The sequence below is a fragment of the Roseobacter sp. TSBP12 genome, from assembly GCF_009129705.1.
Taxonomy (GTDB): Bacteria; Pseudomonadota; Alphaproteobacteria; order Rhodobacterales; family Rhodobacteraceae; genus Celeribacter; species Celeribacter baekdonensis_A.
The window spans coordinates 1-57,671 of the sequence record NZ_PYIB01000047.1 but is presented as its reverse complement, the minus strand read 5'-3'; the positions used below and the strand labels follow the sequence as shown (position 1 = coordinate 57,671).

The window sequence follows — 57,671 nt, the reverse complement described above, 5'->3', positions numbered from 1 at the left end:
CGGCTCGGCGGGTGGACATGCCTGGCTGTCAACACTGACGGATGAGCAAGCGCTTGAGAAAATTGGTGCGCAAGGGCTGCGGGCGGATTTTGCCATGGGGCCGGGCGCGCCTACCTCGATTCCAGAGGTGCTGGCCTCTCTGGCTGACACCCGCAAACGCGGCTATGCCACCATGTCCGACAGCTATCATGCCGGGATGGCGGCGATGGCTGTTCCCATTTTTCGCAGCGAAGACCATGCTGTGATCGGCTGTCTGTCCATCGCCGGTCCGGGTGTGCGTGTGACACCCGAATTGATGGACCAATTCCACCCGCTTCTGCGCGAAGCCGCCGATGAAATTGGCGGGGCGGCAGAGGCGTCTTTCTTTTTCAACCGCAACCGGGCCCTGCCCGCAGAAACCGAAACCCGTCAGGCTGGCTGACCGCAAGGTCCTGTCATCTGACCCGAATGCGCGAACGACTTTCGCGCTGTGAAACGAAAGCAGGACAATGGACAGCGAAACGGCGGGCGTCACCGCCTGCGACGTTCTGATCGTTGGATCAGGCGCAGCGGGATTGTGTGCCGCGATCACGGCTGCGAAGGCAGGGCTTGAGGTCATTGTGGCCGAGAAAACCGGCGTTTTCGGCGGTACCTCCGCATGGTCCGGCGGCTGGCTTTGGATTCCACAGAACCCACAGGCGATCCGCGCCGGGATCACTGAGCCCGACGCCAAACCCCGCCGCTATCTGCGCGCCCTGTTGGGCAATCGCGCCAATGACCCGCGCATAGAGACGTTCTTACAAAACGGTCCCGACATGCTGCGCTTTCTCGAAGAGATCGGCGTCATGACCTGGGTTGATGGCAATCATGTGCCTGACTTTTACGCCCATGACGGTGCCGCCGAAGGCGGGCGATCCGTGACCGCCGCGGCCTATGATGGGCGTCAACTTGGCCCTTTGATGGCGCGGCTGCGGCCGCCACTCGATGTCGTGTCGCTCTGGGGCATGGGCATTGGCAGCGGTGCGGATATGGCACATTTTTTCAATGCGACCCGCTCCCCAAGCGCGCTGTGGCATGTCACCAAACGGCTGGCCAAACATCTCTATGATCTGGCGCGCTATCGGCGTTCGATGCAGCTTGTGGGCGGCAATGCCCTTGTGGCGCAGCTTTTGAAAGGGGCGGCGGACAGCGGGGTTCAGCTTTGGCATGACAGTCCGGTGACCCGCCTGCGCCATGATAAGGGTCGGATCGTGGGTGCATCCGTGATCCGACAAGGGACGCCAATCCGCATCACCGCCCGCAAAGGTGTGGTGCTTGCGACGGGCGGCTACCCGCATGATGCCCTGCGACAAACACACAGTTTTGCCCACACCGACACCATCGCGCATGCCTCTGCTGCGCCCAAATCAAACACCGGCGACGGCTTGCGTTTGGCTGAAACGGTTGGTGCGGCGCTTGACATGAGCCTCGCTGAACCCGCCGCATGGGCGCCCGTGTCCCGCGTCCCGGATGGTGAGGGTGGGTTCAAAAATTTCCCTCATCTCATTGATCGCGCCAAACCCGGATTCATCGCGGTGGATATGCGTGGGCAGAGGTTCGTCAACGAGGCCGACAGCTATCATGAGTTCATGAAAGCCCTGTTTGCGGTGACGCCAAAGGGCTGCGCGCCGGAGGCTTGGCTGATCTGTGATCACCGGGCGCAGAGGCAATTTGGCATCGGCTGGGCCAAGCCCTTTCCCTTCCCGCTCACCCGCTATCTGCGCTCCGGCTACCTCAAACGCGGGCGACGGATCACAGATTTGGCGGCGCAGTGCGGCTTGCCCCCCGAGGCGCTTGCACAGACCATCGCGCGGTTCAATGACGGCGCGCGCGAAGGTCACGACCCGGTGTTTCACCGCGGCGCGTCACTGTACAACCGCGTCCAAGGCTGGGCCAAACACAAAGGTCCAAACCCGACCTTGGGGCCATTGGAGCGCGGGCCGTTTTATGCGGTCAAACTCGTGCCCGGCAGCCTTGGTACATTTGCCGGGATCAAAACCACCGCCGACGGGCAGGTGCTTGGGCAAAACGGAGCGCCGACGCCCGGGCTCTATGCCATCGGCAATGACGCCGCCTCGATCATGGGCGGGCATTACCCGTCTGGCGGCATCACCCTCGGGCCGGGCATGACGTTTGGCTACATCGTCGGCCGCCGAGTTTCAGGTCAACCAATCAAAGGCCTGACCCCTTCTCTTTCACACCACACAAAGGATGCATGACATGGCCTATTACGAAATCGCAACGCTCAAGACCGTAATCTTTGGCGCAGGAAAGGCCTCGGACGGGCTGCAAAATTGGCTTGCAGCGGGCAAAGGCACGCTGCTCGGGGCATTTGGCACCGACATCGGCACCCTCAACGAGGTCTATGTTTTGCGCGGTTTCGAGACGCTGGACGAGATGATGGACGAACGCGAACGCGCTGTGATGTCCGACAATCCGATGGGCTGTATGGAGCATTTGGTCGACCTGCGGTTTGACAGCTACAAACCCTTTGATTTCATGGCCCCGATCACCCCCGGCACCTATGGGCCGATCTACGAATTTCGCACCTATAAGGCCAAACTGAACGGCGTGTCCGTCACCCAAGACAAATGGCGCGACGCTATGCCGGCCCGTTCGGAATATTCGCCGCTGACCATGGCGATGTGGGGCCTTGATGGTGCGCCGCGTGTCACGCAAATCTGGCCCTACAGCTCGCTTGAGGCCCGCATCAAGGCGCGCAGCCAATCGGTCGCGGACGGCAAATGGCCGGCCAAAGGCGGCCCTGACTGGCTCACCCCACAGATGACCAGCGCCGTCGCCCTTCCCTTGCCGTTTTCCCCGCTGAAGTGAGTGCCATGCCCCATAAATTCTCTCTCGCCTTTTTGACCACACATGAGGTCCCGCCTCATGAGGCGGTGCGCATTGCGGCGGCCACGGGGTATGACCTTGTGGGGCTGCGGTTTTTGCCCGCCGCCCCAACCGAGGCCCCCTATCCGATCTTGTCTGATCCGGCAGTTGAAGCTTTGGTGAAAGCGGCCCTTGATGAGACTGGGATCGGCATTGCCGATATTGAAATCGCCCGGCTTAAACCAGACACGGATGTCGAGGATTTCCGTGATTTTCTAGCCATCGGTCAAAGGCTTGGCGCGCGCAACGTGCTTGTTGCGGGCGATGATACCAATCATGATCGGCTCACCGAAACCTTTGCCGCCTTTTGCGATCTCGCAGCCGAATATGACCTGACCGGGGATCTGGAGTTCATGCCCTGGACCGGGGTCAAAACCCTGCCCGAGGCGCAACGTATCGTGGAAACGGCGGGGTGCGCCAACGGCGGCGTTCTGATCGACGCGCTGCATTGGGACCGGGCGGGCGGGACGGTCGCGCAGATTCAAAACCTGCCCCCCGCGCTCATTCACTACGCCCAGCTTTGTGATGGTCCTAAGCCATATGATCCGTCCGATGCCGGGATGATCGAGATTGCCCGAGGCGCACGGCTTTTGCCCGGCGACGGCGGGATTGATCTGATCGCCATGGTGCGCGCCTTGCCGCGTGACATTGTTTTGAGTGTCGAGGTGGCCCAAATCGACAAGGCCAAAACCGTGGATGCCCAAAGCCGCGCCGCAGAAGCGCTCGCACGATCTAAGGCGCTTGTCGCCAAAGCCCGTTCTGACCCGTAAGGGTCGGATCATCGCTGCGTTGTGAGGCTGTACAGCAACATCGGATCACACAGCTTTGCACCGGACAGCGCCCCGCCCGGTGCAAAGATCATTTTTAGTCAGATGCATCGATGATGTTTCGTTCCAGAGGGGACGTCACCGAAGCGGTTCTTCATCACCAATGCGGTTGCGAAATACCATCAACCGCGCCTGTTTGGCGCGATAATAATTGTCGACGGAATAGGCGATGGTGGCGAAATCCGGTCGCCCATCCCCATTAAAATCAGCCATGGCGATCCGCGCGACGGAATCATCTGAGACCCGCCATTTGGCGAAGACACCGGCTTTTTTATCGACCATTTTGTAATACATGACCCCCTGCCACGGCCACGGTCCCCGCAGCCCCACAAGGAATTCTTCATCGCCATCCCCATCGAAATCCGCGCAGAGGATTTGATGGCCGGGGCCTTCGCCATTTTCATTGGGGTCGCCGTAGACATCCAGAACCTGCCGGGTCCAACCGGCGGTGGCCGGATCGCTTTCGGGGTCACGGGTATAGATGGCGACCGTGTTGCCGTGAAACGGCTCGATCGCGGCGACATAGCTCATCGGAACGCCATCAATGCGCCCCGCATCAAGATCGCCACTGCCCTTAAACCCGGTTTCCTCGAACTGCGAAGTCTCGCCTGTGCCGATCCGCACATGCTGCCAAGTGGCTGTGTCCGCATCATAGTAAATCCACGTCACCCCTTCGTCCGAGGCGACCAAGACAGAGTCACGATCCGAACCGGGGATGAGGCCGCGCTTTTTCTCTGCCCCGTGCAACATGCGGTAGCTCATGTCATCGATGGTGGTCATCGGCCATTCCTCCGCCGTCAGAGGGTCGTCGGGTTGCGTGAACATCACCAGCGGCAGCACCCCATGCACATTGCCCTTGGTCACAATCGGAAACCCAATGATCTCAAGCCGCTCGGTCTGGGTGAAATACCCGGCGCGCAAACGATGCATCCCGGTGGCGCGACCAATATAATGGCGTGTCCATCGCTTGGCCTCTTCCACCCCCGGTCCCGGATTCTCGATCCAGTCGATTTTGCCCCCGGTCTCTTTTGCATCCACGATGGTGCCTATATCGCCGTAAAGATCATAACAGATGATCGGGTCGGGATAGCCATTGCCGGAAATATCGGCATAGTCGCCCCCTACCGGCATTTTGACACCGTCGGTGATCAAACGACGGGTCCAGTCGCCATTCTGATACCAATAGATCTCGCCAAGCCGCAGCCCGTATCCAAACAGATCTGGCTTGCCATCCTGATTGAGATCCGGGGCTTCAAGCCAATAGCCATCGCGCAGATGATCCGCCACCAATTCAGGTTCAAACACCGGAATCAAAAGCGGGGATGTCCCGGTCTGCGATCCGGCATCGAGGGTCTGACGGGCGGGGGTCTGGCGGGTGGGGGTTTTCTGAATATTCATCTCTGTCGTCTCCTTCAGTGGTGGCAACACTGCCCAATGTGTGTGTCCGGGGTGTGCGGTCTTGGCGCGGGGCCTTCGGGCACAAGTTCGACCGCAAGCCAGAGGCAATCGGTGCGTGCGACATACTGGTGCCAAGGGTAAAGAAAGCTGCCGTCCCCAGCGGGCTGAACCGCATAAATGCCATGCGCTGCGCCGGGGGCGAGATATTGATTTTCGTACAGGGTGCTTGGGTCATTGCGACGAAATTTTTGCATCGCGCCATCCCCCGAGATTTGAACATGGTATTCAAGGAACGGGTGGCTGTTATGGATCAGACAGGCCGTGCCCGCGGGCGCAAACCAGAGGTTCATAAACACGCCCCAGCAGTGCGGTGGACCCGGCGGCAGGGTTGGGGCAAGGCGATCCGGGGTGGCCTGAATCGTGGTCACCCGATCACGAGGCGACCGAAACAGGGCCAGACCCGCAGCCCCCGGCACAGACGCCATGCCCGGCACTGTATCCAGCCTACGCCATCCGGGCGCGGAACAAAGATCAGCCGGGGCAGACAGCCGATCCAGCGCCAAAGTGACAAGTGCCGTGTCGCTGCGCAGCGAGACCTCGCGCAAAAACGCCGCCCCAAGCGGCGCAATATGGTCCCGTAGGCCCGACGGATAGAACGGCACAGGGGCCAGACCGGGGTTCACCACGATGGCGCGACTGCCAATCTCGATCTGCCCCCCATTTTGAAACACCTGCACCGGCAGATTGGGCGTGCTGAAACTCAGCGCACGGATGTCACCATCGTGTTGGTCTGTAGGGCTGAAGTCCCTTTGCGGTGGTGTGAGTGTGGTCATTTCATTTCCTTTCGCGAACCGTCGAAGCCGGTTCCCCGACTTCGACGCCCTGTCAGATCAGGCGGCAGGCTGGGTCTGCGCGAGCTGCGGCCTCCCCGGCATCGCCCCGAAATCAACCCCCGGAATGGCATTTGAAATGACCCCGGTGAACAGATCCGAAAGCGCGTCCAAAACCCGCGCAGTGGCTTGACCATCGCCGTAGACGCCGCTGGCGCGGGTCATGCCGTCATAGAGAATTTGGTCAGTCAAAAGCGCACTCACCTTGGTTCGCACCGCCTGACGGGTCCGCCCGATCAGAACGGCGGCCCCCGCTGTAATCGCCTCAGGCCGTTCGGTCACATCGCGCAAAACAAGCGTGGGTTTGCCAAGCGAGGGGCCTTCTTCTTCCGCGCCAGAGCTGTCCGAAACGATCAGATGCGCCTTGATCATCAGGCGGCAAAACTGGCGATAGGGCAGCGGTTCGATCGGGTAGATATTGTCTTCGCCCGACACAATCGGAAGGATCGCCTCCCGAACCACCGGGTTGAGATGCAGCGGCATCACGATGCGCACGTCATGGGTGCGGGCAATATCGACAAGCGCCTGGGCGATCTCGCGCATCGGTGCGCCCCAGCTTTCTCGGCGATGGACGGTGGCAATGATGATCGGTCGGGTGTCAGCGCCCTCAAGAAAGGCCAGCGGGTCATCTTGATGCTGCGGCACTGGCTGCGCAGCGGCCCAGCGAACGGCGTCGACAACGGTGTTGCCCGTCACCCGGATGCGATCAGGGTCCACCCCGTCATGCAACAGATTGTCGGCACTCACCACGGTGGGGGCCAGGTGCAGGTCAGAGATTTGGCAGACCAGTTTGCGGTTCGCTTCTTCGGGGAAAGGCGATGAAATATGCCCGCTGCGCAACCCCGCTTCGAGGTGGATCAGCGGCACACGGTTGTAAAAGGCACCCAGCGCTCCGGCAAAGGTCGAGGCGGTGTCGCCATGGACGACAACCGCGTCGATGCCAAAGTCCCTGAGCGGTGCACCCAGCCCGGTGATGATCCGGGCGGTGATTTGATCAAGCCCCTGCCCCGGCTTCATAATGTCGAGATCGGCATCGGCCTTGAGGTCGAATTCTGTCATGGCCGATTGCAACATATCGCGATGCTGTCCGGTGGAAATCACGATAGGGCGCATGTCCGACCGGTCCTGCATCGCCCGGATCACCGGGGCGACTTTGATGGCTTCGGGACGGGTTCCAAAAATGAAGGCGACGTTTTTCACAGAATCTTTCATGGGAGGTCCTTTCAGAGGGGGGAGGAAGGCACGGTGAGAGACACCGTTGGCTGGGGCAACGTGTGAGCAGAGTTGAACAGTCCGGAAATCGTTGCCGTCAGGTCGATGAGTTGCGGATGCTGAGGCTATGGGAAAAGACATTGCCGGGGTCGTAGCGGTCCTTGACGCTTTGCAGCCGCGGGTAATTATCTTTGTAATACAGCGTGGACCAGGGCACGCCGGAGCGGTTGCGCGCAGGATCGGCCATATCGCGATCGGGATAGTTGATATAGCACCCGTCCATCTGGTCGTTGGGCACAGGGACGCCGCCCGTCGCGGCAAAAACATCCTCATAAATGTCGCGCAACCAGCCAAGGTAAAACGCGTCGTCTTTTGGATCGCTCCAAAAGGTCTGGAAACACATTTTGTAGATCGAGGAGCGCTGCGCGTTGGCGGTGGCATCCGGGGCTTGGGCATTCACCGCACCGCCAAAGGAAAACAGCACCAACATCGTGTCGGGGTTGGTGAAGTCTTCGCGGCTCATGTGTTTGTAAAGCGCGGCAATTTGGCGGCGATCAAAGCCCTGTTTCATATAGGCCGATTTGTGACCGCCGCGCGATGTGGGATTGGTGATGGTCGGATTGTTCGAGCCCACAAGTTTGGTCGCCTGCAGCCAAGGCAGACGCGCCCCTTCGAGGTAATCCGGCATCGCGGGAAGTTCACCGATCGGGGTGAGCATCGGGCGCGGAACGATGTTGGTGCCCTCAAGCAGCGCCGACATATACTCCGCAAGAAGGGTGGCGGCATTGGGATCGTCGCCATCGACTTGGGTGAACATCCCCATGGCACCCGTGGCGCGATGGCTGACGTTAAAAAGGCTGCTCAGGGAGGTGTATGGGCTGTCGGGGGCACTGTTGCTCGCGTGCCAATGGCTGAAGTTTTCGATCAGCCGGGTGAAATTCGTCTCCGTCAACTGATCCCAGTCAAACGCAACCGCGCTGACCAGAACTTCGGCCGGGGGGCGGATCAATTGCGCGCCGGGGTCGCTGCCTTCGGCACCGGGCGTGCGGAACCAGTAGCGCGTGACAACGCCGAAATTGCCGCCCCCACCACCGGTATGCGCCCACCACAGATCATGGTTCGGATCCTCCGGGTCCGAGCTGGCGCGCACCAGATGTGCTTGCCGGTGTTCGTCCACGACAACCACCTCCACCATAGAGAGGTGATCCACGGTCAGCCCATATTTGCGCGACAAAAGCCCGTAGCCGCCGCCAACAATATGCCCGCCCACGCCCACCGAATAACAAATGCCCGCCGGTAGGGTCACCCCCCAGCCTTTGTAGAGGCGTTCATAGACATCAATCAGCATCCCACCCGGCTCGGCATAAAACGCACCAACCGTCTCATCAAACCCAACCGCCCGCATCGGCGCCATATCAAGGATCACTTCGGTTTCGGGATTGCAGACGAAATCAGCAAAACAATGCCCGCCAGAGCGGACGGTAAATTTTTTGCCCAGATCAAGCGCTTCTTGGGTGGCCAGCAAGGCATCTTGTGGTGTGTGGATCATGCGCACATAGTCTGGTGTCGACAAAAACCGCTGGTTGTTGCCCGTGCGCAGCGCCTGAAAGCGCGCGTCCTCTGCCGTGATCCGCTGTCCGGTTTGCACTCCAATTGGCGCGGGGGCGACGATCGGCGTCTCGGCATGAGCGGGTCGGATGGTCACCCCGGATGCGGCCGCACCTGCGGCGAAAGCGGAGCCAATAAAGCTGCGACGGGACACTGTGGTCATGAGACACTCCTTCGAGATTGGGATGACGTAAAATTCCTGTCGGGCTTTGCGGTACCGCCCTGCCCTCATGAAACGTCGATTCCCGAACCTCGAGTAGTCGTCCCCGTGTTGAGACATCCTTTCCAAAACGTGATTGCTGCACCTGCGAAGCCCCCTTGGACGGGGCCGCAGGTCATCCGTAGGTTGGCTCTAACCCAAGGTCATCAAAGGCCCGACGCGCGTCTTCGCCGCGAAACACCGTTTCGATCAATTGCCCGCCCGGGGCACGCAAGAACACGCGATGCTCGGCCAAGCCTTTCAGTGACATACAAGAATAAGGCAAACGGCGCGCTTTGAGCCGCGCGATGAAATCGTGATAGCCCCGTCTGCGAAAGGCAATGTGATCAATGATCTCGCCATCAATGGGGGTGCCACGGCCATAGCTGCCAATGAGATGCACCACAGGCGCATCGCCGGAATACAGCCAATGCCCCGGAATTTGTTGGATCTCAAGGGGCCGCTCCCCTTCCTCCAAATCGAAAAGGTCCATAAAAAATTGGCGTGTTGCCGCCAAATGCGCGGTCCGCAGTGTCACATGGTCTAGTTCAATCATTGAAATATCCTTGCCGCCTCTCGCGGTGCTGTCAAAATCGAGGGGGCGACCTCCGCCCCCAGCTTTCTCTGAGGTGTTGCTCTGGCTCTACCCGGCCTCAGCCGTCACAAGCGGCGCAGACAGGCGGGCAAAGCCTTCTTGGCGACGATACTGCGCCGCCGGATAGGCCGCATCGCGTTCCGAAACACGGGTCAAACGGGCAGATTGTTCGGCATCGAGTGACCAGCCCACGGCGCCAAGATTGTCCACAAGCTGCGCCCGGTTGCGCGCGCCGATGATCACATTCGAAACCGTGGGTTGCTGGGTGAGCCAATTGATCGCCACCTGTGGCACACTGCGCCCAGTTTCCGCCGCGATCTCAAAGAGCACATCCAACACATCATAGAGCAATGCGTCATCGACCGGCGGGCCCATGGAGGCGGTTTCGTGCAATCGGCTGACGGCGGGCACCGTACCTCCACGGTGCAATTTTCCGGTCAAACGACCCCATCCAAGCGGGCTCCAAATCATCGCCCCCACCCCCTCATGCGCGCCAAGCGGCATGAGGTCCCATTCGTAATCCCGACCCACCAAAGAGTAATAGACCTGATGCACCACAGGCGCGGCACGTTCATCTGATCGGCCCGCTCCAAAAGCTGCATAAGCGCCCATCCCGGATAGTTTGAAACCCCCCAATGGATCACTTTGCCGGACCGCATCAACATGTCGATGGTGTTCAAAATCTCCTCCGGCGGGGTGTGGCTATCATAGGCGTGGAGTTGCAAAATATCGATGCGGTCGGTGCGCAATCTCGTCAATGCCGCCTCCACCGATCGCACAAGACGCCCACGCGACACGCCCCATTCGTCCGGCCCGTCGCCCATCGGCAAGCCTGTCTTGGTCGAGATCAAAACCGCGTCACGCCGTCCCTCAAGAGCCGCGCCCAGAATGCTTTCCGACCGCCCGGCGGAATACACATCCGCCGTGTCAAACAGGGTCACCCCCGCGTCGAGGCACAGGTCGATCAACGCGCGCGCCTCATCCACCTCGGTTTGTCCCCAGTTGGAAAAGAGCGGGCCGGTGCCGCCAAAAGTGCCCGCGCCGAAACTCAGAACGGGGACGCGCAGACCGGATTGGCCCAATTGACGATAGTCCATGATGATAGTCCTTTGAAGATAAGATAGATGTTAGGCAGGAACGCGGGCATCGCGCCTCAGCGAGATGGTCCCGAGCAAAAGCGCGGCCAAGGGGAACACAACCGCAGCAAACGGCAGGTCCTCATAAGAAAACCCAGCCGCCAAAAGAGACCCCCCGACCCATGCGCCAAGCGCGTTGCCCAGATTGAAGGCGGCGATGTTGAAGGAGGCCACAAGGGCTTGGCCCGCGCCGGTGGCCTGCGCCATAACCCAGGCTTGCAACGGAGCGACGGTGGCAAAGCCAGCAGCCCCAAGTGCAATGGTCAACACAATGGCACTCACCTGCCCCTGCGCCGCAAATCCAAAGCCAAACAGCACCAGCGCCAAAACGCCCAAACTGCCCAAAACGGTTGGCCCAAGCGCCCGGTCGGCAAAGCGTCCACCAAGAACATTGCCAAACACCAAACCACAGCCAAAGCCCAAAAGGATTGGCGACACGGCCGTCTCAGGCAGGCCCGCCGTCCGGGTCAAAAGCGGGGCGATATAGGTGAAGACCGTAAACACGCCCGCGTAGCCCAGTACGGTCATCGACAATCCGCGCAACACGCCGCCCCGGCGCAGGACGGTCAAATCTTCGCGCCAATCGCTGATTTCTGTTGGCGCATGGCTGCGCGGCAACAGCGCCGCCATGACCACAGCGGCGACAACGCCAATGGCGGCGACCGCATAAAAGGTCATGCGCCAATCGGTGTGTTGCCCAAGCCATGTGCCAAACGGCACGCCCAAAACATTGGCCAACGTGAGCCCGGTGAAGACAATGGAAATGGCGGAGGCTTGGCGCTCTCGCGACACAAGGCTTTGCGCGACCACCGAGCCGACGCCAAAGAATGTGCCGTGGGTCAAAGCGGTGACAATCCGCGCCGCCAAAAGCGTTTGATAGGTTGGCGCCAAAGCACAGGCGAGATTGCCGAGGATGAAAATCCCCATCAAAAGCAAAAGAACCTGACGATGCGGCCAACGCGCGGTCAGGATCGTCAGAATTGGCGCGCCGAACACAACCCCAAGCGCATAGCCAGAAATCAACGTGCCGGCGGTGGCGATGGTGATCGAGAGACTGTCCGCAACCTCGACGAGCAACCCCATAATGACAAATTCAGTAACGCCGATGCCGAAGGCGCCAAGGGCGAGAGCGATGAGAGCAGGTGGCATTTTGGTCCTCCATGGAACGAAGATGTCACTCACCCTGTCATGGCCGCCGATTTTAGAGTATACCTCTCGAAGGAACAGGATTTATGAATTGTAGGCACAATGCTTGGCGATCCCGGACGGCTTAGGGCCCTAGAAATTTTCGCGCTGGTTGTCGCGGAAGGCAGCTTTTCGGCGGCGGCGCGCGCGTCTGGATTGACGCCGTCTGCGATCTCAAAAACCATTGCCCGGCTGGAAGAACGCGTCGGGGCCGTGCTCGTCCTGCGCTCAACCCGTGCACTGACCCTCACCAGTGAAGGCCGGGATTTGCATTTACGGGTACTCGAAATTCTGGCCGCCCTTCACACCGCAGAGCGCGAAGCCGGAGCGGGACGGACCCCGGCCGGACCGGTGCACATCACCACATCGGCCTCATATGCCCAACATCGGCTGTATCCGATCCTCCCGGATTTGATCGCCAAATACCCGCAACTCTCCATCACGGTCAGTCAGACCGATCATGTCGTTGATTTGATCGAGGCTCAGGCCGACCTTGCCATTCGCGCCGGAGAAATGCCCTCTTCGGCTCTTGTCGCGCGCTCGTTGGGGGCCTCACAGCGGCTGGTCGTCGCCGCCCCCACGTATCTGAATCGCGTCGGGATGCCGCAATGTCTGGAGGATTTGGCGGGATGCACCCTGATCGGATTTGCCTATCGGCGCAAAAACAAACCCTGGCCTTTTGCGCTCAATGGCGAGGTGATGGACCTGAACGCCGATCCGCGCCTTCAGGTCAGCGATGGCGAAGGGGTGCGGCACATGGCCTTGAGCGGTCTCGGCCTTGCCCGGCTGGCACGGTTCACCATCGAGGATGACCTGAAAGCCGGCCGATTGGTCGAGGTTCTGCCAAGTTACAATCCGGGCGATGTGGAGCCTTTTCATGCGGTCCGACTTGGCATCGGCAGCGCGCTTCCGGCGCGAATACGGGTTTTGCTCGACTATCTGGCACGCTATGGGCGCGTCGATCAGCCGTCTCCGCGCCGCGATGACGCGTAGCGGGCAACCGTTTGGTTGCCCGTTCCCTTTGAGGGCGTGAGCCCGGTCAACCGCGTCTACGCGCTATGCCGTGCGCAATTTGCGGCGCAACAAAATCCAACGCGCCAGCTTCATCGACGGTTCTTCGACAAAGCGGAACAAGAGCCAGCCCCCCAAAAGCGACGCTGAAAAATACAGCGCAATGGCAGTCAAGCCGCCGACAACAGAGAGGTCCTGTAGCCCAAGCTGTTTGCTCAACCAAAAGATACTGACACCCTGACAGAGATAGAAACCAAAGGAGACTTGGCCAAGCCAGAGGGCCAGCCTGTTGGTCAAAAAGACCGGAGAGCGCCCCTCGCGATCACGCGCCGCGCATTCGGTGATCAGGGCGGTCAGCGGCAAGATATAACAAATGCCAAAAGTGTAGAGAAACGGCAGATGTTTGGCGATCGCAATGGAGGCGATCAACATCACGCAGGAGGACAACAGGTCGATCCGGGGCCACCGTCCCAGCACCACCATGCGTGCCGCCACCATGCCGATTACAAACTCGAACATGCGTGGCAGCGGGAAGATATAGTTGAACCAAAACTGCGTGCCGGAGATCGGTGAAATCGGCGACTTGGGTTCGCTTGGGACGAGATAAGTGGTGATGAGGATCACCGCCAACATGCCCAAAAGCAACGCGAGCAGGCTTTGCCCAAGGCGCGGTTCCGGGATCAGGCGGACCAGTGGCATGAGCACCGGAAACAGCAGGTAAAACACCATATCGCTTGAAAGGGACCACGACGGCGGATTGACACTGACGTAGACGGTTGGGTCCGTGCTGAACGTACTGAACAGCGTCAGGTTGAGAATGGCGGTTTGCGGCGAGGTATAGACACCGGCGAACAGCACAAGCGAGATCGCCCAGACCACGACATGTGGTGGATAGATTTTGAGCATACGCCGCCACATAAAGCCACGGATCGAAAAACATTGGGGCGTGGCCCAAGTGATCACAAAGCCGGACAGAATGAAAAAGAAACTCACACCGACATAGCCGAGTTGGCGAAAGAGTTGTTCAAGGGTTTCACCCACGGGCGTCGCGCCAAACGGGTTCGTCGGCTGATAGGGCGGCAAGGGCGAGGTAAAAAGGCTGACATGAAATAGAAAGACCGCGAAAGCCGCGAAAAAGCGTAATCCGGTCAAGGAGGGAAGCCGTGGCAAGCGATCACCATCGGTTGTGGAAGACATCGCCGGTCTGGCGGCTTTCGCTCTTTGGAACGGTCCTGATGTGGGGGTGGTTTGTGTCATGGTAAACTCCTGTTTGTGGGATAAAAAGGAAGCGGGCGGGACCTTTCGGACCCGCCCGCGGTGGCGTCAGTTTTGTGTGACGGTCTCAGCGCCGTCTGGGGCTCGATCTGGCCGAAGCAGCAGCGCCACGAGAAAGCCCAGCACAACCAGCGCAACGTTGATCGCGATGGCAAAAAGCACACCTCCCAATATGCGCTCTGACGCACTCAGGGCATCGAGATCGGGCTGAGACAGGATGCGCGCCGACACGATCGCGCTCATGATCGGAATGCCGATGGTGATCCCGAATTGCTGGGTCAGGATGGCAAGCCCCGTGGCCAGCCCCTGTTGTTTGTTCGGCAAACCCGAGGTGGCGGCGGTCATAAAGCCAACGATCGCCAACATGTTGCCGATCCCGCCAAGGAAGGTGGCGATCAGCATCAGCGGAATCGAACCGGGGTTTGTGGTCAAGAGGATCAGCGCCGCTGTGGCCACGCCCTGAAGCGCGAAGCCCGCAAGCAGTGTGCCACGATGACCAATCAGAGAGATCACCCGAGAGGCCATCACCCCGCCCAAAACGGTCCCTGCCCCGAGGATACCAAAGGCCAGACCGGTTACTGTTCCCGACTGTTGCAAGACTTCTTGCAGATAAAGCGTCATGAGGAACACAAGCGATGTTTCCGTCGCGAACGCCAACAGGCCGGTGATATTGCCCAAGGCAACCGAGCGACGTTTGAGAATGTTGAGCGGCACAAGCGGCTCCGCCGAGCGTTTCTCAATGACAATAAAGACACCGAACAGAACCACACTCAAAACCATGGATTCGATGCCAAGGAAGGCCTCCAAACCGTGGTTGCCGAGCGCCGTGATCCCGTAGACCAGCGACAAAACGGCGGCGGTCACGGTGATCGCACCGGGCATATCCAGCGTCATCTTGCGGGCACCGGGATCGCGTGCGGGTTCCTTGATCAACATCGGTGCAAACACCACGACAATGGCGGCGATGGGCACGTTGACAAAGAACAACCAACGCCAGCTCAAAAGATCCAACAACACACCACTGAGAACAGCCCCAGTGGTAAACCCGGCGGACATGATCGCACCATTCATTCCCAAAGCGCGATCCCGCAAAGGTCCCTCGGGGAAAGAGGTGGTCATCAGAGAGAGGGCGGTGGGCGTCACCATGGCGGTGGACAAGCCTTGCATGACACGCGCCGACAACAACACGGTTTGGCTCTCGGCCATGCCTCCGACCAGCGAGGAGATGCCCAGAAGGACCATCCCGCCAATAAAGAGATTTCGCCGACCAAGGTAATCGCCAAGCCGCCCGAAAAACAAGGTAAACCCAGCGGCTGTGAGCGCAAAGGATGTGACAATCCACTGCATCCCGCCCAAGGAAAACCCAAGTGCGGCGCCGACTTCGGGCAAGGCCACGTTGAGAATGGAAAAATCGACGGCCATCATAAATTGGGCCAACAAAAGAATGACAAGCGTACGCCAAAGCTTTGATGTCATTTTGGTATCAGGGGCCGCCAGTTTGGCGGCATTCAGTTCAGGGTTGGCATCTGTGGGCATTTCGATCCCTTTCGAATGACAGAAATCTGCGCCAAGGCGCAGAGTGATCCGGCCGCACCGATCAGGGGCGCGGCCTCCGGGTGACTTCAGTATCTCTGTGGAGGGATTGGTCAGTAGCCACTCATTTGGCGAGGCATTCTTGACGATTCAGCAATAATGCGGGAGGGGCTGATCTGCACGCATCAGCGCTCAATCGAAAACCTGCCCATTCACAAGGCATTCCTGCCCTGAACCGCGCGCGTTTACGTCAGGGGCACATCAAATAATGGATAGGGTCTTTGCAGAACTGAGCAATTTGGTACTCTGGTCTTATTGAGTATAGCCATCTCCCACAGGTCGCACTGCGCGCCTCATTTTGTAAAACTTGTGTAAAGTCAGTTTATTAGGAGACGTCGAGATGCGAGCACAGACCCCCTATTCAACGCATATCAACAGCATCCAGGATCTCACCATCTTTACAACGATTGTCGAGGCAGGGTCGCTGTCGCAGGCGGCACGGGACCTCAACCTCTCTCTCGCCCTGGTCTCCAAACGGCTGTCAAAACTTGAAGATTTATTGGGGGTACGCCTGATCACGCGCTCAACCCGGAGCCTGTCGGTGACAGAGAGCGGACAGGATTTTTATGAACAATGCCGGGTCATTCTTGAAGGGATACAGAGGGCCGAAAACAGCATTCAATCGCGCAAAGACGAGATTTCCGGGTCTCTCACGATCACGTCGTCCACCTCTTTTGCCCGCCTGTTTTTGGCCAAAATCGTTTTCGGCTTTCAGGCGTTACACCCCAATGTGTCCATTCATTTGCTCGATGATGATGGCATCGTCAGCCTGATTGATTCCGGTGTGGACCTCGCAATCCGTCAGGCGGTTTTGCCGAACTCTTCTCTGATCGCAGTGGCGATCGCGACGGATTATCGGATTGTGTGCGCCTCTCCCGGGTATCTGCGCAACGCCCCTGCGATTGCGCACCCAAAGGATATTTCCGCCCATGAATGCGTGGTTTTTGGCAGCCCCCCGATCACAGACTGGCGGCTATCAAACGGGCAAGACACCGTCACCATCCCGGTGAAATGGCGCATTTCCACCCGCTCAGGGGATGCCACAACAGCCGCCGCGATGGCCGATGCAGGCCTTGCCTATTCCTCGATCTGGAGCGCGCGGGCTGAACTTGACGCCGGTCACATCGTCAATGTCTTGCCGGACTGGCGGTCCCCGGAGCGTAAAATTTACGCGGTCTATCCGTCCCGCACCTATCAAACACCGCTGTTGAAAGCCTTTGTGCAGTATCTCGGAGTACAGGCCAAAGTGCTTGAGAAAGCCTTTTTGAGAGAAGCCGCCTGTCCCAAACCCGCCTTGCTCAGTGCCGCCGGCCCCGCGGCGCGGGCGACAAAATCAACCCGCCCTCTGCCATGAGATCCAAGTGACGCATTTATTTTTGATCACCGGACAAAGTCTTGCGACGGGACGCACCCCGGCGATGACGGTTGATCCCGTGGCGCAGGATCATGCCCTGTGTTTTGACGGCGGCCCAGTCGGAGGAAATGGCCAGCCACTGACAGCGCGGCTTGGTCCTCTGCGCGAAACCGGCACGGAAACCATCGCCAGCGGCTTTGCGGCACAGCTCTTAAAGACCTCTTCTGACCCGCTCATTTTGGCCGGGCAAGGTTGGGCCGGTCAGCCCTATGCAGTGCTGCGAAAAGGCGGGCCAAGCCACGTTTTTGAACAGGTGATCGCCCAAGCCCAAATGGCCAAGACCCATGTGCCGGAGGTCCAGTTTGGCGCGATTTTGGTGCTGCATGGGGAAACCGACGGGGCGCAAGGCACCGTGGAATACGACCGCATCCTTGCGCAATGGCATCAGGATTTTGCCTCTGCGCTCTCAGACATCTTTGACACAACAGAGCCGATGCCCATGCTGCTGTGTCAAACCTCAAGCATCTCTGGCTATTGCAGCGGGGATCGGCGCCATTTTCGCACGCCGCAGATGCAATTTCAGGCCGCGCTGACCCATCCTCAACTTGTTCTGGTGGGGCCAAAATACCAGTATGACTACATAGATTGGGCTCATATTGATGCCGCCTCCACCCGGCGGCATGGCGCCCTTTTTGCCAAGGCCTATCGGCGGTTGGCGCAGGAGGGCAAAGACTGGCACCCGCTTCAACCGCGCCGACTGACCCATAGCGACAACACCGTTTTGATCGACTTTGACGTGCCCGTGGAACCGCTGTGTTTTGATACCGAGCATGTGCGCGACCCCGGCCAGTATGGGTTTTCGCTGCATGACCCACAGAGCCACATCATCGCGGTTGAACCGGCGGGTCCAAGCCGCATCCGCCTTGTGCTCGACCGTCCCCCGGCGCGCTCCGCGCGTGTCAGCTACGCGCTTTACAACGGCACGTCTGGACGATCCGGGCGGCTCGAAGGGGCACGCGGATGCCTCCGGGACTCGGATACGGAACAGTGCGCGCTTGACGACTCGCCGCTTTTTAATTGGTCCGTGGCCTTTGATTTGCCCATTGAATGGGCTCATCCCGATGGCGACCCTTCCCGATAGCGGGGCGCACAGGGTCAGCTCCTTCCGTCACACGGGTTGCAACCGCCCGCCGATGCTGGAAACGGGGTGGTTGAGGTCGCTTGAATCCACAGATTTCAGGCAAAAAACACCACATACACCATCACAGCCTTCGGATCAGGCACTCCCTTGACATCGACCCTTCAAAACCCCTGCCGACACCCACTTGACGCTGCCAGATTTTGCGCAGAACCGAAACCGGAAAGGAGGCGTCAGAACCCGTGGGCGCCTTAAAATAAAGAGAACGCCTGTCTCAGAAAATGTATGATCGCGGTAATCACCTCAGGTGCCATCGTCGTTTCGATCCGCGCGTAGTCCTGCGGACTGCCCGTGTCGCTCGGTTGAAAAAGATGGTTCAGACCCGGATAGATCTGGACTTGAAACGCCGGGTGCCTCTGTACAAGGGCGCGCAGCGCAGCGGCGTTTTCGATGGCGTCGACCTGAACATCTTTCGCGCCAAAAAGCGCGAGAACCGGGCCGGGGAACGCCTCAAGTACGGTGCGAGGATCGTGGCGGACGGCGTCATGTCCCCAAGGGGTGGCGAGCATATCCATGAAATTGCGGCGCACCTGCCGGGGTAAATCCGCAACCGCGGCTTCGATGCCGGGTTTTGCCTGTACGGCATCTGGGGCGTGGCGCAGCACTTCAAAGATCTCTGCAAGGGCGTGATCGAACTGGATGATTTCGGTTGCGCTTGCGCCGCTTTGCTGGGCGATCACCTCGGTCTGTCGGCGGATGATCCGTTCCATTGGCAGACCCGGCCCCGCCATCAAAACCAGAGCCGCCACGTTGCGCCCGCGTGCTGCAAGTGGGGCGGTCAGCCCACCTTCGGAATGGCCAAGCAATGCGATCCGATCCGAGTCGATCTCGGGTTGTGTGACGAGCCAGTCGAATGCGGCCCCACCATCGCGTGCGAAATCGGTGATTGTTGCCGTCGCAAAATCCCCCGCGCTGCTTCCCACCCCGCGCTTGTCGTAGCGTAGGCTGGCGATCCCGGCGCGCGCGAACGCATCCGAGAGCAGGAGAAAGGGGCGATGCCCCGCCACCGTCTCATCGCGGTCTTGCGGTCCCGATCCAGATAAAAGCAGAACGGCAGGAAAGGGGCCCGCACCAGTGGGCAACACGATCTCTCCCGCCAATGCGCCGGTCGCGCGCGGGATGGTGACGGTGCGATGCGGATAGGGCCGCGTTGCGGGGTCTTGCGGGCGGCGCGCAGGGGCGGCGCAGGCTATGGGTAACGCAGCCAGAAGAGACAAAAAAAGGCGTCGGGTGAAGGGTGTCATGGGTCCGGGACCTTGCATAAGAAAGCGTCCACAGCCCCTATCAGCCTGTTCCTCCGGTGGCGTCCCGTCCAACCGGCTCGGCCCTGCGCCATTGGCTTGGTGTCATCCCCATATGTTTGCGAAACGCCGCGTTGAAGGTCGATTTTGCATTGAACCCAACAGCATAGGCGATGTCGAGGATTGTGTCATCGCTGTCGCGCAAAAGGTGTTGCGCCTCGCACACGCGCGCGCGATTGACGTAATCAAAGAAGCTTTCGCCACGGCCTTGGTTGAGGGCTTGGCTGACATAAAATGGTTTCGCGCGCGCCGCTGTTGCAAGATCGGACAGGGTCAATCCGGGAATGCGCCACAGAGACTCCCGCGCCATCGCCGCATCGAGACGCCCCAGCAATTGGGTGATCGCCGCAGCGTCGAGACCCGAACGCGCATAGCTTGGTGCTGTGTCCGCGGCGTCAACTGGCGACCGGATCGCCGCATCGGCCCAGTCGGGCCAAACCTCGCGCAGGCTCAATCCATGCAAAGCAACGCCAAGGATGAGCGCCAAAAGAAACAGATCGCCCGCTTGGCCTCCCAGCAAAGAGCCAAGGGCCAGAAGGTCCAAAAGGTGCAGACCGAAGACGCAGGCCAGAAAGCCGCCAAGGAGTGCGACACCATTTAGCCGGGGCGAGGGCGGCTGTGCGATAACCTGTGCCAAGCGGGTGCGGTAGTCGCGCAGGGTCCGCCATATCCGCAGGCCCGAAAGTGTCGTCGCCCACATCAACAGCGCCCAGAACAGCCCTACTCCTGCCAGCATCGTCAACAGGAATCGCGGATCAAGATCGGGCATCTGGCCCGCCTCAATGGCCTGAAGCGCAGAAGCAGGCATGAGCAAATAGGGCAAGCAAAGTATGCCACTGAGCGCAAATAGAGCATCTCCCCTCCGCCATTGCATCTCTGCGGCCAAGGCGTCGAGATGATGGGCCAGCGCCAGGGGCAACATCGGCAGGATAAACACCTCCCAGTCCGCCCATCGGGTGGCATCAAGGATCAGGGCCACCGTCAACGCGGCACTAAAGAGAATGAGCGCGCGGCTTGCGGGCCAAAGCCGCCGATCGAAACCACGCCCCCGCACCCAAAGGGCCAGTGTCGCCATCACTGCCATTCCAATCAAAGTGTCCGACATCTGATGTCCTCTTGGCTGTCGTGGGCAATCTGGACGAGGTTACTCAGCGAGACAAGGACCGGACCGATTGGACCGGTCGCTTTGGCCCCGCTTTCGAGACCATCTTCAGGCCTCATCCTTCAGGAGTTTCCATGTCCATGCTCAGTCCCTCAACCCGTCTCTTACTCTGTCTGGCCTTGGCCGCCTGTGCCGGCCCATCCCCAGAGGTCACCCGCGCCACAACCGGCCCGACGGTCGTCTTCGAAGCGGGGCTTGGCGATGCCGCTGACGTCTGGGACGGCGTGGCCCTCCCGCCCGAGGTTGGGCGGTTTGCCTGGACCCGCGCGGGCTATGGGCTTGGTCCCTCGCTGCTTGTCGGACGTCCATGGCCCGGTGATCGCGACGGACGCCGCACCGGCGCAGAGGTGTCCACTCACCTCACACAGGAATTGGCACAGCAAACCGTTGCAGCGCCCTATATTCTTGTCGGCCATTCGCTGGGAGCGCTTTATGTGCTGCAATTCGCCAAGGACCATCCCGAACAGGTTGCGGGCATCGTTTTGGTTGATCCGCGCCTGCCGGGCTTTACGGCTCAGTGCAAATTGACGGGCCTGCGTGGCTGTGAGGTGCCTGCGCTTTTGCGTCTGACCATGTCCGACACCGAGCAACTCGAACTGGCAGGGGCGCCGGAGACGGAGGCCGCATTGGCGGACCTAAGCGCACTGCGCGATATGCCGATCACGATTATGGTGGCCGAGCAGGGTGGTCTTGGCGAAGATGCGCGCTGGCGCGGGCTTTGGATCTCCTATGCCGAACGGTTTGCAACAGGCTTTCGGCAGGCCAGAGTGGTTCCGGTGGCCAGTGGCCACTACATCCAAAAAACCGCCCCTGCCCTCGTTGTTGCCGAGATCAAGCGCGTGATCCCCTGATCTCATGGGCAAGACGATGAGCTGGCACAACAGTTTGTCATATCTTCGGTTTAGGCCGGGGCGGCCTATTTGGCGCATTTGCGGTCTGAGGCGGCCTTGATCCCGGCGCGCTTGCGCCAGTTGGCCAATGTCCGACGCGACAATGTGATACCCCGTTGGGCAAGGGCGTCCACCAGTTGAGCGTCGGTCAACGGCGCCTTTGGCGGTTCAGTGGCAACCAGGGATCGGATGATGGCAACAATTGCATCCCCCGCGAGACTGCCACCATTGCGACACGCCACGCGCCCCCGGCCAAAAAACGCATCCAGCGCCAGCACGCGCGCGGGCAATTGCAGCAAAAGCCCGTTGCGGATACGCCCCACCGTGGTTTCATGAAGACCCAGGGCCGCGCCCACCTCGGCGTTGGTCAATGGCTTTAACTGCGTCGGCCCCTGTTCCAGAAACGCGTGCTGAAACGCAATCACATAGCCCGCAACCCGCAGGATCATTTGGTTGCGCCGCGACAAGGTACGCTCCAGCCATCGTGCGGTTTCCAAACCCTCCTTACTGGTCGGCTCGGCCAAACGCGCCACTTGAACTTCCGGTGTGCTGGCCCGGTTCATCACCACCTGCCACCTGTCCTGTGCATCCCGGCTGACGATCAGATCAGGCGCGCGACGGGGTGCCGGGCCGGAGTCGAATTGCGCGCCCGGTTTGGGATCAAGGCTGCGCAAAAGCGTAACCATACGACCCAATTCCTTGGCATCCACACCGCACCGATCCAACAACACCGCCGTATCGCCCCGCGCCAAGGCCGGAAGGTTGTCCAGCAAGCGCTGCATCAGCGCGTCCAAGGCCTGTGCCTCGGCCAATTGTAGGCTTAGACATTCGGCCAGCGACCGCGCGAACAGCCCGGTGGGTTCAACCCCCTGCAATCTGCGCAACACCTGTTCCGCCGTCTCAGGAGAACAGCCCGCCGCACGGGCGACCTCCTCCACCGTCTCGCCCAACCAGCCCGAAAGATCGAGCGCAGAGACGAACACCTCGGCAATGGCGCGCTCCTTTGCGGTCTTAAAAAGAAGCCCCACCTGCGCCTGAACATGGGCGTAGAGACCCGCCGCCTGGGCGCCCATGCGATCGGGATCAAAATCGGCGGCCCCGGCCATGAGACCGGGCGTGCCCCAATGCCTGCGCTTGCGCGGCGGCACCGGGTCTTCGGGCATCGGCAACGTGACCTGCACATGGGGATTGCGCGCGGCCTCTTCGATCAAAAGACCGCTCAGTTCGGCATTGTCCATTTGCAACAGATTGAGCGCACGTTGCATCGTCTGAGACATCCGCTGTGCCGGGTATTGAACCTGATGCAGACTGGGGCCTCTCATGGTGTTGAACCCAACAACAGAAGTGGTTTCAACACCATGAGATTGGACCGGATCAAACCGCCCGCTGCGGCCCAACCATGGCGCGCGCGCTGCGACACAGAGCCCAAAACGGCACTGGCCACCCGATCCCCAAAGCTCCCTGACAGGTCGGCCAAGCTCATGCGCTCCTCCCCTCAGCCACACCTTTGCTCAGACGTGGCCCGTTTCCAACACGGTGGCATAGTTTGCCACGGCCGCGCCACCCATATTGACCACGACCCCAAGGCGCGGGGCATCCACCTGCATCTCCCCTGCCGTGCCGGTCAATTGCCGAAACGACAGCGCATGCATCGACACGCCCGTGGCCCCGACAGGGTGGCCTTTGGCCTTGAGCCCGCCAGACAGGTTCACCGGCAACCGCCCGCCGCGATAGACAGAGCCGTCCGCCAACACAGTGGCCCCCTGCCCCGCGTCACACAGGCCAAGCGCTTCGTACATCAGCAATTCCGCGATGGTGAAACAGTCATGCACCTCGGCAAATCCCACATCATCCACCTTGATGCCCGCCTCCGCATAGGCCTGTGCCACGGCCCGTTTTGGACCTTCAAACCGCAGGATATCATGCCGCGACATGGGGAGGAAATCCGACACATGCGCGGCGGCCCGGATATGCGCACTGCGCGCATGGGCCGCCGGATCGGCACTGAGCACCACGGCGGCGGCACCATCGGAAATCAGTGAACAATCCGACAAGCGCAGCGGCGGCGCGATCAGCGGGTTCTTTTCGGTCACCTCGTTGCATTGCTCAAAGCTCAGGTCACGGCGCATTTGGGCCAGTGGATTGGCCAGAGCATTTTTATGGTTCTTCGACGAAATCCGCGCCATGGCCTCCATCGGATCGCTATAGCGCTCGGCATAGGCTTTGGCCGCGATGGCAAACACTTGCGGAAAGCTCAACCCGGCTTCACTCGGATCGCCTTGATACCCGGCGCGGCCAAGAGAGGCGGTCACTTCGGGTGTGCTGCGGTGGGTCATTTTTTCGACACCCACCACCAAAACGCGCTTGGCCCGACCCGCCAAAATGGCGTCCATCCCGGCGTAAACCGCCCCCGACCCCGAGGCACAGGCGTTTTCAATCCGTGTTGCCGGTTTGAACCGCAATTGGTCGTCGGCCTGATGGATCAAGGATGAGGCAAACCCATCGTCGGACATGCCAGCATTGAAATGTCCTAGATACACCGCATCAATGTCTTTGCCGCTGATCCCGGCCTCCGACAACGCCTCGCGCGTGGCTTCGACGATCAGGTCTTCTAGGCTTCGGGCATCGAGCCGCCCAAACGCGGTATGGCCACTGCCCACGATATGAATGCCGGTCATGTTGTTCTCCTTTGTGATTGCCATTTAGTCCGCCCCTGTGGTGCTTGCACCACCCTGCCTGCCTGTGCAGCGCAGCGATATTAGGGCAACTACTTATGCGTATTCCTACGTAGTCAAATACGTATAGGCAGCCCCTGCGGATGCGCTATACTGACCCCATGATCACCAATCCCTCTCTGAGCGACCTTGGATTTATTGAATCTCCCATCGCGCAACTGATCCTTGCGCATCGCCAGATTTTGCGCGCCAATAAGGCGGCGCAAGCCATGCTCGGCTACAAGGCCGAAACGCTTGAAGGCCAATCGGTTCGGGTGCTTTATCCCAGTCACGCCGATTTCAACCTGATCGGCGCACGAGCCAAAACCGAAATGGCCAACCATACATGCTATGAAGATCAGAGGTTTATGAAAACAGCCGATGGGACGATTTGCTGGGTGCGGGCGCGTGGTGTGACGCTGAGTCCCGCGGACCCTTTCGCTTTGACAATTTGGGCCTTTGAAAGAGTGGCCGAACAGGTGGCGCGCTCGGTCGATCTGACCCCGCGCGAACAGGACATTGCCCGGCATGTTGTAAATGGGCGGACCTGTAAAGAGATCGGTGTCACGCTTGGCATTTCCCATCGCACCGTCGAAGTTCACCGCGCCCGGCTGATGAAAAAGCTGGGGGCGCGCAACACGGCTGAGCTGGTGTCTAAAATCATTGTTGTCGAGTGAAGGTGACGCGCATGCGACCGTCTGCTTGGGGGCATATTGAACTCTCATGTTACACGCGCGTCATGCAAAAACCGCGGCTGGATCACGAAAGCCTCAGAGCTCATCCCCGGTCGTGACGCCAGGGGCATCCGCTCGTTGAGCCAGTTGCGCGTGGCCAAGCCCGGCAAGGCCGCCGCGCGGCGCAGGGCCAATCTATCCGCCGGAAAATCGGTCAACAATGCGCGCATTGCCTGCTCATCCTCAGCCGTCAAATCCTCGCCAATCACCACCACCGCGCCCTGCCCCGCACGCAATGCCCCGGTCGCATCCTGTTTTGGCCAGCACGCCATATGCACGGGCGCATAGGCCGTATCCTGCACGCATTGAATGGCGGTTGGTGTGTCGATCCCCTCAACAGCCACAATGCCTTTGAGGCGCAAAATCTGACCCGACCAGCGCGCAAGGAGTTCACCGATCCGCACAGAAAAGCCCCGCCAGGCCACCGGCTCCGGCAAGCGCACGGAAAAGCTGCGGACGCGACCGCTATGGTGGTCTTGTGTTGCCGGGGGAAACGGCAGGGAGATCGTTTTCGGGCGCGGCCCTGAATGGGCGTGGGCCTGCAACCACCCATCAAGGTCCTGCGGGATCTGTTCCGGCGCATAAAGCCCGCCGCCCAACACAGTGCCCACCTCCGCAACCGCCTCCGCCGCACTCACCCGAGGCGCGGCAGGGTTCAGCGCCATCAAAACTTTGGTCAGTTCTGCCCGCGTGGCCCGCGTTGCAAGCTCGGTTTTCGACAAGACGATACGGTCCGCCATGCTGACCTGAACCCGAGCCTCACGATGATGCGCCAGCTGGGCACAGGCATGTTCACTGTCCACCACCGTGACGATCCCGTCACAACGGAAACGGGCGGACACAAACCGATCCTCCATCAACGCCCGCACCACCGGCATCGGATCGGCCAAACCCGTGGTCTCGATCACCACACGAGACACCTGCGGGATGTCACGCCGCGCCATGCGGTCATGCAGCCGCTTCAATTCGGCGATCAGATCGCCCTGAACCGAGCAACACACACAGCCAGACTCGAGAATCACCAAGGCCTCATCGATTCGCTCTACAAGGTGGTGATCAATGCCAATTTCGCCAAACTCATTGATGAAAACAGCCGCAGAGGCCATTTCGGGCAGGCGCATGAGCTGGTTTAAAAGTGTTGTTTTTCCGGCCCCCAAGAACCCGGTCAACAGGGTCACAGGCACGCGCCCCAAGTCCGCAGGGCGCGCCAAAACAGCAAGGTTTTCGGGCGTTGTCATCGGTTTTCCTCCATCCATCCACCCAAATGAGAAGCAGGTTTCGTTCCACCCACGACTTTGTAGGCCAAACAACGGCTTGCCGCGAGCGCGCGCCAAACCCTCTCGCCAAAGCGTCCGGTTTCCGGTCTGGGCACAGTCTGAGAAGCGTCCGGAAATCGGACGGCGGCACCATCTTGCGTACCGTAAGGACGACCGCTTCACCGCTTAAAAAGCTCTCACTGCGCGACGCGCATGATGTGCGGCGCGAGAAAACAAACGGCCTCACAGCCCCGCCGCAGAGGGCCCATGGTGCCCGCGCACAGACAGGCCAAAACGCAATAATTGTGGTGGAGAAGGCAAAGACTGTTAAACTACCGCCATAAAAATGCGCAAAGACGCGATTTCGGTCGCTGTCTTGGCTGGTGGACCATCTGCTTCGGGGAGGAAGCAGCCACCACTCACGCAACACTGGGAGGAGAACTGCAATGCCGGGAACCGCCTTGCGCCAGACATTTTCACGTCCAGAGAATGATCGGCAAATTATGACATCTTGGGAACGGTTTCTACAAGGTGATGAACCTGGTTCCGATGCGCTGCGTCGGTTGATTGACGACTCTTGGCGCCGCTGCCAGGGCAAGGTCGATCCCACACGGGATCAGGCCCCGGTTCCCTTGGAGGGCGATCCTCTGTATGGCCTCTTGGAAACCAACACGGAACTTGTACGGGCCAGCGTGTCGGTGATGCAATCTGCGCGCGATTTTTTACACGAAACCGGAACCGTCATGGTGCTGACGGATGCGGCCGGTGTGGTTTTGTCGATTGAGGGCGACACCTCTTTGCGTGACCCGGCTGAAAACATTCATCTCATGCCCGGCGCAAGCTGGAGTGAGGCCAGTTGTGGAACCAACGCCATCGGAACCGCGCTTGAAATCGGCCAACCGATTCAGATTCATTCCTCCGAACATTTCTGTTCCGGGATCAAACGGTGGTCCTGTTCGGCCAGTGTGATCCGCGATCCGATCAGCCATACGATCCTTGGCGCGATTGATATTTCCGGCCTGACAGACAGCTATAGCCGTCACGCGCTGGCGCTGGCGGTCGCCGCGTCTGGACGGATCGAAAACCGTCTTGCGCGTCAGGAAATGAAATTGCGGTATCGGCTGCTTGACCACTATCTCGACCGGCTGAACAACGCCGGAAGCGACGGGTTGATTGTCTTTGACCGTCAAGGCCGCGCCGTCAAAGCCAATGACAGTGCCGCCGCGTTGATGACGCAACTGGCCAAGGGCCGCAATGATCCGGCGCTCACCATTCGCGACCTGACATTGCCGTGGCGGGATGGCAAGCTCGTGCCCGAGAAAATGCCGTCTTGGGTGGATCGGGACTGGATCGAACCCGTCCATGTGCAGGGACATCGCCTTGGCTCGATCCTTGTACTGCCCGACCGCAATGCCTTGGTACAGCGCAACAAAATACATGACATCCCCCGCCCGCACTCCGCCCCAACCGATGCGTTTAACCGCCTGATCGGCGCCGCACCACGCTATGTGGCGGCGCTGAATCGGGCGCGACAACTGGCGAAAGCCTCGGTTCCCGTGCTGTTGTTGGGCGAAACCGGCGTCGGCAAGGATGCTTTTGCCCATGCGTTTCACGACATGGGGCCGGACCAGAAGGGCCCGTTCATGGCGGTCAATTGCGGCGGGTTTTCGCGCGAACTTTTGACCAGCGAATTATTCGGCTATGCGGAGGGCGCATTTACCGGGGCCAAACGTGGCGGCATGATGGGGAAAATTGAAGCCGCCGATGGTGGCACATTGTTCTTGGATGAGATCGGCGAAATGCCTCTCGATCTGCAACCGCATCTGTTGCGGGTTTTGGAAACCGGCGAGATTTGCCGCATCGGTGAGAACCATCCACGCAAAGTCCGCTTTCGCCTGATCGCCGCGACCAACCGAGACCTCAAAGCCGAAGTGCAAGCGGGTCGGTTCCGGATGGATTTGTATTACCGGATCGCAGTGACGTCTTTGGCGCTTCCACCCTTGCGCGACCGGCGTAGCGATATTGTGCCGCTCGCGGAGTATTTCCTGACGCAGATCGCGGCCCGGTATGACCGAACGGTTCCCCGGATCGGGCACGGCATGCGGCGCGCCTTGGAGCAATATGATTGGCCAGGCAACATTCGCGAATTGCGCAACGCCTTGGAGAGCAGCCTTCTGGTCTGCGATGGCGACCTTTTGGAGGCCGAACATTTACCCTCTGAGCTTGGTCTGCCACATGATCTGATCTCTGACACCCCCCCGCCGGATCATGCGGGGATCAGCCCTCTGGAACTGGCTGAACGCGAGGCCATCATGTCCGCAATCCGGGCGCATCAGGGCAACTTGACCTCTGTTGCGCGTGATCTGGGGATCGCGAAAAGTACGCTCTACGTCAAACTGGAACGGTTTGGCCTCAAGGAAAGCGTTGCGATCCTACGTACGGTTCAACACTGACCTCACGAAAACGGCGCCCCGGAGGAGGGGCGCCGTGCTGACCTCGGCGTCGGTTTGAAAACGTCCACCCACTGGTCAAATCCGCCCGTGGGGAGGGACGGAATTTGGGACAAATGACCCGTGCAACTACCCCCGCAGTTGGGCAATCGCGTCCAGCACCGCCTCTGGCGCATGACCGACAGGAATTTCCGCAAAGGCAAACTGGCCGGACCCAATGGCAGGCAAAGTGCCCTGTCCAAACAGATCAAAACTGACATCCCGGCCTTTGGCGCTTGCATCCGTGCCTATGGTGGCGTCAAACACCGCCGCCGCCTCTGGGGCGACATCGCGCCCGACCACGGCCCAACGGTAATGTTTGGCAGCATTCAGGATCGGGGAATAGCGGTTGGCCGGACCAGGGCTGCCCCCCTCTTCCAGCAACAGCCCACCCACCGGACGCGCCGACACGCAGCGCAGGAAATCGGCCATATACATGGCTGCATCTTCCACCGCATCCTCGTCAACCTCAGCCGGGCGATCGACCATCTGTTGCGCCTCGGCCAACCAGGCGCCCGGTGCGGGCATCGCCAGAACCATTGGCACCTGAGCTTGCAAATTGGCGGCAACGGCCTCGGTCACCTCGTCCAAAAGCTGGCGCGGCCCCTCCTCTTCGAGCATCCGCCGCAACGGATAGGTCGCGCGCTTTTTACTGGCCATGTCGGCGCGCAACGCGGGATGGCGATGGACCCAGGAGCGGAACAAATCGCCCAAATCCACCTCCGCAACATCGGCCCGCAGCAACCCGCGCGCCTGAGAGAAGAAAGACAGGTATTTCGCCGCCCCGTCCGCCCATGGATCGCCACTTTCGCCCAGCAAAAGCCGCCGGGCATAACCCGACGACTTCAACCAGACCCGCAGCGCCTTCGTACCCGAACCATCGGGCAGATCGTCTGCCAGAGTTTGGCTCATTTCTTTTCGTCTCCCATGGCACCTGCAGCCTCAAGCCGCGCTTCGAGTTCCGCTATGCGCACGTCCTTGGGGTGCATCATGTAATTCGGACGCGGTTGGTCGCCCCGGCGGGTGATGTCCGGCGCGCCCATATAGAGCGTGCCAACATCGTCGCCCCAACATCCGAAATATTGCAGATGCGCCGGCGGCTTTGGTTTGTTCCAGCCTTTGACGAACTCGGCATAGGGGACCGAGCGTTTGATCCGGGCCTGACGTTCTTCGGCACGCGCGGCCTCGGAGGCGTCAAAATCAATCGCCAGCGTTGCGGCATCAAAGACCACTTTATAAAGGCGTGCGGCCACTTCGGGGGAGATCAGTCCCTCCTCGATGTCCTTGATGATATTTTCCGGATCGCGTTCCAGAAGATCACCATAGCCTGCACCCGCACCTTGGCTGATCATGAACAACTCGCCGCGTTTCGAGATCTCGAAGCCCATGCCCATGTGATGGGTCGAATAATCGGCGTCCTCGAACGGTTGTTCGTTCATGATCTCTTCGATCGAGTGGCGGAACCGCTCCGGTTCGTTCATCAACACATCATAGACATCGACATCCTTGACCTTAGACAAAGGATAGGTGCCGCAGGCATAGCCGCCGAACAGGCCCTGAAGCGGCGGGATTTTGGCCCCTTGCGCCGTGGTCATGAAGCCCCATTGTTCGGAATCCTTGGTGGCCACCATCATCGTATAGCCCTGACCACCGCGATACTTGCCGGGCGCGATGGCGTCACGGGTCATTTTCTTGGACACAAGCTGCAAGAAGGGCACTTCCTCCTCGTTCAGCTCCTGCTCGCCGATGTCGGCCATGGTGGCAAAGATCGGAGCCAAAGCATGTTCGCCATCGCGGCTTGCCGTGGCCCCCGCGCCCATGCCGTTCAGATCGGCACAAAGGTTGCCCAATGTTTCGCCATGCTGGCTGACCCCACCCCAGATGAAGGTGTTGATCATGTTGAAGGTCGGCGCATGCACCCGAGTGAATTTTTCCGGGCAGGAATACAGGAACTTGGCCACCGCATGTTGTCCGGCGGTGAAACCGGTAAAGATCGACATCAAGGACTGCGAGTTTGGCGCATCATAGGAACAGTTCACGATCGAATGCGGATCGGTGATCACCTCGATGGGTGCAAAAGCCGCCTGTCCGCGCGGCAGATCGGGCCAGACATAGCACAGGAAAACCTGCGCCAGCATCCCTTTGAGGCCTGCAACAATCGTGTTGGTGGCGCGGTTGGTGAACTCCGGGCTTGATCCCCGGAAGTCGAAAATCAACCGATCGCCGGTCTTGGTCAGTTTGCAGTTGATCTTGACCACGCAGTTTTCACGCAGGGTGGAGTCCTGAATGATGTAGCTGCGCACGGTCATGTCCGGCCATTCCGAAATCCGGCGTTTCACCTCGGCACGGACCTGTTCCATGGTCAGGCGCAGCGTCGCCATCAGGGCCTCGGGACCATCCGAATTCAGCGTCTCTTCGATCCGCTGTTTGATGCGCAGACAGGCGAACAGCTTCACCTTCATGTCTTCGTACTGCAGCTTTGGCTCGCGCACCGAGTTTTGCAGGAAGGTTAGGATGTCGCGTTTGATTTGGTAGTTCTCAACCACTTTGAAAGGCGACATTTTCAGCCCTTCGTCAGAGGGGCTTTCGGCCATGGAGGGCATGCCGCCCGGCTCGATCGCACCATTCTCGCCTTCGTGCACGGTCGAGGCGACCCAGCACACCAGTTTTCCTTTGTGGAAAATCGGGATGATCATCGACTGGTCGGTGTTGTGCACGTTGCCGTAGCGCGAGTCATTGTGGATGAAGCCGTCGCCATCCTTCACACCCACCGTCGGGTCATCCATCCAGTTTTTGATGATGAACTTGATCGGGTGGTGCACCAGCGCCGAAAAGATCAACACGCCCCCCGCCGAGGCAATGGCAAGATCACCACTGGCGGAATAGACGCCGGTGATCACGTCACCCCATTTTGCACCGGGCGCGGCACCCATCTGTTCGACCATCTCATAGCCTTCATCACAGCCCGATTGGATGCGATCCCGGATTTTAGCCACGGTATGGGCATCACTGACCTTGCCGATCGCGGCGTCTTCGATCTCGGTGCGCGGCATCAGGTCATGGTTTTGCATGATCTCCGGGTCAGGACCGAGAAACAGGGTGGTGTCATCAAGAAACTTCTTGATCAGGTTCATTTCTTCGAGTGTGGGCGTTTTCGCCCGTGTTGACATCTCGTTCATGGGACTCTCCTCCAAAGGGGTACGTCCCCCGGCGCCTCCTCCGCGCCGGGGGGCAGATTGACTTAATGGCGGGTGATCGGCGTTTCGTTGCGCAAGAACCACGACGCGTCCTGTTTTGCCGCGACATAGGTCCAGCCGGGGTTCACCAGGAAGGTCGTGACTTCGGAGGCAACAATCGCGGGCCCTTCGATCTCGACACCGGGTTCAATGTCCTTGCGCGCCCAGACCGGGGTCTCAAAGGCCGCGTCAAAGCCGACAAAATGACAGGTTCGATGGCTTTGCGGAGCGGGCGGAGCCTTGCGATCCGCCTTGTCCAACGGCTTGATGTCTTCGAATTTCACCGTCTCGTGTTTGGCATAGGCAGCCACACGAATGGTGTTGATGCGGATGCCCGCCTCAGGTGCCTGAGAGCCTTCGCCAAAGCGCTTGCCGTAATCGTTGGAGAATTGCGAAATCATCGCCAACACATCCGCCGGACCATGGAGCTCATGGTGCGGGATCACAGCCGTGGTTTGCACCAACTGGTTGCCATAGCGCATATCGAGTTCCAGATCGTGACTGATCTGTTCCAGCGGCACGCCCTGACGCAACAGGTCTTGGGTGCCTTTTTCCTTCAACTCCGCCACGATGGCATTGAACCGATCGTAGTCATCAAAGATGTGGCGGGTGTTGCTGTCATAAAGCACCATGTAGAGCGACTGCTCGTGAATATGGAGCTGATGCATGTTGCCTGCCCCCACGGCCGAGAAGACGGAGGACAAGGGCGGGGCCAGGATCTTGTCGATGCTGAGGTTCTGCGCAATGCCGCAGCAATGCAGCGGACCGTTGCCACCATAGGCCAACATGGTGAAGTCTTTCGGGTCATAGCCGCGCGCGCGCAGCTCGGTGAACAGACCGTTTGCCATATTGTCATCGACCTTTTCGCGAATGAGCTTGGCGGCTTCGATCACGTCGCAATCCAACTCGTCGCACAGCGCATCCTCGATCGCGGTCTTGGCCCGGCGTGGATTGAGCGGGATCGACCCACCCGCGTAGTTTTCCGCGTCCAGATAACCCAAAACCAGATCGGCATCGGTGACGGAGGGGCGCATCCCGCCCCGGTCGTAACAGGCCGGACCCGGATCGGACCCCGCACTTTCCGGCCCGCATTTCACCGTTTTGTACATCCGGTCATAGGAGGCAATAGAGCCGCCGCCCGCGCCCAGCGTCACAAGGTGCACCATGGGAACAGAGACAAGCCAGCGGTCGATGACCGGGTTGAAATCATAGTGCTTGATCCCGCCCTCGACGACGATCCCGATGTCATAGCTGGTGCCGCCCATGTCGGTGGCAACGACATTGCCCAATTCAGCCTGCAAAGACAGGTGCTCGGACGCACCGATCCCGGATACGGGCCCCGAATGGATGGTTTGCAGCGCATCGGTCGAGTTCAATTGCGCCATACCGCCCGAATTGTGGATCACCAGCATCGGTTTTTCGTATTTATGCGCCCGCAGGTTTTGCTCAAGCGCCGACAGCGCGTGATACATGGTCGAATGCAGATAGCCATCGACAATGGCCGAGGTTGCACGGACATATTCACCTTTGCGGCCCGCCACCTGATGCGACAGAATCACCGGGATCGCGCCGAGCAAATGCGACGGATATTCCTCCAACACAATCTCTTCGATGCGCTGTTCGTGGGCCGGGTTCACAACCGAGTTCACCAAGGCGACCACGATGATCTGTGCGCCGCGATCCACCAATCCGCGCAGCTGGCGACGCACGTCTTCTTCGTCCAGCTTCATCACCAGATTGCCTTCGAAATCCAGCCGTTCGCGCACGCCGTAAATCATGTGCGGTTCCACCAAAGGATCGGGACGCTGGGCATTGGGCATGTCTTGTTGGCCGAGGTTGTCCAAACCTTCGCCATAGCCCCGCGCCCGGCTCAGCGGCACAGTCGCCTCATAGCCCGCCGTCACCAACATGCCGATTTTCGGACCTTTGTGTTCAATCAGGGCATTGGTGCCCAGCGTTGTCGCATAGCGCACACTGTCCACTTCGCCCAAAATCTCTTCCAACCCCAAACCCAAGGTGGTGCAGGCTTTGCCCAGAGCTTCGTTAAAGCCCATCGCAAGGTTGTGGTGCGTCGTCAGAGCTTTGGTTTCGATATATTGCTGGCCCCAAACGACGAAACAGTCGGTGAAGGTGCCGCCGATATCAACGGATACACGTTTCATACTCTCTCCCTTATGTGCTGCGGAGGCGGCAAGTCTCCTCGACCTTGCGAACACACCCCCGGTGTCACCCGCGCCATCACAGCGCGGGTCTTGGCGTCATTTTCAGTGCCTCATGGTCAGTGGCTATGGCCCCGTTCGGGCATCACCACGGGACCCGCATCCGGCAGCGCCGCAGGACCACGCGCGGCCCATTGCGCTTTCAATGCGGCCACATCGACCTGCATGTCCCAAAGCGGGGGGTGGCCCGGAATGGCGTATTCGGTTTCAACCTGCGTGCCGCAGCTTGGGCAGCAGAATTCCAGAATACGCACCCATTCCGGGTCTGGGCTAAAGGTGAAGCGGTATTTGTCCGGGTCGATGATCGGCGGATGGATTTCACGCGGATCACGGTTGTGAACCAACAATCCTTCCTTGTAATTGCCACCCGCTGGCGCGATCACGTGATCGCACACCCGGCACTCCCATTTTTCGGTTTCCAGATCAATTCGTAGATATTCCGTCATCGGAATCTTCATGGCTCAGCCCTCCCGGTCCAAAATCACGTCGCCCGCTTCGCTGACGACAAAACCCCAACCCGCAGGCACGCGAGCGGTAAAATAGTCTTCTTCAAGGATGGCCGGGCCAGCCGCAAAATCGCCCTTTTTCAGGCTTCCCAAGGCGTAGACAGGCAGATCAATCCGGCCTTTCTCAGGCACGAGAACCATGCGGTGTTCCGACGCTTTGGCGGCGGCTTTGCGCGTGACCGCGATGTGCCCCGTGTCCCCTTGGCGCAGGCTCTTGATCGCGCTGAGTTCCAATTCCACCGACGTCGCTCCGGCCAGTTCTGTTGGGAAATCCTCCCCTTCGGTCAGAGGTCGCACCACTTCGCCCGCATCGGTCTGGGCCACCAGTTGAGCCATGATCGTATAGCTGCCCGGCTCAAACCCTTCCGCGAACATATCGCGGGCGGCTTTGACATTCAGCGTGTCCAAAGTCGCGTTCAGGCATGCCGTGTCACAGGTCTCAAGACCGACCACATAGCGTTGCGACACGTCGCAAGACCCGATGCCGTAGGCCGAAAATACTGCCGCCATTGCAGGCACAGCCACACGGGAAATCCCGGCTTTTTCGGCCACACCGCAGGCATTCAGTGGTCCAGCGCCGCCAAAGGCCATCATCACCGTATCAGAAGAAATCGTGGTGCAACGATGCAGTTCCTCGGCAATTTTCGCCTCGAACGCATCCGACATTGCAAGCAGTGCCGTTTCAAGGTTCACACCCAACGGATCGGCCACATTGGCCATCACCGCCGCTTCTGCGCGCGCAAGATCAAGCCCCATACCGCCGCCGAAATACGACATCGGATCAAGGAGCCCTAAAAGCAAACTGGCATCCGTGATGGTCGCCTCTTTGCCGCCACGCCCGAAACAGGCCGGACCCGGCAATGCGCCGACGCTTTCGGGACCGATGACAATCTGGCCATCTTTCACCCGGAAGATCGAGCTGCCCCCGGCCCCCGCCGACATAATTTCACACAATGGAAAGGAGACGCTGATGCCTTCAACATGACCGCGCCGCATTTCGGCAACGCGCCCCTCGGTACATTGGCCGATGTCCGTGGTGGTTCCGCCGACGTCGATGGAAACCGTGTCTCGAAAACCGTAGAGCGCGGCAAAGGTCTTGACCCCTTCCATGCCGCCCCGCGGACCGGACGAATAGGTTTTGATCGCCACGGTTTTGGCCACGCGCGAGGCGTCGCCATCATTGCGGAAAATCAACAGCGGGTTCTTCGTGCGATACGCGCGCAGACGGTTTTCGGCGTTGTACAAAAACGCCTCCATCGACGGATGCAGGAAAGAGTTGATCAACGCCGACCATGCCCGCCGATCTGGATTGGCATCGACGGTCAAATCCGACGCGTAGAGCACCGGCACCGCCCCCAACAGATGGCGCGGGTATTTGCGCAGTGCGATTTTCTTGACGCACTCTTCCGCATCACCAAAATCTGTGCCGCTGAAACAGACCACCAGACGGTTCGCGCCCATTGCGGTCAATTGGTTGATCACCTTGACCACATCGACTTCGGCGGCATCGCTGTTCAAGGTCGCCGTATCGACAAAGGCGACCCGATCCCCGATCAGCGCGTCATAGACTTCGGGATCATGGTCGCGCAGTGAGTTCACAAGATCCTTGGAGTCCGTGTCGAGCACCAGGCCCAGTTTCGGCCCCTTGCGCTCACAAATCGCGTTTGTGCCCTGGGTGGTCGAATAACGGATCAGGTCCACCTCTTCGAGCAGACGTTTGACGTCCGTGGCGCCATAGACCACCTCGGAGGCTTTGGTCAGACCCTCGAAAAAACATTTCGACAAATCATAAGGCGTGGTCAGAACCTTGGTCTTTTGAACGCCGTCGTCCGACATGATACACACATCGGTCAGCGTCCCTCCGTTATCAATATTGATCTGAAATGCCATCGTGCATCTCTCCTCCCATCCTTGTTGCGCAGTGAACCTGCGGTAAAGAGCGTGTCTTACGCTGGGATCACGATCGCTAAGGCCACGGGGGCTCCTCTCCCCTTGGCCGGATCGTCGATCCAACCCAAAGAGATGCAGGTTCTTTTCCAGCCCGTGAAAAAAGGGGAAAAAGCAGGATAAATTTAATTAACCATTTGTTTTATAATTATTTATTATTCACGCATGGGTGTGAAACACTGCCCAGTGAAAGCGCTGCGTTTGATTTCAAGACATGCCGCAACGCGGCGTGACCGAAAATCAGACAGTGTTCACATTCACCGTCGGCGGATCGCAACACGGACGCATGGTCAACAGTTTGCATCACCGGTGCTACGGCCAATTACAGGCACATCACCACGCCCAGCACGAAAAGCGCGAGGAAAACGGTTTCGGCCACGATCATCATGATGGCGGTGCCGCCCACCGCGATGATGCTACGCGGCGAGGTTTTTATCCCGACGGCCGCAATGGCTACCAAAAGCGCCCAGCCAGACAGTTCGGTCAAAAGCGATCGCACCACATCGGGGATCACGCCAAGGGAATTGAGCAAGGCCAACGCCGCAAAACCAATCAAAAAACCCGGTAGAATTTTAGGCCGATGTTTTTCACCCGAAGCCAAAGCCTGACGCACGCGCAGAGCCAGCAAAAGCACCACGGGCGCGAGCATGGAGACGCGGATCAGCTTGACCAAAACGGCCACTTCCCCGGCCTCGTCAGAGACGGAAAATCCGGCCCCGACGACTTGGGCGACATCATGAATGGAGGCCCCAAGGAAAATCCCGGCGGTCTCGGCATCAAAGCCAAAAAGCTCGACCAAAACCGGGTAGAGGATCATCGCCAAAGTACTCAGCACCGTGACGCCCAAAACGGTAAAGGTCAGATCGCGGTCATCGTTTTCGCGTGCGGGCAAAACGGCGGCAATCGCCATTGCGGCAGAGGCCCCGCAAATCGCAACCGACCCGCCGGTCAACAGGCCAAAATCCGTACTGCGTCCAAGAAATCGCGCCAAAACCATGCCAAAGCCAATGGTGAGAAAGACCCCCAAAATGACCCAGGCGATCACCCCCGGTCCCAGATCGCGCAACATCTCCCAACTCACGCGCACACCCAAAAGCGCCACGCCAAGGCGCAGCACGGTGCGGGCGGTGAAATGAATCCCGGCATGGGTGCGCGGATCGTCGGAGAGAAAATTCATCGCGATCCCAAGCAAAAGCGCCAGCAGCATGGCCGGGGCACCGTAATGTTCGGACAGAAACTTCGCGGCAACCGCGACGAGGGCTGACACCAGAACGCCTTTTATATTCTCTTTGAAAAACGTCGAGAGATTCAAAAAGACCTTAGAAGATCCGAGCTGCATCCGAGCTTACCCTTTTGCCGTCATCGCGGTGAGCGCCATGTCCACATCTGCGATCAAATCGTCCACATGCTCAAGCCCCGCATGAAACCGGACGATCTGGGCCTCCTGCGGCAGTCCGACCAAAGACACGCGGTTGCGCTCTGGCGCGATCGGCATGGCAAGGCTTTCAAACCCGCCCCAACTGCTGCCAATCCCAAACAAAGTTAAGGTGTTGAGGAGGGCGTCGCTGTCGATCCCCGGCGCAAAGACCACGCTCAACAATCCGTTCGACCCACAGGCATCGCGCAGCCAAATCTCGTGCCCCGGATGACCGGGCAGATTGGGATGCAAAACACGCAACACCTCAGGACGGTGGGAGAACCAGTCCGCAAGCGCGCGCGCATTGTGGCCGTGCCGTTCAAGCCGCAAGGGCAACGTGCGCAGTCCGCGCAGCGTGGCATAGGCCTCATCGGGGGCGAGGATTTGCCCGGTGAGGTGGCTGGCCTTGCGCAGTTTTGCGGCGGCATCGCCCCGCGCGCTAACCGCGCCCATCATCACATCGGCATGGCCGCCAAGGTATTTTGTGCCGGCAATGATCGACACATCGCACCCCAGTTCAAGCGGGCGATACAGCCAGCCGGAGCCATAGGTGTTGTCCGCAACAACGACGAGACCGGTGGCATGGGCCGTGTCGCACAGCGCAGGCAGGTCCATGATTTCATAGGTTTGCGATCCGGGGGACTCGACGAAAACGAGACGGGTGTTGTCTTGGATATAAGGCGTCACATCCGTAGTGCCGGAGGGAAAGAGATCGTAGCTCACGCCAAACTCCGACAGGACCTCATCGCAAAGGGTTTTCGTCGCGCCAAAGATCGTATCGACCAGCAAAAGATGATCGCCGGGGCGCAACAGCGCCATCAGCGTCGCGGAAATCGCGGCCACACCGGTGGGATAGAGCCATGCCCCGTCGCCGCCTTCGAGATCCGCGATCGCTTCCATCAGCGCATGGGCTGTGGTCGTGCCGCGCCGCCCATAGGACAGCACATAGTCGTCGTTTTCCCGCGCCTTTTTGATGGCACGGTAGCTTTCGACCGTATCGTGCAAGATCGTCGAGGCGCGCACAACGGGCGGGTTTGCCGGGCTCGGGCGCGCGGTCTGCCCGTAATGACAGAGTTTCGTTTCGCGTCTCATGTCACACGACCTCCGGTTCTGTGGCCATCAACGGATTGAGCGTGGCCCGTTCCTGGGCGTCGAGTTGACCCAGCAGGTTCAGCTCCCACGCAAGATATTGGCGTGCGGATTCAAGATTGTCGTTGTGGCGATCATGGACAAAGAACAAAAAGTCGATGCAGGCCGCTTCTTTTGGGATGTAGGGCGTGGACACCACGTTATATCCCGCTGCGCGCCAGTGTTCCGGCGTACTCACACAACCAGAGACCTCCGTCGCACCAAGTTCGTTCAACCGCTGCATCACGCCGAAAACGAGATCGGCGCTTTGGCCGATGACGACGATCGGGGTGGAGCCTGCGTCCGTTGCGCTGAGGCGCGCCCGCGTCACCCATGTCGCGCCCTCAATATGCGCCTCGCGATAGCTCATCCCACGGGAGGCATCATAGAGCCGGGCCCCCTGTGCCACCGCCTGTGCCACATCGGTCAGGGCAATCTGTTGGGGAAGCGAAACAGTCGGGCGGGGTTCTGGCCCGGTCTCGGAACCCATGCGTGCATCGGCCTCTAGGATATAGACCTCGTGCCCCATGCCCATGAGCCAGACCGCGGTGCCCGCAGCGCGCAGACCGACATCATCGCTGAGCACAATCCGGGCATTACGCGTTCCAAAAAACTCATCGGTGGCTTGCACCAATTGCCCGCCCGGCGCATGGCCTGCGCCACGCCAATGCGCGCTCAGGTATTCCTCTGCGGTGCGCACATCCAAGAGAAAGGTGGTGCGGGTTGTATCCCGGCGCATGGCGTCCAATCTTGCGGGCGACACCGTGGCCAGGTTGAACCGGCGGATCAATACCTTGGCCCGCTCTGCGGCCAAAGCCTCTGCATCCGCGCCAAGGGCGGGCTGTGGCTGTGGCACTTCGCCGTGACACAGATCCAAACCCGCCAGACGCCACCCTTGGGTGCCATTGCGCAGGGCAAACACAGGGTTTTTTAAACCGAGATTGCGCAAAGACTGCGCGCCGATGATTGAACGGGTTCGCCCGGCACAGTTGATCACAACCGGGGTGCTGTCATCCGGGACAAATTCCGGCAGACGATAGGCGAGTTCGGCATTGGGACAGGAGTGCGCCCCCGGCAAAGACATTTTGTGAAACTCTTTTGGGCTGCGGCCATCGAGCACAACCAAAGGCCCGCCCTCGGCCTGCATCTCGCGCAGGTCTTCGGCGGAAATGGAGGGGGTCTCATTGGCGTGTTCGACCAATTCGCCAAAGCTTTTGGACGGGACATTGACGCCTTTGAACAATGTATACCCCGCCGCAGACCACCCCGGTGCCCCGCCATCAAGCACGCGCAGGTTGCTGTAACCCATCTGCGTCATCCGCGCATGAACCCGGTCGGCCACGCCATCGCCGTCATCCATCAAAATGCAAAGCACGTCACGGCGCGGTACCAAGACCGGCGCGCATGTTTCGATCACGCTATAGGGCGCATTCACACAGAAAAACGGGTGGCCCTCGCCATATTGTCCGTGTTCACGAACATCGAGAAAGGCATATTCTTCTGAGCCCGCTAAAATTGCTTTTAGCGCGGTGGCGGAAATCATTTCAATTGGCATCATCTGTTCCTGATCAGGTCCGTGTTTTCACGCCAACGGCCATGATTTTGTAAGTGTTGTTGTCCAAATCAAAGGCTTTGCGCTCTGACAGGGTCTCAAGCGGGCGACCATAGAAATGCAGATGACGGATGATCTGATCCCCCCGGATTTCAACGCTGTGAATGTCATCGGGCATCAACGCCACCGAGGTGCCGGGCCGGATTTCGACGATCTCGCGCACGGCGAGTTCTGCGTGGCCTTCGGTGCTGCCATCGTCTAGGCGATCATACAGCGTGTTGTGTTCACCGCCTTGAACGGCCGCAACGCAGGCCCAAGTGGTGTGATCGTGCGGCGGGATTTTTTTGCCGGACCGCATGACATTGAGATAGAGCGTGATGCCCGCGCCCTCTTCGGCACCGATCAAATAGCGCGCCTGACGTTCATCGCCCTCGGGCGGGGCATAGGCGGGGTCGGTCCAGAACGCGGTTTGCGCGGCCAGATCCGCCACGTCTTCCCGGATGTGATCAAGCAGATCGCGGGTCAAATCCCCGCCATCCAGGCGCGCGCGCGTGGTCGTGATGAGCGCGCGCACCACCTCTGCGCGGGGGGTGGAAAGATCGGCGTTGGGTGTGATGGACATGAAAGGTCCTCCTTGAATAAATAGGGGGCGGCGTCAGGAACGCTGTCCTTTGGCGAACCGATTGGCGCGCATGTGGCGCAGACCGCGCAGCGCAGGGGCAACCCACATCAACAGAGCGGCCAGCAACATGATAGCGCTGATCGGGTGATTGACCGGGTCAATAAAGACCAACCAATCGCCGCGAGAGATGGAGAGCGAATTGGCGATAGAGGCTTCCATCTGTCCGCCCAAAACGAGGCCAAGAATGGCGGGCCCAAGCGGGATGTTCGCGATCTTCATCAGATAGGCGACGGCGCCTGCGCCAAGGGCAACCCAGATGTTGAACAGATTGTTGCCATCGGAATAGGCCCCAAGCAGACAAAGCAAAACGATGACGCCGACCATGACGTTTTTGGGGATGGAAAAGATCACCCGCGACACGGTGCGGATCACGATATAAGCGGCGGGTCCCATGATGATATTGCAGGCCAAAAAGGCGACCATGATCATCCAGGCAATGTCGGCATGTTGGGTGAACAGCAGGGGGCCGGGCACCAGCCCATGCAAAGCCATCGCGCCAATAAACAACGCCGAGGTCGAGTTGCCCGGAATGCCCAGTGACAAAAGCGGCACCATGGAGCTGGCGGTGACGGCATTGTTGGCCGCTTCGGGGGCTGCGATGCCTTCGGGCGCGCCTTCGTCCCATTTGGCTTCGCCCTTGCGGCCCGCGAAATGTTTGCGAAACCGGCGACCGGCCTGATCATAGGCGATGTAAATGGCCATCAGCATCCCGGCCCCGGGCAAAACGCCAATAAAGTTGCCGATCGCGGCGCTGGTCAGCCATGTCGGGATGAGGCGGCGGATCAATGTCCGGCCAAGACGCATCGAGCCGATCTCTGGCAGTTTTTCAGCTTCGGTATTCTCACGCCGCTCTTGCGCCTGATCGCGCAGTAGGTCGAACACAGCGGCCACACCAAACAGGCCAACGAGCATCGGCACGAAGGGAATGCCTTCGATAAGGTTGATGCTGCCGAACGTGTAGCGCGGATAGCCGGTCACCTGACTGTAGCCGATGGTGGAAATCAAAAGACCCAACATGGCGGAAATCACACCTTTGAGGACGTTGCCGGACAGAAGTCCCACCACACTGGACAGTCCCAAAATGGTCAGAGCCGCATTTTCGACATAGCCAAAGCGCAGGGCAACCTTGGCCAGAGCCGGGGCGAAAACCAAAAGCACCAAGCGCTCAAAAGCCCGCCAACCACAGAGGACACCATTGCAATCGACAGCGCCTGACCGGCTTGCCCTTTACGGGCCATGGCATTGCCATTGATCGTGGTCAAAAGCGCGGACGCGGTGCCCGGCACCCGGATCATGATCGCGGGGATCGCGCCCCCGGCGGCGGCGGCGCAATAAATCCCGACCATCAAGGCCAAGGCTTGTTCGGCCGGTAGGTTGAAGGAAAACGGGATAAAGACCGCGAAAGCGATATTGTCATTCACACCGGGGATGGAGCCGACGACCAGACCGGCAAAGACGCCGATGGTCAGCATCATCAAAACGGCAGGCTGCAAAAGTTCGGAGAAGCCGAGAGCAATCTGATCCATGGTTAAAGTCCCGGCGCGATAAAGGAGAGGAAAGACGACGGAAGGTGCACGTTCAGCACCATCACAAACAGGCCATAGGCCACAGCCGCGATCACAGAGGAAATCACCAAGGCCCGCAGTGGGGTGCGCAGCCCGGACAGCCACAGCATCGCCATCATCAAAGCGATCGTGGACAGCAAAAAGCCCAATCCAAACGCCAGCCCCAGCCCCCACAACACGATGGCGATCACCGCCAAGCCGATGGTGCCAAATTCATGTAGCGGGAGGGGACGGTGTTCGTGGGACGAGAGGGCCTGTAAAAAGATGCCGCCGCCCGCAAACATCATGATGATCGAGACCACCAAGGGAAAGGTCCGGGAGGTGGGATCAAAGCTCATGGCGAGATATGCAGCCCCCGCCGCGAAGGCAAACAAAATAGCGCCGGTCCACACGTAGACGTCGCTCAGGATCCGCCGTGTGGCCGTCCCGGATTTGACAGAAGTCGGCATGACTACCTCAACACAAAGTTTCAGGATACCAATCACGCCCACCGCACGGAGGGGCGGACGTGATCAGCACAAGCAGGACAGGTGTTGTCGCCTGCGTTATTTCGCGAGGCCGTTGTCCTCGATGATCGGCACAACCTGATTGGAATAGGCCGTGATGATCGACTGGAAATTCGCCGCATCGCGATAGATTGCATCAAAACCGGCCGCTGCCATCTTTTCTTGGTAGGTGTCGTCTTCAAACACCTTTTTGAGAAGGTCGGACAGGAAAGTCACGGTCTCGTCCGAGGTGCCTGCGGGCACGGCCCAGCCGCGGAAGGTCGCCCAGATCGGGATGTTCAACCCGGCTTCTTCAAAGGTCGGCACGTCCGGGAAGTTCGGATCACGCGCATCAGAGGCAATGGCCAGAATGCGCACGGTGCCCGCTTCGGCATGAACCATCGCTTCGCCCATCGGCCAGAACGCGCCATCGGCATGACCGCCGACAACGGCTTGAAGCTGTTCGCCAAAACCATTCGCAGGGATGTAGTTGAACTCAAGACCCGCTGCAGAGGTCAGCGCGAGCCCCGCCATATGGTGCGATGTGCCGATCCCGGCCACGGTGATGTTCAACGGGCGCTCTTTGGTGGCGGTTACAAAATCGTCAATGGTTTGAAATGGCGAAGAGGCCGGGATGGCGATCACTTCCGGGTCAAGGTTATAGGCGGCAACGGGCGTGAAATCTTCGATTTTATAGGGCGCGCCTTTCAACTGCGGGTTTGTCACAACGGAACTGGTCATCGCCAAAACCGTGTAGCCATCAGGCTTGGCCTTTGAAACAAAGCTCTGCCCCACAACGCCGCCGCCACCGGCACGGTTTGAAACGACAACACTCACACCATCAAGATATTTGTTCGCGGCTTCCGCAAGCAAGCGGGAGGTGACATCGACACTTCCGCCCGGATCGAACGGCACGACGAGATCAATGTCCTGTGTCGGATAGTCCTGCGCCGATGCAGAGGCGAGCAGGCTGGTTCCAAGCGCGGCACCGAGAAGTAGAGATTTGAGCATGTGTAGTCTCCCATTGGTTTGAGACCTTATGTCTTACGGTCCCCTTATCGTGGCGACGTTAGGCCGGAAAAAGCATTAGGTATATTTAGAAATGAACCAAAATATATAAGGAGTGTTAATGTATCAAGGGAGCCTCTCCCCAGCCAGATCCGCGCCACGCGTTCAGGCACGCTGGTCCGCCTCACCGCTCGGCACAAATCTGATCGAAAAGGGCACTGGCTGCCTGAGACAGTGCACCATTGCGGCGATAGATGTAGAAATTGATGTCGGGCAATGGCGGGAGCCCCTCACGCTCACCAAGGATACGCAAGTCTTGCGTCACCATTTCCGGTGTGCGCGCGGTTACGCCCAATCCGGCGTTCAAGGCGACATGAATCCCGGACAGGCTCGGGCAGGTATACCGTTCGATATGGGCCACGCCCCGTTGTTCAAGCGCATCAAGCGCGATCCGGCGGAAAATGGATGGAGAATCCGCAAGAACCAAGGGCACAGGTTGATTGCGTTCAAGCCGCAACATGGAAGAGGCGATCCAGACCGTCGGCGAGCTTCGCAAAAGCTTGCCTTCGAACCGTTCGGAATGACGTGTGGTCAGCGTCATGTCGAGCCGCCCGTCCTCAAGCAAAGGCATGAGATTCGGGCTTCGGTCCACTTTAAGCATGACGTGAACGCGCGGATTGGTTTGGGCATAGGTCGACAGAAACAGCGGCAGAATGGAATCTGCAATATCGTGCGGCGCTCCGATGCGGACTTCACCGCTCTCCTGTGAGGCATGCACCATCATCACGGCCTGATCGTTCAGGCTGATGATCTGGCGTGCATAGCTTAAAAGGTTCTGACCCGCCTGCGTCAGCCGCCGTTTGCGGCCCAGCTTTTCGAACAAGGGGATGCCCAACGTCTCTTCAAGGCGCTTCATTTGCTGACTGACAGCAGATTGTGTGCGATAGACCCGCCGCGCAGCCGCAGTGAATCCGCCCTCCTCCGCAATCGCAACAAAGGTGCGCAACAGGTCCGCTTCGAGATTAGTGATCATGTTGGTGTGCCATTTTGGGGGGAGCATATCATAACAAGATATCTGATCGCCAGATATCTGATCGCCAGCTTTTGATCTGCGTGCGTTTTGCGTCTGACTTTTTGATATTTATACCTGACAACGGCCAATCCCCTTATGCCCGACGCCAAAAAATCCGCGACAGTGGCAAAGCAATGGGTGTCATCAGACAGGGCAGCATCTAGGAGACCGTCGAAGCTTCGACACCCGGCTCAGTTCATCCGAATTTCGAACGGAACAGATGCTGCACCCCGATAGCTTGCGATTTGTGCATAGCGCTGATCACCGGCCTTCTGCCAACTCGGGCCAATGTAGCAGTGCTCATCAAACGTAGTTTGTAGCCGCTGGTAAGGTAGAAGAACGGCCTGTCCGGCAAACTGAGGAATAACACCTGCTGTGACAGCAAAGACGTCAGAACAGGAATGTCCACCATGAGCGCCACCGAATCCGTCCGTGTTGGAAGGCAAGATTCGACACGAACCAAACGCCTGCCTCTCGTTTTCGACGCGGACATTGAGGGCAAACGCCCGCCCCAGTGACCGTATCCGGAACGACCGAGATGACGCGTTGCCTCGACCATACGACGGCTGTTCGGGTCGTCCTCGGACATTTCATCTTTGTATTTATCCATCCGTTCATAGACGGGAATGGTCGCATAGCGCGCTTCTTGATGAACGTCATGATGATCGCTGCAGGCCAACCGTGGACGGGAGTCAGGTTTGAACAGCGCAAAGCATATATGGCCGTGTTGGAGACAGCGAGTGTGACGGGAGGCATTCGTCCGTTTGACTCCCTTCTGGCCGAGACGAGGGCTACACAATGATAGACAGTGATAAAACCGACCACAGCGGGCGACTTACTCAGTCGAAAACACTCATTGAAGTCGTCAATTGGCCTGCGACCGTCCTGGTAAGATAGGTATCTGCATCGTGGCGAGCTCGGATTGCAGGACCAATCCCCAAAGCCGAAATATGTCTGGACCCGCATCCCTAACGAGGTGCGGCGCAAGGTCGTGAAACTGGCGTTGAAGCTTCGCCATCCGCGGTTCACCCGGCGGAACTCCCCTAACGTGGAGGCACGTCAACACCAGCAAGGAGCCGCCTGTCAAACAAACAATCCTAAATTGTTTTCGTGACACAGGCGCTGTCTCACTTTTGGCCGAATGAGACAGTTATCGGCTTCGCAGGTGTGAAAGTTCGATCTCCGATACCTTGAGGCGGGCGCAACAATCATAGTGCCGCCAAAGGTCCAAGACACCTGCACCGCTTTTGGGAAACGCATCCCTGTCAAACGGGCCTGATGGGAGGAAAATGATGAGCAAAAACTACCGCGCAGAGGGCGCAGAGATCGACAAACGCGTGGGCGCCCTGTTCAAGGCAGCCCCTGCACCCATGAAGCCCTACAGCCAATTGGTAAGTGCCGTGTCTGGCGATGGGGCATTGTCGGGCAAAGTCAAAGAGCTGATGGCGCTCTCGATTTCCATCGCGATTCGGTGCGAGGATTGTATCGTGTTCCACCTGCGGGCCGCGCTGAAACACAGCGCAACGCGCGCCGAGGTGATCGAGGCGATCTCGGTCGCAATCGAGATGGGTGGCGGCCCTTCGGTCGTATATGGGGGTCGGGCACTGGAAGCCCTAGACGCGTTTGCAGAATGACAACACAACAGGTCCCGACCCTGCGACACCCTGAAAAGGCGCACCGGAAATCCGTGCCGGGTCCGGCCAAACCGGACTGGATTCGCGTCAGGGCCCCTTCGGGCTCGGGGTATTCCCGAACAAAGACTCTCGTTCGTGACGCGAAGGTGACCACCGTGTGCGAAGAGGCCAGTTGCCCCAATCTGGGCGAATGCTGGGAACAGGGTCACGCGACCATGATGATCATGGGCGACACCTGCACACGCGGCTGCACCTTTTGCAATGTGGCCACCGGCCGACCCGAGGCTCTGGATCCGTTCGAACCCGGACGGGTGGCCAAGGCGGTGGCCAGCCTAGGGCTGCGGCACGTGGTGATCACCTCGGTCGACCGCGACGATCTTGGGGACGGCGGCGCGGCGCATTTCGTGCACACGATCCGTGCCATCCGCCAGTTCAACCCCGACACCACCATCGAGATTCTGACGCCGGATTTCCTGAAATGCGATCCCGCCGTGGTGGATGCGGTGGTCGATGCGCGGCCCGATGTCTTCAACCACAACCTTGAAACCGTGCCGGGGCTTTATCCACAAGTTCGGCCCGGTGCGCGCTATTATCACTCGCTGCGCCTGTTGGACCGGGTCCGGCAGCGCGACCCCTCGATCTTTACCAAATCGGGGCTGATGGTCGGGTTGGGCGAGGATCGCCAGTCCGTGCATCAGGTGATGGACGACCTGCGGGCGGCGGGCGTCGATTTCCTGACCATCGGACAATATCTGCAACCGACGCCGAAACATCATCCCGTCGCACAATACGTCACACCGGAAGACTTTGCCGCCCTGAAGACCGCCGCATTGGGCAAAGGATTTCTGATGGTTGCGGCCTCGCCCCTGACCCGATCCAGCTATCACGCCGATGCCGATTTCCAGAAACTTCAGGCGCTGCGATCCGAGACCAAGGCGGGACTTGGACAAAAGGGGGTTTTCACGCAATAATCAGGAGGGATTGCCGGACCCTGCGACCTGGCAATGGGAGGAAAATCATGATGGCCTCAGATCATAAAGAGGCGCTGCGCGACTTGGTCGATCTGTCCAAGGCGCGCTCGACACAGCAACACCGGCTATCGGTGGGAACACGTGCGCCGATCCTGCGCCTGCAGGGCGCAGAGATCGCTCAACGCCGCGAACAGTTTCAGGACCTGATCGGTGGCGCCGCGTCCGAACTGGACCGCAGCACGCTGCTGCCCGTCAAAAGCCGGTATTGCCTGTTGGTCACCGATGCCGAAGGCGTTGTGCTCGAAAGCTACGCCCCCGACGGCGTCGAGGCCGATTTTCAGCGCAGTGGTCTGACTGCCGGAGGCATCTGGAACGAGAAACTGGCTGGCACCAACGGGATCAGCGTTGCCTTGACGGCGGGTCGCGTCCTGACTGTTTCGGGCGAGGATCATTTCTATCGGTGCTTCTCGCGTTTTGCCTGTAGCTCGGCGCCGCTGACCGATGCCCAGAACAATTTGATCGGGTCGGTGACGCTGGTCGGAGCGGTCGGTCGTCGACCGGATGAAATCGGCCTGTGTGAACAAACGCTGCACCGAGCCACCCGCCAGTTCCAGACTCGCCTGTTCCGCAATTTCCATTCGGACAAAATGACCGCCCGGCTTATGTCGCGCGACCCCGAAACACGGCGGTGTTTCGAAACGCTGGTGGCCTGTGACGACCGGGGGGCGGTGGTCTTCAGCCTGCCGTTATGGCGCGATGACGCGCGCCCGGCCCCGCATCAGAACCTTGTCGGGCGGCACCTGTCGGACCTGCACAACCTCGAGATCAGCCTGCGGGGCCCGGCCCGCGTGCCGCCGCGTCGCTATTTCGTCAATGCCGCTGCACCGCATGTCCCGGCGCGGTTGAACAAAACCGGTCCTCTTGCGGGTTTCACCTATCAGGGGGCCACACTGCCCAAGCTGATCGAACGCGCCCGCAAGTTGGCCGCCTATCGCGTGCCGCTCTTGATCTGTGGCGAGACAGGCGGGGACAGCCGCGACTTCGCCAAGGCGATCATTGCCGATCTTGGTTTGATCAGCCCCACCGGCGTAACAGTGGACGCCAGTAGCCCCAACGCCGCCGAGGCCGTGGCCGAAGCGTTGGAGGCGATGCGTTTTCTGGGGGATTACCCGGTTGACCGGGTGTCGCCCACGCTGGTTCTGCAAAATATCGAACAGTTGGACGACCCGACGCAAACCCGGCTGAAACAGTTTCTGGAGGATGATGATCGTGCCAACGGCGACCGCTACAACGAAGACCGGGCGCTGGTGCTGTTCACCTCGGACCAACCTTGGGAACAGTTGCAGGAGAACGATCGCTTACAACCTGACCTGCTATATCTTGTCGGCCAGTCCGTGCTGGACCTGCCCCCCCTGCGACAGCGCGAGGTTGCCGATATCATCCAGACTCATCTGGCGCAGGACCGTGCCAACCCGCCCCAGGTCTCCGATCAGGCGATGACCTTGCTCTGCGACTATGATTGGCCCGGCAATCAGCGCGAGATGCGCGCTGTCCTGCGCGAGGCGCTGATCTGCGGCAATGGCACGATGATCAACGTGACCGATCTGCCGGACAGAATCCGGAACCGCCCGGCCACATCAAAACGGGACCTGGCTCGGCATGCGCTGCGTGACGCCCTGAACAGCGCCGACTGGAACGTCACCAAGGCCGCCCGACTGCTCGGCGTCAGCCGCGCGACGATCAATCGTTGGATCGCTTCCGAAGGATTGCAACGCCCCGAATGAAAACGACCAGGTCCAAGACCTGGCCGCTCCCGGCAAGTGCCCGCCTCAGATGTTGCGGGCGCTCATCTCCTGCGCGATGTATTCCGCCTGTCGAATGGCCAGCGCCACGATGGTCAGGGTCGGGTTACACGCCGCAGACGAGGTGAATTGACTGCCGTCTGACACAAACAGGTTGGAAATGTCATGCGCCTGACCATAGGCATTGACCACGCCTTTATCGGGGTCCGCATGCATCCGGTTGGTCCCCATGTTGTGAGTGGCCGGATAGGCAGGCAGCTCGTAGACATCCGTCGCGCCCACGGCTTCGTAGATCTGAGCCGAGGTTTCGTACATGTGCTCAGTCATCTCGTAGTCGTTGTTATGCGGTGTCTTGGACACGATCGGAACCGGAAGCCCGTGCTGATCGACCTCGCTGTCATGCAAGGTGATGCCGTTGCGTTCCTGCGCCAGATCCTCGCCCAGAACCCAGACACCTGACATCCGGTCGTAGGCTTCCAGCGCTTGGGTGACACTGCGTCCCCACCCCGTATTCCCCGGCTCAAGGAACGCCGCCATAAACGGCAGGCCCAGAGACAGGAATTCCAGATAGTAGCCGCCGCTGAATCCGCGCGCAGCATCGTGATAGACCTCATCCCCCACGATCCCCGCGACCGAGGTGCCACGGAACATGTGCACTTTCTCCGGCAGCACCGCGTAAACACCCCCAGTGGTGTGGTTCATGTAGTTCTTGCCCACCTGACCCGAGCTGTTGGCCAGCCCATCGGGGAACATCGACGACGCCGAATTGAGCAAAAGCCGCGGGCTTTCGATCGAGTTGCCGGCGACGCAGACCACCCGCGCTTTTTGCAGGTGTAGGTTGCCGTCCGCATCGGCATAAAGAACGCCGCTGGCCTTCCCTTCCGCGTTATGCTCGATCTTCAGGACCATCGCATCGGTCCGGATTTCGCACAGGCCGGTGTCCTCGGCGCGCGGCAGTTCTGTGTACATGGTCGACCATTTCGCCCCAATCGCACAGCCCTGCATACAAAACCCGATCTGATGACAGGCTGGTCGCCCGTCCCGCTCGACCGAGTTGATGGCCATCGGCCCCGAATTGTAATCTGTGCGCCCGGTGCGGCGGCATCCCTCGGCCAGCACCCGAAAGCCGTTGTTCCAAGGCAAGTGTGGCATCCCCGTGGTCTTACCGGTCACGCCCATTTTGAGTTCGGCTTTCTCATACCAGGGGGTCATCTCCTCCAGTGAGACCGGCCAGTCCTCGACATTGGCACCGTCGATGGCGCCGTAATGCGTACGTGTCTTGAACTCGTACTCCTTGAACCGCAGCGCGACGCCCGCCCAGTGGACGGTCGAACCGCCAAAGCCCTTCACGATCCAGGCCGGGAGGTTGGGGTGGTTTACAGCCCCATGCCAGCCACCGCCCGAATAGCGTTTGTCCAGCCAAGAGATTTTGTTGAACATCGCCCATTCGTCGTTTTCGATGTCGCCCATGTCGAAACGTTTCCCCGCTTCAAGGACAACCGACTTGATACCCTTCTGGGCCAGCTCGTTGGCCAGGGTGCCGCCCCCCGCGCCCGAGCCGATGATGACGACGACAGAATCGTCGTTAAGATCAAATTGTGCCATGATACCTCTCCCTTAGTCCTGAACCTGCGCAAGGCGCTCGTCCAAGGTCGGCCCCTCGGGCACGAACGTGATGTCCGAAAATCCGCGGTCGATATAGCCGCCGTATTCCACCGAGGAGCCCTCGTATCCAAACAGGGGCCAGACCTCTTTGTTGTCGTAGATGCCGAAATAGGCCGTCCACCGCACAGACTGGAAAAAGCCCTCGTTTTGGAAATGACGCAGCAGGCCCTCGCGGGCGTCAGGATCATCGATGTCGGTGTAGCCGGTCCCGAAAAGCGCTTGCGACTGCGCCTCGATTTTGGCCAACCCGTCGGTCAACCCCTTGGCGTTCTCCGCGTCCATTTCCGCGCTTTTCAGAACGGTTGCGGCAATCGCTTCGTAATGCGACAGCTGCAAGACATCGGGATGCGGGTAGATGTCCTGAATCATACGCAAAAGACGGGCTTTTTGGGCGTCGTCCAACACGCCGGACGCGGCAAAAGACGCGTTGCCCAGCATGGAACTGGTGGTGATCCCGGCCATCGTTGTTGTCATCAGAAACATCCGCCGGCTCATACCGGCTTGGGTCTCTTTTTCCGGCCGCAGCCGGTGGAATTGAATGGTCATGTTGTCCTCCCTTTTTGTTGCGGCAGCTTTCCACCACACAACCGAACGGACCGACAGCCCGGTGATGATACCGCCTTTCAAGTTGGTCGCAGGCGCGCCTACTCCATCTCCTCGAAAGCGGCTTCCACACCGGCCTTGGCACAGGCCTCGTCGTTGTCGGCGCTATCACCACTGACGCCGATGCCACCGATGTGAAACTCACCTGCCCTGATCGGCAGACCACCGGCAAAGGCAATGACACCGTCTACCTCGTCCAGCCCCTCTACGCCGGGGGCCGCGCCATCGACCCCATAGGCAAGCTCCCCGACAAAGCGGGTCGAGAACGGAAAATTTGCAGACGTTTTGGCCTTGCCGATTGCGATATCCCCACTCCCGAGAAAGGCATCGTCCATACGGTGAAAGACGATGAGATTGGCGCCACGGTCAACGATCGCGATGTTCATCCGCCATCCTTCCGCCTCTGCGAACTCTTGACAGCCGCCTGCGATTTTCAGGGCCGTGTCCATGTCGAGCACGGGGACTGTCTCCAGCGCTACTGCGCTATTGGCAGAAATCAGCGTCGCCCCCAAGATTGCCGCGATGTTTAATTTGATACTCATTCCGGTCCTCCCCTTTGTTGATTTGCGGCACTCAGGCCGCTTTGACTTCCCGTGAAATCAGACTGGACAGGCGGTCTTCCGCCGCCCGTGCCAGTGCGCCGGAGAAACTTTCAGGATTGGTTCCCTCGCCCATCAGATCGGTGAGCGCGACGTGAGCCTCACAACACAGTTTTGCGCTGCCGGGAAAGGCGGCGCGGTGTAGCTGGTCCATCACCGACCAATGCGCCGCGTCAGGCCGGGTTACGAGTATGGCGGCATGCGCCAGAACAATCGGGCCGGAGCCGGAGCTCCGCCAGCGCTGCGCCGTTCCAGCGAGCTTCCTGCCCTCCACAAGCACGTTCCAAGTGCCGTCACAAAACGAACGTGCGCATTCACCCGTCGTTGACCGAATGTCGAACCGCGTCAGGGCCTCTGCCAGAGAATTGCAAATGAGCCGATACCCGTCTTCGAGTTGGAAACCCGGCGGTGCCGGAAGTACCAACGCCAGATTCAACGTCCCCGGCCCCTGAGGGACAATGCCGCCCCCACTGCGCCGGGTCACGACCGGAAAGCCCGCCCGCTCGGCCTGCGCGGCGGCCTCCTGAACATGCGGGCTCCGCATCAAAGCGGCGGGCAGGACAAGCGTGGGCGTCGCGCTGGACCACAGCAAGGCCGCGGGTTGCTCTAGCTGCAACAGCGCCATTTCACGGGCGATACCGTCGCACGCGGTATTGAAGCCCGCGACGATCACGGCGCAAAGCTCTCGATCGTCTGACAGAGGTCTGTCAGAAAATCGGCTGCAGGCGCGCCATCAATCGCGCGGTGATCAAAGGTCAGGGACAGCCCGGTCAAAGACCGCCACGCGATCCCGTCGCCGTCACGCACCGCGGTTTCCACCACGCGTCCGATCCCGAGAATTCCGATCTGTGGTGTGTTCAGGATCGGTGTGAACTGCTCCACGCGCGACAGACCAAGGTTGGAGACGGTAAACGTGCCGCCAGTCATTTCAGCAACCGTCAGCTTGTTGGTCTTTGCCCGCTCAGAAAGGTCGCGCCGCGCAGCGCGCAATTCGGGCAGGGTCATCTTATCCGCCCCAAAAATCGCAGGCGCGGCCAGCAGGTTTCCGGGCAGGGCAATCGCCACGCCCAGATCCACCGATGTCGACAAGGTGATCGAGCGATCCTTGAGCGTCCCGTTGATATCGGGGTGACGGCCCAAGGTCTGCACCACGGCCCCCATCAACAAGTCCTCGACGGACAGGGCAATGCCCTCCGCCTTGAACCGCGCCTTTGCAGCCAGCATCGCGCCCATGTCGGCGCGGGCGTGGTGGGTCAGTTGTGCCGCCCCTTGAAGGGACGACAGCATTTTGTCTGCGATCATCGCACGCGCCCCGCGCAACGGAACCACGCGGTCATCGGTGTCTGCCACGTCCATCATTCGATCGTCCCGATCACGTAACCCTTGGCGACAATGGCGTCCTGTTCCTTGGCAATCGACAGGGTACCGGATGCGGGAGCGCTGATTTCGTGCTGTACCTTCGCGGTCATGATCTCGGCGATCAGCGCGCCTTCCTTGACCTGCGCGCCGTCGTCGGCCAGCCAGGCGGTGATGACGCTTTCCTCGTCGCCTTCCCAGAGGTCAGAGGGGATGATGATTTCCGTAGCCATGTGACAAAGTCCTTCCTAGGCCACTCCGGTTCTATCCGGAGCGGCGCGTTATAGTCGTGGGTTTCAGTGCAAATCAGGCCAGGATCGGGGCCTGACACAGCGCGCGCGCGGTGGCGACGATTTTATCCGCGTTCGGAAGGCAATGCTGCTCCATCACGCGGGCAAAGGGGATCGGGACATCCGGATAGGCGATCCGACGCGGCGGGGCCTTGAGGTCGGCCAGATTGCTTTCGGTCACCGTGGCGATGATTTCGCCCGAGACGCCGAAGCTGTGGTAATCCTCGTCGACCACGATCAACCGCCCGGTCTTCGCGACGCTGGCACGGATCGTGTCGCGATCCAATGGCACCAGAGAGCGCAAATCGACAACCTCGGCGCTGATGCCCTGCTCTGCCAGAACCTTCGCCGCCTTCAGCCCGTGATGCACGCCCTGTGCGATGGACACGATGGTCACGTCGCGACCTTCGCGGGCGATCTTGGCCTTTCCAATCTCGACCTCATAGGCCTCTTCGGGCACATGCACGATGGCCCCTTTCTCGGTGCCGAGCCACCCCATGCCCTGCAGGCCCTTGTGATACATATAAATCACCGGGTTCGGATCGCGGATCGCTGCCGTCATCAGACCCTTGGCGTCATAGGCGTTCGACGGGCTGACGACCTTCATCCCCGGCAGGTGAGCAAAGCTGCCATAGAGGCATTGCGAATGCTGCCCCGCGTCAGAATAGCCGCCGCCGGTCGACGTCATCAGCACCATCGGCACGTTGAACTTGCCACCCGAAAAATAGGTGTTCTTGGCCATCAGGTTATAGATTGCATCGAAACAGACGCCGAAGAAATCGACGAACATCAGCTCCACCACTGGCCGCATCCCGTCTTGGGCCGCGCCGACGGCGGCCCCGATAAAGCCGGTTTCCGAGATCGGTGTGTCGCGCACCCGTTCCTTGCCAAATTCCTCGGCCAGGCCGCGGGTGTTGCCGAAGACGCCGCCCAGATCGGCAATGTCTTCGCCCATCACAAAGACCCGCGGGTCGATGCGCATTTCCTGCGCGGTGGCCTCGGCCATGGCGCGCGCGATTGTCAGTTTGCGTTCATTTTCCATTTGTTTTTCCTCCCTTGCGCGCTCAGGCGAACACGGCTGTCAATGCATCTTCGGGCTTGGGGTCCGGGCTTTGGCGGGCAAAGGCGATGGCCTCATCCACCTCACCGCGAGCCTTGGCCTCAATCGCGTCCAGCTCGGCATCGGCAAAGCCGTGCTCCGCCACCAACAGCTGGCGCAGGTTGGGGATCGGATCCTTTGCAAACAGCGCGTCTTTCTCGCCCTCGGGGCGATAGCCCTCGGCATCGCCCATGAAGTGACCCGCGAGGCGATAGGTCTCGATCTCGATCAGGGTCGGGCCTTCGCCGTTGCGTGCGCGCTCGATGGCTTCGCCCGCGACCTCATAGATCTTCAGCGGATCGTTGCCGGGAATGTAGTGACCGGGAATGCCATAAGCGGCCGCACGGTCGGCATTACATTGGATTGCGGTCGAGGTTTCCTTGGCCACGGAAATGCCCCAGGCGTTGTCCTCGATCACAATGACCATGGGCAATTTCCAAACCGCGGCCAGGTTCAGCGTCTCGTGGAACGCACCCTGGTTCGCCGCGCCTTCGCCAATAAATGAGATCGCCACGCCGGGCTTGCCTTGCAACTTGCGGGACAAGGCCGCGCCCGCTGCCGGACCCATGCCCTGCGCGATAATCCCGGAGCAGGCAAAGTTCACATCGGCGTCGAAGATGTGCATATGACCGCCGCGCCCGCCTGAGAGACCCGTGGCCTTGCCGAAGATTTCTGCCGCCATCTTTTTCAGGTTAACGCCCTTGGCGATGGCCTGGTGGTGGGGGCGGTGCGTCGCCGTGACGACATCCTCGGGGTTCAAATGCGCGCAGACGCCCACGGCAACCGGCTCCTGCCCGTTCGACAGGTGCATCTCGCCGGGGATCGGCCCGTTCGCCATGTTAAAGACTGGCGTCTTGCCCTCCATGTAGATCTTTTCGATTTCCTCCTCGAAATGACGGCTGGCGACCATCTTTTCATACATCCAGGCCAATGTGTCTTTCGGTGGTGTCATGATTTCCTCCCATGATTTCCAGTCACGTTAGGAAAGGATCAGGATTCGAGCGAAGGGACTTCGCGCGCTCTGATGCAAGGATTAAGAAATTGTCTCATTTGACCTGACTTGAGACACCGGGCGATACATCCCGCACCCGCTTTGCCCGTCACAAAGGTATAGGGGAGACCCCCAGGTGCGACGGCTTGTGAGAAGACTGTTGGACTATTGGAAAACTGGTAAAATACGCCGTGCCATTACCATCACGGGTTGAATACGTTGACCCACCTCGTCACGACCATGACGGCCATCGAAATTGCCAACAGCTATCCAACGAACAGATCAATCGAGTCTTCGATGTTCGACTGTCTTTTCGGCAAGGGCACGCGCTGCCGGTAGACCTCTTCGGTAGAGACAATTGCTGTGCCTGCCGTCAACGACACGAGGTGTAGGAACAAGACGTCCGGGTCCTCATCGGCTCGCCATCCCACGTCTTGTGCCGCCCTAATCTCCGCCTTTTGCCTCTCGGCAAAACTTGCAAGCAGAGTTGTGAGATCGTCGGAGGCATGGCGCATCACATCCGGGTTTCTGAGTACATGATGCAACTCAGTGTTCGCGATCGCCCAATTGACATAGGCCAGCATGATGGCGCGCAGGCGCGCAGGCCCGGGAGGTTGAGCATCAGCTTTCTTCGTCGCAGCGATAAGACTGCACACACCTTCGAGCGCAATTGCGTTTAGCAATTCGGCCTTGGTCGAGAAGTGCCGCAGCGGCGCTGCGTGACTGACACCGAGGTCCCGTGCCAAACCACGTAGGCTCAATCCTTCCACCCCCTTTTCGCTGAGAATTTCGGTCGCGCGCTCCAGCAGAGCCTGACGCAGATTTCCGTGATGATAGGGTTGGGTCACTTTTCTTCGCTCGCAATGTTGTCATTGACTACATAATTGCCTATGTAGTCAATGACAACATT

At 59.6% G+C, this 57,671-nt stretch carries 51 protein-coding genes and 1 pseudogene (1 of these 52 running past the window's edge); 14 read left to right on the top strand and 38 right to left on the bottom strand.

The window, feature by feature from the left end; all coding sequences use genetic code 11:
- The 4 genes from C8029_RS14600 to C8029_RS14585 all read left to right on the top strand — a co-directional run.
- A protein-coding gene (locus C8029_RS14600) for an IclR family transcriptional regulator (RefSeq protein ID WP_009573734.1) crosses the window boundary here: on the top strand, positions 1-421 show its 3' portion. It extends 407 nt beyond the left edge of the window; the window shows 421 of its 828 coding nt (coding positions 408-828); the start codon falls outside the window, past its left edge; it ends in the stop codon at positions 419-421.
- A gap of 67 nt (positions 422-488) precedes the next feature.
- Positions 489-2,237, top strand: coding sequence for an FAD-dependent oxidoreductase (locus tag C8029_RS14595; RefSeq protein WP_009573733.1), 1,749 nt, complete (start codon positions 489-491; stop codon positions 2,235-2,237).
- A 1-nt stretch (position 2,238) separates the two neighbouring features.
- On the top strand, positions 2,239-2,850 hold the full coding sequence (locus C8029_RS14590) for an NIPSNAP family protein (protein WP_152003158.1): 612 nt from the start codon (positions 2,239-2,241) through the stop codon (positions 2,848-2,850).
- A 5-nt stretch (positions 2,851-2,855) separates the two neighbouring features.
- Positions 2,856-3,677: a sugar phosphate isomerase/epimerase family protein gene (locus C8029_RS14585; protein ID WP_152003157.1), complete on the top strand. Its 822-nt coding sequence runs from the start codon at positions 2,856-2,858 to the stop codon at positions 3,675-3,677.
- Positions 3,678-3,812: 135 nt separating this feature from the next.
- Here C8029_RS14585 and C8029_RS14580 read toward each other — a convergent pair whose 3' ends face one another.
- The 8 genes from C8029_RS14580 to C8029_RS14550 form a co-directional block, all read right to left on the bottom strand.
- A complete protein-coding gene (locus C8029_RS14580; protein WP_226946347.1) occupies positions 3,813-5,132 on the bottom strand; it encodes an FG-GAP repeat domain-containing protein in 1,320 nt (439 codons plus the stop codon).
- A gap of 14 nt (positions 5,133-5,146) precedes the next feature.
- The gene (locus C8029_RS14575) at positions 5,147-5,965 is read right to left on the bottom strand and encodes a hypothetical protein (RefSeq protein WP_152003156.1); all 819 of its coding nucleotides are present in this window, start codon (positions 5,963-5,965) and stop codon (positions 5,147-5,149) included.
- A gap of 57 nt (positions 5,966-6,022) precedes the next feature.
- Entirely contained in the window at positions 6,023-7,234 is a 1,212-nt protein-coding gene (gene wecB, locus C8029_RS14570) for a non-hydrolyzing UDP-N-acetylglucosamine 2-epimerase (RefSeq protein ID WP_152003155.1), read from the bottom strand.
- Positions 7,235-7,331: 97 nt separating this feature from the next.
- On the bottom strand, positions 7,332-9,005 hold the full coding sequence (locus C8029_RS14565; protein ID WP_152003154.1) for an FAD-binding oxidoreductase: 1,674 nt from the start codon (positions 9,003-9,005) through the stop codon (positions 7,332-7,334).
- A gap of 172 nt (positions 9,006-9,177) precedes the next feature.
- Positions 9,178-9,597: a VOC family protein gene (locus C8029_RS14560; protein WP_152003153.1), complete on the bottom strand. Its 420-nt coding sequence runs from the start codon at positions 9,595-9,597 to the stop codon at positions 9,178-9,180.
- Between the two features lie 87 nt (positions 9,598-9,684).
- Entirely contained in the window at positions 9,685-10,167 is a 483-nt protein-coding gene (locus C8029_RS22795; RefSeq protein WP_286189928.1) for an aldo/keto reductase, read from the bottom strand.
- On the bottom strand, positions 10,104-10,733 hold the full coding sequence (locus C8029_RS22790; RefSeq protein WP_286189927.1) for an aldo/keto reductase: 630 nt from the start codon (positions 10,731-10,733) through the stop codon (positions 10,104-10,106). Before C8029_RS22790 ends, C8029_RS22795 begins: the two co-directional genes overlap by 64 nt.
- Before the next feature lie 30 nt (positions 10,734-10,763).
- Positions 10,764-11,921, bottom strand: a complete 1,158-nt coding sequence (locus C8029_RS14550) for an MFS transporter (RefSeq protein WP_152003152.1) — start codon at positions 11,919-11,921, stop codon at positions 10,764-10,766.
- A gap of 99 nt (positions 11,922-12,020) precedes the next feature.
- Between C8029_RS14550 and C8029_RS14545 the strand changes: the two genes are divergently transcribed.
- On the top strand, positions 12,021-12,950 hold the full coding sequence (locus C8029_RS14545) for a LysR family transcriptional regulator (RefSeq protein WP_152003151.1): 930 nt from the start codon (positions 12,021-12,023) through the stop codon (positions 12,948-12,950).
- 63 nt (positions 12,951-13,013) lie between these two features.
- On the opposite strand, the gene C8029_RS14540 is transcribed toward C8029_RS14545, so the two are convergent.
- Together C8029_RS14540 and C8029_RS14535 are read right to left on the bottom strand one after the other, a co-directional pair.
- Positions 13,014-14,225 carry an acyltransferase family protein gene (locus C8029_RS14540; protein ID WP_081583760.1) on the bottom strand — a complete coding sequence of 404 codons (1,212 nt, stop codon included), beginning with the start codon at positions 14,223-14,225 and terminating at the stop codon, positions 13,014-13,016.
- A gap of 66 nt (positions 14,226-14,291) precedes the next feature.
- Positions 14,292-15,779 (bottom strand): MFS transporter, encoded by a 1,488-nt coding sequence (locus C8029_RS14535; RefSeq protein WP_152003150.1) that lies wholly within the window; start codon positions 15,777-15,779, stop codon positions 14,292-14,294.
- Positions 15,780-16,176: 397 nt separating this feature from the next.
- Between C8029_RS14535 and C8029_RS14530 the strand changes: the two genes are divergently transcribed.
- Together C8029_RS14530 and C8029_RS14525 are read left to right on the top strand one after the other, a co-directional pair.
- Positions 16,177-17,190, top strand: coding sequence for a LysR family transcriptional regulator (locus C8029_RS14530; protein ID WP_152003149.1), 1,014 nt, complete (start codon positions 16,177-16,179; stop codon positions 17,188-17,190).
- A gap of 7 nt (positions 17,191-17,197) precedes the next feature.
- On the top strand, positions 17,198-18,331 hold the full coding sequence (locus C8029_RS14525; RefSeq protein ID WP_193217660.1) for a sialate O-acetylesterase: 1,134 nt from the start codon (positions 17,198-17,200) through the stop codon (positions 18,329-18,331).
- Positions 18,332-18,579: 248 nt separating this feature from the next.
- Here C8029_RS14525 and C8029_RS14520 read toward each other — a convergent pair whose 3' ends face one another.
- Positions 18,580-19,632, bottom strand: a complete 1,053-nt coding sequence (locus C8029_RS14520; RefSeq protein WP_152003147.1) for an alpha/beta hydrolase family protein — start codon at positions 19,630-19,632, stop codon at positions 18,580-18,582.
- A gap of 40 nt (positions 19,633-19,672) precedes the next feature.
- Positions 19,673-20,794: a helix-turn-helix domain-containing protein gene (locus tag C8029_RS14515; protein WP_152003146.1), complete on the bottom strand. Its 1,122-nt coding sequence runs from the start codon at positions 20,792-20,794 to the stop codon at positions 19,673-19,675.
- Positions 20,795-20,925: 131 nt separating this feature from the next.
- Here C8029_RS14515 and C8029_RS14510 point away from each other — a divergent pair, with 131 nt between their 5' ends.
- Complete coding sequence (locus tag C8029_RS14510; RefSeq protein ID WP_152003145.1) at positions 20,926-21,702, top strand: alpha/beta fold hydrolase; 777 nt, start codon at positions 20,926-20,928, stop codon at positions 21,700-21,702.
- A 65-nt stretch (positions 21,703-21,767) separates the two neighbouring features.
- Here C8029_RS14510 and C8029_RS14505 read toward each other — a convergent pair whose 3' ends face one another.
- From C8029_RS14505 to C8029_RS14500, 3 genes are read right to left on the bottom strand one after another with little or no spacing between them, the layout of a single operon-like run.
- Positions 21,768-23,063: an RNA polymerase factor sigma-54 gene (locus C8029_RS14505; protein ID WP_152003144.1), complete on the bottom strand. Its 1,296-nt coding sequence runs from the start codon at positions 23,061-23,063 to the stop codon at positions 21,768-21,770.
- A complete protein-coding gene (locus tag C8029_RS22090) occupies positions 23,060-23,224 on the bottom strand; it encodes a hypothetical protein (RefSeq protein ID WP_193217659.1) in 165 nt (54 codons plus the stop codon). Before C8029_RS22090 ends, C8029_RS14505 begins: the two co-directional genes overlap by 4 nt.
- A gap of 28 nt (positions 23,225-23,252) precedes the next feature.
- Entirely contained in the window at positions 23,253-24,419 is a 1,167-nt protein-coding gene (locus tag C8029_RS14500; RefSeq protein WP_152003143.1) for a thiolase domain-containing protein, read from the bottom strand.
- A 140-nt stretch (positions 24,420-24,559) separates the two neighbouring features.
- Here C8029_RS14500 and C8029_RS14495 point away from each other — a divergent pair, with 140 nt between their 5' ends.
- A complete protein-coding gene (locus C8029_RS14495) occupies positions 24,560-25,132 on the top strand; it encodes a LuxR C-terminal-related transcriptional regulator (protein ID WP_152003142.1) in 573 nt (190 codons plus the stop codon).
- A 44-nt stretch (positions 25,133-25,176) separates the two neighbouring features.
- Here C8029_RS14495 and C8029_RS14490 read toward each other — a convergent pair whose 3' ends face one another.
- Positions 25,177-26,427, bottom strand: a complete 1,251-nt coding sequence (locus tag C8029_RS14490; RefSeq protein ID WP_152003141.1) for a CobW family GTP-binding protein — start codon at positions 26,425-26,427, stop codon at positions 25,177-25,179.
- A gap of 464 nt (positions 26,428-26,891) precedes the next feature.
- Between C8029_RS14490 and C8029_RS14485 the strand changes: the two genes are divergently transcribed.
- Positions 26,892-28,898: a sigma-54-dependent Fis family transcriptional regulator gene (locus tag C8029_RS14485; RefSeq protein WP_152003140.1), complete on the top strand. Its 2,007-nt coding sequence runs from the start codon at positions 26,892-26,894 to the stop codon at positions 28,896-28,898.
- A gap of 126 nt (positions 28,899-29,024) precedes the next feature.
- On the opposite strand, the gene C8029_RS14480 is transcribed toward C8029_RS14485, so the two are convergent.
- The 13 genes and pseudogenes from C8029_RS14480 to C8029_RS14420 all read right to left on the bottom strand — a co-directional run bounded on the left by C8029_RS14480 (position 29,025) and on the right by C8029_RS14420 (position 45,712).
- A complete protein-coding gene (locus C8029_RS14480; RefSeq protein WP_009573706.1) occupies positions 29,025-29,846 on the bottom strand; it encodes a hypothetical protein in 822 nt (273 codons plus the stop codon).
- Entirely contained in the window at positions 29,843-32,113 is a 2,271-nt protein-coding gene (locus C8029_RS14475; protein ID WP_009573705.1) for a hydantoinase B/oxoprolinase family protein, read from the bottom strand. Before C8029_RS14475 ends, C8029_RS14480 begins: the two co-directional genes overlap by 4 nt.
- 62 nt (positions 32,114-32,175) lie before the next feature.
- Positions 32,176-34,332 (bottom strand): hydantoinase/oxoprolinase family protein, encoded by a 2,157-nt coding sequence (locus tag C8029_RS14470; protein ID WP_009573704.1) that lies wholly within the window; start codon positions 34,330-34,332, stop codon positions 32,176-32,178.
- 116 nt (positions 34,333-34,448) lie between these two features.
- The gene (locus C8029_RS14465; RefSeq protein ID WP_009573703.1) at positions 34,449-34,847 is read right to left on the bottom strand and encodes an acetone carboxylase subunit gamma; all 399 of its coding nucleotides are present in this window, start codon (positions 34,845-34,847) and stop codon (positions 34,449-34,451) included.
- A 3-nt stretch (positions 34,848-34,850) separates the two neighbouring features.
- Positions 34,851-36,785, bottom strand: a complete 1,935-nt coding sequence (locus tag C8029_RS14460; RefSeq protein ID WP_009573702.1) for a hydantoinase/oxoprolinase family protein — start codon at positions 36,783-36,785, stop codon at positions 34,851-34,853.
- Between the two features lie 379 nt (positions 36,786-37,164).
- On the bottom strand, positions 37,165-38,181 hold the full coding sequence (locus C8029_RS14455; protein ID WP_009573701.1) for a YeiH family protein: 1,017 nt from the start codon (positions 38,179-38,181) through the stop codon (positions 37,165-37,167).
- A 6-nt stretch (positions 38,182-38,187) separates the two neighbouring features.
- A complete protein-coding gene (gene metC, locus C8029_RS14450) occupies positions 38,188-39,351 on the bottom strand; it encodes a cystathionine beta-lyase (protein ID WP_152003139.1) in 1,164 nt (387 codons plus the stop codon).
- A gap of 1 nt (position 39,352) precedes the next feature.
- Positions 39,353-40,942 (bottom strand): rhodanese-like domain-containing protein, encoded by a 1,590-nt coding sequence (locus C8029_RS14445; RefSeq protein WP_226946346.1) that lies wholly within the window; start codon positions 40,940-40,942, stop codon positions 39,353-39,355.
- A gap of 13 nt (positions 40,943-40,955) precedes the next feature.
- Entirely contained in the window at positions 40,956-41,561 is a 606-nt protein-coding gene (locus C8029_RS14440) for a cysteine dioxygenase family protein (protein WP_152003137.1), read from the bottom strand.
- Between the two features lie 33 nt (positions 41,562-41,594).
- Positions 41,595-43,093: pseudogene (locus C8029_RS14435) on the bottom strand (tripartite tricarboxylate transporter permease).
- 56 nt (positions 43,094-43,149) lie between these two features.
- Positions 43,150-43,635, bottom strand: a complete 486-nt coding sequence (locus C8029_RS14430) for a tripartite tricarboxylate transporter TctB family protein (protein WP_009573696.1) — start codon at positions 43,633-43,635, stop codon at positions 43,150-43,152.
- Between the two features lie 96 nt (positions 43,636-43,731).
- Positions 43,732-44,682: a Bug family tripartite tricarboxylate transporter substrate binding protein gene (locus C8029_RS14425; protein ID WP_009573695.1), complete on the bottom strand. Its 951-nt coding sequence runs from the start codon at positions 44,680-44,682 to the stop codon at positions 43,732-43,734.
- A gap of 181 nt (positions 44,683-44,863) precedes the next feature.
- The gene (locus C8029_RS14420; RefSeq protein WP_009573694.1) at positions 44,864-45,712 is read right to left on the bottom strand and encodes a LysR substrate-binding domain-containing protein; all 849 of its coding nucleotides are present in this window, start codon (positions 45,710-45,712) and stop codon (positions 44,864-44,866) included.
- A 577-nt stretch (positions 45,713-46,289) separates the two neighbouring features.
- Between C8029_RS14420 and C8029_RS14415 the strand changes: the two genes are divergently transcribed.
- The 4 genes from C8029_RS14415 (at position 46,290) to C8029_RS14400 (ending at position 50,140) form a co-directional block, all read left to right on the top strand.
- Positions 46,290-46,553, top strand: a complete 264-nt coding sequence (locus tag C8029_RS14415; RefSeq protein ID WP_009573692.1) for a Fic family protein — start codon at positions 46,290-46,292, stop codon at positions 46,551-46,553.
- Positions 46,554-47,043: 490 nt separating this feature from the next.
- A complete protein-coding gene (locus C8029_RS14410; protein ID WP_009573691.1) occupies positions 47,044-47,385 on the top strand; it encodes a carboxymuconolactone decarboxylase family protein in 342 nt (113 codons plus the stop codon).
- Positions 47,382-48,356 (top strand): lipoyl synthase, encoded by a 975-nt coding sequence (gene lipA, locus C8029_RS14405; RefSeq protein WP_040402935.1) that lies wholly within the window; start codon positions 47,382-47,384, stop codon positions 48,354-48,356. The genes C8029_RS14410 and lipA overlap by 4 nt, the downstream gene beginning before the upstream one ends.
- Positions 48,357-48,403: 47 nt before the next feature.
- Positions 48,404-50,140, top strand: coding sequence for a sigma-54-dependent Fis family transcriptional regulator (locus C8029_RS14400; RefSeq protein ID WP_081583756.1), 1,737 nt, complete (start codon positions 48,404-48,406; stop codon positions 50,138-50,140).
- Between the two features lie 45 nt (positions 50,141-50,185).
- On the opposite strand, the gene C8029_RS14395 is transcribed toward C8029_RS14400, so the two are convergent.
- From C8029_RS14395 to C8029_RS14355, 9 genes are all read right to left on the bottom strand, one after another.
- The gene (locus C8029_RS14395) at positions 50,186-51,763 is read right to left on the bottom strand and encodes a GMC family oxidoreductase (protein ID WP_009573688.1); all 1,578 of its coding nucleotides are present in this window, start codon (positions 51,761-51,763) and stop codon (positions 50,186-50,188) included.
- Positions 51,764-51,775: 12 nt separating this feature from the next.
- The gene (locus C8029_RS14390) at positions 51,776-52,369 is read right to left on the bottom strand and encodes a hypothetical protein (protein WP_009573687.1); all 594 of its coding nucleotides are present in this window, start codon (positions 52,367-52,369) and stop codon (positions 51,776-51,778) included.
- Positions 52,370-52,467: 98 nt separating this feature from the next.
- On the bottom strand, positions 52,468-52,968 hold the full coding sequence (locus C8029_RS14385; RefSeq protein WP_009573686.1) for a GlcG/HbpS family heme-binding protein: 501 nt from the start codon (positions 52,966-52,968) through the stop codon (positions 52,468-52,470).
- Between the two features lie 31 nt (positions 52,969-52,999).
- Positions 53,000-53,698: a lipoyl protein ligase domain-containing protein gene (locus C8029_RS14380; RefSeq protein WP_009573685.1), complete on the bottom strand. Its 699-nt coding sequence runs from the start codon at positions 53,696-53,698 to the stop codon at positions 53,000-53,002.
- The gene (locus C8029_RS14375) at positions 53,695-54,384 is read right to left on the bottom strand and encodes a 2-oxo acid dehydrogenase subunit E2 (protein WP_193217658.1); all 690 of its coding nucleotides are present in this window, start codon (positions 54,382-54,384) and stop codon (positions 53,695-53,697) included. Before C8029_RS14375 ends, C8029_RS14380 begins: the two co-directional genes overlap by 4 nt.
- Complete coding sequence (locus tag C8029_RS14370) at positions 54,381-54,614, bottom strand: biotin/lipoyl-containing protein (protein ID WP_009573683.1); 234 nt, start codon at positions 54,612-54,614, stop codon at positions 54,381-54,383. Before C8029_RS14370 ends, C8029_RS14375 begins: the two co-directional genes overlap by 4 nt.
- A 73-nt stretch (positions 54,615-54,687) precedes the next feature.
- Positions 54,688-55,713 carry an alpha-ketoacid dehydrogenase subunit beta gene (locus tag C8029_RS14365; RefSeq protein WP_009573682.1) on the bottom strand — a complete coding sequence of 342 codons (1,026 nt, stop codon included), beginning with the start codon at positions 55,711-55,713 and terminating at the stop codon, positions 54,688-54,690.
- A 22-nt stretch (positions 55,714-55,735) separates the two neighbouring features.
- The gene (locus C8029_RS14360) at positions 55,736-56,722 is read right to left on the bottom strand and encodes a thiamine pyrophosphate-dependent dehydrogenase E1 component subunit alpha (RefSeq protein ID WP_152003136.1); all 987 of its coding nucleotides are present in this window, start codon (positions 56,720-56,722) and stop codon (positions 55,736-55,738) included.
- A gap of 305 nt (positions 56,723-57,027) precedes the next feature.
- Positions 57,028-57,609, bottom strand: coding sequence for a TetR/AcrR family transcriptional regulator (locus C8029_RS14355; protein WP_152003135.1), 582 nt, complete (start codon positions 57,607-57,609; stop codon positions 57,028-57,030).
- Between the last annotated feature and the right edge of the window lie 62 nt (positions 57,610-57,671).

What these genes read in the sequence shown, in the direction of transcription:
- C8029_RS14590 (WP_152003158.1), top strand. Translation starts at nt 2,239, where the DNA reads ATGGCCTATTACGAAATCGCAACGCTCAAGACCGTAATCTTTGGCGCA.
- C8029_RS14440 (WP_152003137.1), bottom strand. Translation starts at nt 41,561, where the DNA reads ATGTCCATCACACCCAACGCCGATCTTTCCACCCCCCGCGCAGAGGTG.
- wecB (WP_152003155.1), bottom strand. Translation starts at nt 7,234, where the DNA reads ATGAAAGATTCTGTGAAAAACGTCGCCTTCATTTTTGGAACCCGTCCC.
- C8029_RS22790 (WP_286189927.1), bottom strand. Translation starts at nt 10,733, where the DNA reads ATGGACTATCGTCAATTGGGCCAATCCGGTCTGCGCGTCCCCGTTCTG.
- C8029_RS14585 (WP_152003157.1), top strand. Translation starts at nt 2,856, where the DNA reads ATGCCCCATAAATTCTCTCTCGCCTTTTTGACCACACATGAGGTCCCG.
- C8029_RS14575 (WP_152003156.1), bottom strand. Translation starts at nt 5,965, where the DNA reads ATGACCACACTCACACCACCGCAAAGGGACTTCAGCCCTACAGACCAA.
- C8029_RS22090 (WP_193217659.1), bottom strand. Translation starts at nt 23,224, where the DNA reads ATGAGCTTGGCCGACCTGTCAGGGAGCTTTGGGGATCGGGTGGCCAGT.
- C8029_RS14465 (WP_009573703.1), bottom strand. Translation starts at nt 34,847, where the DNA reads ATGAAGATTCCGATGACGGAATATCTACGAATTGATCTGGAAACCGAA.
- C8029_RS14495 (WP_152003142.1), top strand. Translation starts at nt 24,560, where the DNA reads ATGCGCTATACTGACCCCATGATCACCAATCCCTCTCTGAGCGACCTT.
- C8029_RS14505 (WP_152003144.1), bottom strand. Translation starts at nt 23,063, where the DNA reads ATGAGAGGCCCCAGTCTGCATCAGGTTCAATACCCGGCACAGCGGATG.
- C8029_RS14400 (WP_081583756.1), top strand. Translation starts at nt 48,404, where the DNA reads ATGATGGCCTCAGATCATAAAGAGGCGCTGCGCGACTTGGTCGATCTG.
- C8029_RS14455 (WP_009573701.1), bottom strand. Translation starts at nt 38,181, where the DNA reads ATGCAGCTCGGATCTTCTAAGGTCTTTTTGAATCTCTCGACGTTTTTC.
- C8029_RS14580 (WP_226946347.1), bottom strand. Translation starts at nt 5,132, where the DNA reads ATGAATATTCAGAAAACCCCCACCCGCCAGACCCCCGCCCGTCAGACC.
- C8029_RS14545 (WP_152003151.1), top strand. Translation starts at nt 12,021, where the DNA reads ATGCTTGGCGATCCCGGACGGCTTAGGGCCCTAGAAATTTTCGCGCTG.
- C8029_RS14375 (WP_193217658.1), bottom strand. Translation starts at nt 54,384, where the DNA reads ATGATGGACGTGGCAGACACCGATGACCGCGTGGTTCCGTTGCGCGGG.
- C8029_RS14415 (WP_009573692.1), top strand. Translation starts at nt 46,290, where the DNA reads ATGACGCGTTGCCTCGACCATACGACGGCTGTTCGGGTCGTCCTCGGA.
- C8029_RS14395 (WP_009573688.1), bottom strand. Translation starts at nt 51,763, where the DNA reads ATGGCACAATTTGATCTTAACGACGATTCTGTCGTCGTCATCATCGGC.
- C8029_RS14385 (WP_009573686.1), bottom strand. Translation starts at nt 52,968, where the DNA reads ATGAGTATCAAATTAAACATCGCGGCAATCTTGGGGGCGACGCTGATT.
- C8029_RS14560 (WP_152003153.1), bottom strand. Translation starts at nt 9,597, where the DNA reads ATGATTGAACTAGACCATGTGACACTGCGGACCGCGCATTTGGCGGCA.
- C8029_RS14445 (WP_226946346.1), bottom strand. Translation starts at nt 40,942, where the DNA reads ATGCCAATTGAAATGATTTCCGCCACCGCGCTAAAAGCAATTTTAGCG.
- C8029_RS14540 (WP_081583760.1), bottom strand. Translation starts at nt 14,225, where the DNA reads ATGACACAAACCACCCCCACATCAGGACCGTTCCAAAGAGCGAAAGCC.
- C8029_RS14500 (WP_152003143.1), bottom strand. Translation starts at nt 24,419, where the DNA reads ATGACCGGCATTCATATCGTGGGCAGTGGCCATACCGCGTTTGGGCGG.
- C8029_RS14510 (WP_152003145.1), top strand. Translation starts at nt 20,926, where the DNA reads ATGTCCATGCTCAGTCCCTCAACCCGTCTCTTACTCTGTCTGGCCTTG.
- C8029_RS14520 (WP_152003147.1), bottom strand. Translation starts at nt 19,632, where the DNA reads ATGACACCCTTCACCCGACGCCTTTTTTTGTCTCTTCTGGCTGCGTTA.
- C8029_RS14365 (WP_009573682.1), bottom strand. Translation starts at nt 55,713, where the DNA reads ATGGAAAATGAACGCAAACTGACAATCGCGCGCGCCATGGCCGAGGCC.
- C8029_RS14595 (WP_009573733.1), top strand. Translation starts at nt 489, where the DNA reads ATGGACAGCGAAACGGCGGGCGTCACCGCCTGCGACGTTCTGATCGTT.
- lipA (WP_040402935.1), top strand. Translation starts at nt 47,382, where the DNA reads ATGACAACACAACAGGTCCCGACCCTGCGACACCCTGAAAAGGCGCAC.
- C8029_RS14485 (WP_152003140.1), top strand. Translation starts at nt 26,892, where the DNA reads ATGCCGGGAACCGCCTTGCGCCAGACATTTTCACGTCCAGAGAATGAT.
- C8029_RS14360 (WP_152003136.1), bottom strand. Translation starts at nt 56,722, where the DNA reads ATGACACCACCGAAAGACACATTGGCCTGGATGTATGAAAAGATGGTC.
- C8029_RS14460 (WP_009573702.1), bottom strand. Translation starts at nt 36,785, where the DNA reads ATGGCATTTCAGATCAATATTGATAACGGAGGGACGCTGACCGATGTG.
- C8029_RS14535 (WP_152003150.1), bottom strand. Translation starts at nt 15,779, where the DNA reads ATGCCCACAGATGCCAACCCTGAACTGAATGCCGCCAAACTGGCGGCC.
- C8029_RS14475 (WP_009573705.1), bottom strand. Translation starts at nt 32,113, where the DNA reads ATGAACGAGATGTCAACACGGGCGAAAACGCCCACACTCGAAGAAATG.
- C8029_RS14480 (WP_009573706.1), bottom strand. Translation starts at nt 29,846, where the DNA reads ATGAGCCAAACTCTGGCAGACGATCTGCCCGATGGTTCGGGTACGAAG.
- C8029_RS14410 (WP_009573691.1), top strand. Translation starts at nt 47,044, where the DNA reads ATGAGCAAAAACTACCGCGCAGAGGGCGCAGAGATCGACAAACGCGTG.
- C8029_RS14390 (WP_009573687.1), bottom strand. Translation starts at nt 52,369, where the DNA reads ATGACCATTCAATTCCACCGGCTGCGGCCGGAAAAAGAGACCCAAGCC.
- C8029_RS14420 (WP_009573694.1), bottom strand. Translation starts at nt 45,712, where the DNA reads ATGATCACTAATCTCGAAGCGGACCTGTTGCGCACCTTTGTTGCGATT.
- C8029_RS14565 (WP_152003154.1), bottom strand. Translation starts at nt 9,005, where the DNA reads ATGACCACAGTGTCCCGTCGCAGCTTTATTGGCTCCGCTTTCGCCGCA.
- C8029_RS14490 (WP_152003141.1), bottom strand. Translation starts at nt 26,427, where the DNA reads ATGACAACGCCCGAAAACCTTGCTGTTTTGGCGCGCCCTGCGGACTTG.
- C8029_RS14470 (WP_009573704.1), bottom strand. Translation starts at nt 34,332, where the DNA reads ATGAAACGTGTATCCGTTGATATCGGCGGCACCTTCACCGACTGTTTC.
- C8029_RS14425 (WP_009573695.1), bottom strand. Translation starts at nt 44,682, where the DNA reads ATGCTCAAATCTCTACTTCTCGGTGCCGCGCTTGGAACCAGCCTGCTC.
- metC (WP_152003139.1), bottom strand. Translation starts at nt 39,351, where the DNA reads ATGAGACGCGAAACGAAACTCTGTCATTACGGGCAGACCGCGCGCCCG.
- C8029_RS14430 (WP_009573696.1), bottom strand. Translation starts at nt 43,635, where the DNA reads ATGCCGACTTCTGTCAAATCCGGGACGGCCACACGGCGGATCCTGAGC.
- C8029_RS14370 (WP_009573683.1), bottom strand. Translation starts at nt 54,614, where the DNA reads ATGGCTACGGAAATCATCATCCCCTCTGACCTCTGGGAAGGCGACGAG.
- C8029_RS14515 (WP_152003146.1), bottom strand. Translation starts at nt 20,794, where the DNA reads ATGTCGGACACTTTGATTGGAATGGCAGTGATGGCGACACTGGCCCTT.
- C8029_RS14550 (WP_152003152.1), bottom strand. Translation starts at nt 11,921, where the DNA reads ATGCCACCTGCTCTCATCGCTCTCGCCCTTGGCGCCTTCGGCATCGGC.
- C8029_RS14530 (WP_152003149.1), top strand. Translation starts at nt 16,177, where the DNA reads ATGCGAGCACAGACCCCCTATTCAACGCATATCAACAGCATCCAGGAT.